The 57,671-nt window shown below is 44.1% G+C and carries 54 protein-coding genes and 1 pseudogene (2 of these 55 running past the window's edge); 31 read left to right on the forward strand and 24 right to left on the reverse strand.

What is annotated here, in order from left to right:
• Nucleotides 1–40, reverse strand: the 5' portion of a protein-coding gene (locus OW495_RS05000) for a Cof-type HAD-IIB family hydrolase (RefSeq protein WP_289885321.1). It extends 758 nt beyond the left edge of the window; 40 of the gene's 798 nt are visible here — the first part of the coding sequence; the start codon lies at nucleotides 38–40; the stop codon falls past the left edge of the window.
• A 78-nt stretch (nucleotides 41–118) separates the two neighbouring features.
• The gene (locus tag OW495_RS05005) at nucleotides 119–691 is read right to left on the reverse strand and encodes a TetR/AcrR family transcriptional regulator (protein ID WP_289885322.1); all 573 of its coding nucleotides are present in this window, start codon (nucleotides 689–691) and stop codon (nucleotides 119–121) included.
• A gap of 138 nt (nucleotides 692–829) precedes the next feature.
• Between OW495_RS05005 and OW495_RS05010 the strand changes: the two genes are divergently transcribed.
• From OW495_RS05010 to arsB, 3 genes are all read left to right on the forward strand, one after another.
• On the forward strand, nucleotides 830–1,354 hold the full coding sequence (locus tag OW495_RS05010) for an HPP family protein (protein ID WP_102541998.1): 525 nt from the start codon (nucleotides 830–832) through the stop codon (nucleotides 1,352–1,354).
• A 134-nt stretch (nucleotides 1,355–1,488) separates the two neighbouring features.
• On the forward strand, nucleotides 1,489–1,830 hold the full coding sequence (locus OW495_RS05015; RefSeq protein ID WP_102541999.1) for a winged helix-turn-helix domain-containing protein: 342 nt from the start codon (nucleotides 1,489–1,491) through the stop codon (nucleotides 1,828–1,830).
• Nucleotides 1,831–1,932: 102 nt separating this feature from the next.
• Nucleotides 1,933–2,988: an ACR3 family arsenite efflux transporter gene (gene arsB, locus OW495_RS05020; protein ID WP_102542000.1), complete on the forward strand. Its 1,056-nt coding sequence runs from the start codon at nucleotides 1,933–1,935 to the stop codon at nucleotides 2,986–2,988.
• Between the two features lie 85 nt (nucleotides 2,989–3,073).
• Here arsB and OW495_RS05025 read toward each other — a convergent pair whose 3' ends face one another.
• Nucleotides 3,074–3,955, reverse strand: coding sequence for a LysR family transcriptional regulator (locus OW495_RS05025; protein ID WP_102542001.1), 882 nt, complete (start codon nucleotides 3,953–3,955; stop codon nucleotides 3,074–3,076).
• Between the two features lie 127 nt (nucleotides 3,956–4,082).
• On the opposite strand from OW495_RS05025, the gene OW495_RS05030 reads away from it, so the two are divergent.
• From OW495_RS05030 to OW495_RS05050, 5 genes are all read left to right on the forward strand, one after another.
• Entirely contained in the window at nucleotides 4,083–4,514 is a 432-nt protein-coding gene (locus tag OW495_RS05030; protein ID WP_102361984.1) for a PACE efflux transporter, read from the forward strand.
• 448 nt (nucleotides 4,515–4,962) lie between these two features.
• Nucleotides 4,963–5,817 (forward strand): MIP/aquaporin family protein, encoded by an 855-nt coding sequence (locus tag OW495_RS05035; protein WP_004732234.1) that lies wholly within the window; start codon nucleotides 4,963–4,965, stop codon nucleotides 5,815–5,817.
• Nucleotides 5,818–5,876: 59 nt separating this feature from the next.
• Complete coding sequence (glpK, locus tag OW495_RS05040; RefSeq protein ID WP_076679410.1) at nucleotides 5,877–7,397, forward strand: glycerol kinase GlpK; 1,521 nt, start codon at nucleotides 5,877–5,879, stop codon at nucleotides 7,395–7,397.
• A 275-nt stretch (nucleotides 7,398–7,672) separates the two neighbouring features.
• Complete coding sequence (locus OW495_RS05045; protein ID WP_265973009.1) at nucleotides 7,673–8,464, forward strand: DeoR/GlpR family transcriptional regulator; 792 nt, start codon at nucleotides 7,673–7,675, stop codon at nucleotides 8,462–8,464.
• A gap of 443 nt (nucleotides 8,465–8,907) precedes the next feature.
• Complete coding sequence (locus OW495_RS05050; RefSeq protein WP_289885346.1) at nucleotides 8,908–9,303, forward strand: transposase; 396 nt, start codon at nucleotides 8,908–8,910, stop codon at nucleotides 9,301–9,303.
• A 56-nt stretch (nucleotides 9,304–9,359) separates the two neighbouring features.
• Here OW495_RS05050 and OW495_RS05055 read toward each other — a convergent pair whose 3' ends face one another.
• The 3 genes from OW495_RS05055 to parM form a co-directional block, all read right to left on the reverse strand.
• The gene (locus OW495_RS05055; protein ID WP_289885348.1) at nucleotides 9,360–10,694 is read right to left on the reverse strand and encodes a YadA C-terminal domain-containing protein; all 1,335 of its coding nucleotides are present in this window, start codon (nucleotides 10,692–10,694) and stop codon (nucleotides 9,360–9,362) included.
• A 764-nt stretch (nucleotides 10,695–11,458) separates the two neighbouring features.
• Nucleotides 11,459–11,644: a hypothetical protein gene (locus tag OW495_RS05060; RefSeq protein WP_102307557.1), complete on the reverse strand. Its 186-nt coding sequence runs from the start codon at nucleotides 11,642–11,644 to the stop codon at nucleotides 11,459–11,461.
• A 2-nt stretch (nucleotides 11,645–11,646) separates the two neighbouring features.
• A complete protein-coding gene (gene parM, locus OW495_RS05065) occupies nucleotides 11,647–12,303 on the reverse strand; it encodes a plasmid segregation protein ParM domain-containing protein (protein WP_289885351.1) in 657 nt (218 codons plus the stop codon).
• 320 nt (nucleotides 12,304–12,623) lie between these two features.
• Here parM and glpD point away from each other — a divergent pair, with 320 nt between their 5' ends.
• Nucleotides 12,624–14,183, forward strand: a complete 1,560-nt coding sequence (glpD, locus tag OW495_RS05070; RefSeq protein ID WP_289885352.1) for a glycerol-3-phosphate dehydrogenase — start codon at nucleotides 12,624–12,626, stop codon at nucleotides 14,181–14,183.
• 214 nt (nucleotides 14,184–14,397) lie between these two features.
• Here glpD and OW495_RS05075 read toward each other — a convergent pair whose 3' ends face one another.
• Nucleotides 14,398–14,634 carry a YdcH family protein gene (locus OW495_RS05075; protein ID WP_012600119.1) on the reverse strand — a complete coding sequence of 79 codons (237 nt, stop codon included), beginning with the start codon at nucleotides 14,632–14,634 and terminating at the stop codon, nucleotides 14,398–14,400.
• A 281-nt stretch (nucleotides 14,635–14,915) separates the two neighbouring features.
• Here OW495_RS05075 and OW495_RS05080 point away from each other — a divergent pair, with 281 nt between their 5' ends.
• The 4 genes from OW495_RS05080 (at nucleotide 14,916) to OW495_RS05095 (ending at nucleotide 16,367) form a co-directional block, all read left to right on the forward strand.
• Nucleotides 14,916–15,380 carry a hypothetical protein gene (locus tag OW495_RS05080; RefSeq protein WP_076668485.1) on the forward strand — a complete coding sequence of 155 codons (465 nt, stop codon included), beginning with the start codon at nucleotides 14,916–14,918 and terminating at the stop codon, nucleotides 15,378–15,380.
• 150 nt (nucleotides 15,381–15,530) lie between these two features.
• A complete protein-coding gene (locus OW495_RS05085; protein WP_289885357.1) occupies nucleotides 15,531–15,818 on the forward strand; it encodes a hypothetical protein in 288 nt (95 codons plus the stop codon).
• Between the two features lie 22 nt (nucleotides 15,819–15,840).
• Nucleotides 15,841–16,047 (forward strand): hypothetical protein, encoded by a 207-nt coding sequence (locus OW495_RS05090; RefSeq protein WP_289885359.1) that lies wholly within the window; start codon nucleotides 15,841–15,843, stop codon nucleotides 16,045–16,047.
• A gap of 143 nt (nucleotides 16,048–16,190) precedes the next feature.
• Nucleotides 16,191–16,367 carry a YadA-like family protein gene (locus OW495_RS05095; RefSeq protein WP_289885361.1) on the forward strand — a complete coding sequence of 59 codons (177 nt, stop codon included), beginning with the start codon at nucleotides 16,191–16,193 and terminating at the stop codon, nucleotides 16,365–16,367.
• A gap of 527 nt (nucleotides 16,368–16,894) precedes the next feature.
• Here the strand turns inward: OW495_RS05095 and OW495_RS05100 are convergent.
• The 6 genes from OW495_RS05100 to OW495_RS05125 form a co-directional block, all read right to left on the reverse strand.
• Nucleotides 16,895–17,590 (reverse strand): aspartate/glutamate racemase family protein, encoded by a 696-nt coding sequence (locus OW495_RS05100; protein WP_289885363.1) that lies wholly within the window; start codon nucleotides 17,588–17,590, stop codon nucleotides 16,895–16,897.
• A gap of 207 nt (nucleotides 17,591–17,797) precedes the next feature.
• Nucleotides 17,798–18,781: an HAD family hydrolase gene (locus tag OW495_RS05105; RefSeq protein WP_289885364.1), complete on the reverse strand. Its 984-nt coding sequence runs from the start codon at nucleotides 18,779–18,781 to the stop codon at nucleotides 17,798–17,800.
• A 175-nt stretch (nucleotides 18,782–18,956) separates the two neighbouring features.
• The gene (locus OW495_RS05110) at nucleotides 18,957–20,222 is read right to left on the reverse strand and encodes a RidA family protein (RefSeq protein WP_289885365.1); all 1,266 of its coding nucleotides are present in this window, start codon (nucleotides 20,220–20,222) and stop codon (nucleotides 18,957–18,959) included.
• Between the two features lie 175 nt (nucleotides 20,223–20,397).
• On the reverse strand, nucleotides 20,398–21,444 hold the full coding sequence (argF, locus tag OW495_RS05115; protein ID WP_102307548.1) for an ornithine carbamoyltransferase: 1,047 nt from the start codon (nucleotides 21,442–21,444) through the stop codon (nucleotides 20,398–20,400).
• A gap of 170 nt (nucleotides 21,445–21,614) precedes the next feature.
• Nucleotides 21,615–22,706 (reverse strand): agmatine deiminase, encoded by a 1,092-nt coding sequence (aguA, locus tag OW495_RS05120; RefSeq protein ID WP_017092723.1) that lies wholly within the window; start codon nucleotides 22,704–22,706, stop codon nucleotides 21,615–21,617.
• A gap of 16 nt (nucleotides 22,707–22,722) precedes the next feature.
• Nucleotides 22,723–24,159, reverse strand: a complete 1,437-nt coding sequence (locus OW495_RS05125; RefSeq protein WP_289885372.1) for an APC family permease — start codon at nucleotides 24,157–24,159, stop codon at nucleotides 22,723–22,725.
• Between the two features lie 396 nt (nucleotides 24,160–24,555).
• Between OW495_RS05125 and arcC the strand changes: the two genes are divergently transcribed.
• Entirely contained in the window at nucleotides 24,556–25,464 is a 909-nt protein-coding gene (gene arcC / locus OW495_RS05130) for a carbamate kinase (protein WP_102279922.1), read from the forward strand.
• A 125-nt stretch (nucleotides 25,465–25,589) separates the two neighbouring features.
• Complete coding sequence (locus tag OW495_RS05135; protein ID WP_289885375.1) at nucleotides 25,590–26,216, forward strand: TetR/AcrR family transcriptional regulator; 627 nt, start codon at nucleotides 25,590–25,592, stop codon at nucleotides 26,214–26,216.
• A gap of 76 nt (nucleotides 26,217–26,292) precedes the next feature.
• Here the strand turns inward: OW495_RS05135 and OW495_RS05140 are convergent, their stop codons facing one another.
• From OW495_RS05140 to OW495_RS05155, 4 genes are all read right to left on the reverse strand, one after another.
• A complete protein-coding gene (locus tag OW495_RS05140) occupies nucleotides 26,293–27,723 on the reverse strand; it encodes a DUF1254 domain-containing protein (RefSeq protein ID WP_289885377.1) in 1,431 nt (476 codons plus the stop codon).
• A gap of 72 nt (nucleotides 27,724–27,795) precedes the next feature.
• Entirely contained in the window at nucleotides 27,796–29,334 is a 1,539-nt protein-coding gene (locus OW495_RS05145) for a sulfatase-like hydrolase/transferase (RefSeq protein ID WP_289885378.1), read from the reverse strand.
• A 185-nt stretch (nucleotides 29,335–29,519) separates the two neighbouring features.
• Complete coding sequence (locus OW495_RS05150) at nucleotides 29,520–30,416, reverse strand: LysR family transcriptional regulator (RefSeq protein ID WP_076668502.1); 897 nt, start codon at nucleotides 30,414–30,416, stop codon at nucleotides 29,520–29,522.
• 17 nt (nucleotides 30,417–30,433) lie between these two features.
• Complete coding sequence (locus tag OW495_RS05155; RefSeq protein WP_102361973.1) at nucleotides 30,434–31,585, reverse strand: anaerobic sulfatase maturase; 1,152 nt, start codon at nucleotides 31,583–31,585, stop codon at nucleotides 30,434–30,436.
• Between the two features lie 242 nt (nucleotides 31,586–31,827).
• Here OW495_RS05155 and OW495_RS05160 point away from each other — a divergent pair, with 242 nt between their 5' ends.
• The 3 genes from OW495_RS05160 to nfsA all read left to right on the forward strand — a co-directional run bounded on the left by OW495_RS05160 (nucleotide 31,828) and on the right by nfsA (nucleotide 35,413).
• On the forward strand, nucleotides 31,828–33,228 hold the full coding sequence (locus OW495_RS05160) for a DUF1214 domain-containing protein (RefSeq protein ID WP_289885383.1): 1,401 nt from the start codon (nucleotides 31,828–31,830) through the stop codon (nucleotides 33,226–33,228).
• Nucleotides 33,229–33,359: 131 nt separating this feature from the next.
• Nucleotides 33,360–34,472, forward strand: coding sequence for an outer membrane protein transport protein (locus tag OW495_RS05165; RefSeq protein ID WP_102512956.1), 1,113 nt, complete (start codon nucleotides 33,360–33,362; stop codon nucleotides 34,470–34,472).
• A gap of 218 nt (nucleotides 34,473–34,690) precedes the next feature.
• The gene (nfsA, locus tag OW495_RS05170) at nucleotides 34,691–35,413 is read left to right on the forward strand and encodes an oxygen-insensitive NADPH nitroreductase (RefSeq protein ID WP_017087636.1); all 723 of its coding nucleotides are present in this window, start codon (nucleotides 34,691–34,693) and stop codon (nucleotides 35,411–35,413) included.
• A 120-nt stretch (nucleotides 35,414–35,533) separates the two neighbouring features.
• Here the strand turns inward: nfsA and OW495_RS05175 are convergent, their stop codons facing one another.
• On the reverse strand, nucleotides 35,534–37,063 hold the full coding sequence (locus OW495_RS05175) for a phospholipase D family protein (protein ID WP_102327367.1): 1,530 nt from the start codon (nucleotides 37,061–37,063) through the stop codon (nucleotides 35,534–35,536).
• Nucleotides 37,064–37,571: 508 nt separating this feature from the next.
• On the opposite strand from OW495_RS05175, the gene OW495_RS05180 reads away from it, so the two are divergent.
• Nucleotides 37,572–38,069, forward strand: coding sequence for a hypothetical protein (locus tag OW495_RS05180; RefSeq protein ID WP_102327368.1), 498 nt, complete (start codon nucleotides 37,572–37,574; stop codon nucleotides 38,067–38,069).
• Nucleotides 38,070–38,223: 154 nt separating this feature from the next.
• On the opposite strand, the gene OW495_RS05185 is transcribed toward OW495_RS05180, so the two are convergent.
• Nucleotides 38,224–39,105 carry a LysR family transcriptional regulator gene (locus OW495_RS05185; RefSeq protein ID WP_102512955.1) on the reverse strand — a complete coding sequence of 294 codons (882 nt, stop codon included), beginning with the start codon at nucleotides 39,103–39,105 and terminating at the stop codon, nucleotides 38,224–38,226.
• A gap of 281 nt (nucleotides 39,106–39,386) precedes the next feature.
• On the opposite strand from OW495_RS05185, the pseudogene OW495_RS05190 reads away from it, so the two are divergent.
• From OW495_RS05190 to OW495_RS05225, 8 genes and pseudogenes are all read left to right on the forward strand, one after another.
• Nucleotides 39,387–40,577 (forward strand): annotated as a pseudogene (locus OW495_RS05190) (MFS transporter).
• A gap of 389 nt (nucleotides 40,578–40,966) precedes the next feature.
• The gene (locus OW495_RS05195; protein ID WP_102514698.1) at nucleotides 40,967–41,725 is read left to right on the forward strand and encodes a helix-turn-helix transcriptional regulator; all 759 of its coding nucleotides are present in this window, start codon (nucleotides 40,967–40,969) and stop codon (nucleotides 41,723–41,725) included.
• A 31-nt stretch (nucleotides 41,726–41,756) separates the two neighbouring features.
• Complete coding sequence (locus OW495_RS05200) at nucleotides 41,757–42,401, forward strand: response regulator transcription factor (protein ID WP_065111565.1); 645 nt, start codon at nucleotides 41,757–41,759, stop codon at nucleotides 42,399–42,401.
• Between the two features lie 122 nt (nucleotides 42,402–42,523).
• The gene (locus OW495_RS05205) at nucleotides 42,524–43,192 is read left to right on the forward strand and encodes a hypothetical protein (RefSeq protein WP_065111566.1); all 669 of its coding nucleotides are present in this window, start codon (nucleotides 42,524–42,526) and stop codon (nucleotides 43,190–43,192) included.
• 52 nt (nucleotides 43,193–43,244) lie between these two features.
• Complete coding sequence (locus OW495_RS05210; protein ID WP_048609919.1) at nucleotides 43,245–43,919, forward strand: fimbria/pilus periplasmic chaperone; 675 nt, start codon at nucleotides 43,245–43,247, stop codon at nucleotides 43,917–43,919.
• Nucleotides 43,920–43,963: 44 nt separating this feature from the next.
• A complete protein-coding gene (locus OW495_RS05215; RefSeq protein WP_102327370.1) occupies nucleotides 43,964–46,402 on the forward strand; it encodes a pilus assembly protein PapC in 2,439 nt (812 codons plus the stop codon).
• Nucleotides 46,371–47,240, forward strand: a complete 870-nt coding sequence (locus OW495_RS05220) for a hypothetical protein (protein ID WP_102327371.1) — start codon at nucleotides 46,371–46,373, stop codon at nucleotides 47,238–47,240. Before OW495_RS05215 ends, OW495_RS05220 begins: the two co-directional genes overlap by 32 nt.
• A 37-nt stretch (nucleotides 47,241–47,277) precedes the next feature.
• Nucleotides 47,278–48,636 carry a GGDEF domain-containing protein gene (locus OW495_RS05225; RefSeq protein WP_102327372.1) on the forward strand — a complete coding sequence of 453 codons (1,359 nt, stop codon included), beginning with the start codon at nucleotides 47,278–47,280 and terminating at the stop codon, nucleotides 48,634–48,636.
• A 152-nt stretch (nucleotides 48,637–48,788) separates the two neighbouring features.
• Here the strand turns inward: OW495_RS05225 and OW495_RS05230 are convergent, their stop codons facing one another.
• From OW495_RS05230 to OW495_RS05240, 3 genes are all read right to left on the reverse strand, one after another.
• Nucleotides 48,789–49,349: a sugar O-acetyltransferase gene (locus OW495_RS05230; RefSeq protein WP_076671081.1), complete on the reverse strand. Its 561-nt coding sequence runs from the start codon at nucleotides 49,347–49,349 to the stop codon at nucleotides 48,789–48,791.
• 177 nt (nucleotides 49,350–49,526) lie between these two features.
• Nucleotides 49,527–50,525, reverse strand: coding sequence for a LacI family DNA-binding transcriptional regulator (locus OW495_RS05235; RefSeq protein ID WP_102514697.1), 999 nt, complete (start codon nucleotides 50,523–50,525; stop codon nucleotides 49,527–49,529).
• A 99-nt stretch (nucleotides 50,526–50,624) separates the two neighbouring features.
• Entirely contained in the window at nucleotides 50,625–52,064 is a 1,440-nt protein-coding gene (locus tag OW495_RS05240) for a 6-phospho-beta-glucosidase (RefSeq protein ID WP_102514696.1), read from the reverse strand.
• 316 nt (nucleotides 52,065–52,380) lie between these two features.
• Here OW495_RS05240 and OW495_RS05245 point away from each other — a divergent pair, with 316 nt between their 5' ends.
• The 3 genes from OW495_RS05245 (at nucleotide 52,381) to OW495_RS05255 (ending at nucleotide 56,387) form a co-directional block, all read left to right on the forward strand.
• Entirely contained in the window at nucleotides 52,381–53,943 is a 1,563-nt protein-coding gene (locus OW495_RS05245; RefSeq protein WP_102514695.1) for a bifunctional UDP-sugar hydrolase/5'-nucleotidase, read from the forward strand.
• 217 nt (nucleotides 53,944–54,160) lie between these two features.
• The gene (locus OW495_RS05250) at nucleotides 54,161–55,399 is read left to right on the forward strand and encodes a hypothetical protein (RefSeq protein WP_241910219.1); all 1,239 of its coding nucleotides are present in this window, start codon (nucleotides 54,161–54,163) and stop codon (nucleotides 55,397–55,399) included.
• 73 nt (nucleotides 55,400–55,472) lie between these two features.
• Nucleotides 55,473–56,387, forward strand: a complete 915-nt coding sequence (locus OW495_RS05255) for a DMT family transporter (RefSeq protein ID WP_289885392.1) — start codon at nucleotides 55,473–55,475, stop codon at nucleotides 56,385–56,387.
• 76 nt (nucleotides 56,388–56,463) lie between these two features.
• Here OW495_RS05255 and OW495_RS05260 read toward each other — a convergent pair whose 3' ends face one another.
• Nucleotides 56,464–56,991, reverse strand: coding sequence for a hypothetical protein (locus OW495_RS05260; RefSeq protein WP_289885633.1), 528 nt, complete (start codon nucleotides 56,989–56,991; stop codon nucleotides 56,464–56,466).
• Nucleotides 56,992–57,042: 51 nt separating this feature from the next.
• Nucleotides 57,043–57,432, reverse strand: a complete 390-nt coding sequence (locus OW495_RS05265; RefSeq protein WP_102290965.1) for a VOC family protein — start codon at nucleotides 57,430–57,432, stop codon at nucleotides 57,043–57,045.
• A 200-nt stretch (nucleotides 57,433–57,632) separates the two neighbouring features.
• On the opposite strand from OW495_RS05265, the gene OW495_RS05270 reads away from it, so the two are divergent.
• Nucleotides 57,633–57,671, forward strand: partial view of a DMT family transporter gene (locus OW495_RS05270; RefSeq protein WP_289885398.1) — the start only. It continues 849 nt past the right edge of the window; the window shows 39 of its 888 coding nt (coding positions 1–39); the start codon lies at nucleotides 57,633–57,635; the stop codon falls past the right edge of the window.

Here is a 57,671-nt window from a genome sequence, read left to right on the forward strand (position 1 = left end):
CCATATCAGCAGCGATAAATTTGATGTTCTGTTGTGGCATTTGAGGGCTTACCTATAAGTAAAGATTAAAGTGTAAATTATGATTTTTCGTTATCTTGTGTAACGGTTCTGCGTTCGATTATATCGCTAGAATAGCCAGTGAATGCAATGGTTTTCGGTAGGCTTGTCTGTTTGAGTCTGACTTTGAATCAAGCTGACCAAATTCACCTCTTACAATAAGTCCTTCGATAAAAGTCATAACCGATTCACTGCGTAATTCGAGTATTGCAGTGTCTACTTCTTCATTACCTCTTACCACATCACGAATGCTGTTTTTGAGCCAAACCTTGTGCTGTCGCGAGAGCATCGCAATGTCATCTTCCGACTCTTTAAATTCGGCTAGCGCGTGCATAAACATACAGCCTTTAAAGTCAGGTTGTTCAAACCATGCAAGGTGCCAATCTAACAGCGCATCCAGTTGGTTTTGTAATCCAGACGTTGATGATAGCGCCGCTTCTAAACTCGACTCGAAACGCTGATGACGCCTTTCTAACACGGCTTCAATCAGCTTGGTCTTCGAACCAAAATGGCGATACATGGATGTTTTGGAAACCGCAGCCTCATCTCTAATCATATCCACCCCAACAGCGGTATAACCAAACTGATTAAACAACGATTCTGCTACATCCAGAATCAGATCTTTTTTACTCATCGTTCATCAACCTCAAATCGCTCTGAAATCGTAGAGCTCAATTTCTCATTGCAAGAAGTGTACAGATCTGTATCATCCAAATCAAACGGTACAGATCTGTACACTTAATATAAAAGAGATAACGAAGAGGAAACGATTATGATCAGCAAACTATCTGGTGGTGGAGCCCTTCCTCCGAAAGCAAGCATTAGCCAGCTTATTAAAGGTTTTATTGGCGGTACACTGGGCATCTTAACCTTGTGTCTATTAGCCGAAAGTTCTGGTTTCCCGTGGTTAATGGCTCCATTTGGTGCGACGTGCGTACTGCTGTTTGCGGTGCCAACATCGCCGTTAGCTCAACCTAGAAACGTCATTGCGGGACACTTTATTTCAGCTGCTGTGGGCTTAATCGCGTTATATGGCTTTGGGGATTCTTATTTGACTATGGCAATCGCTGTCGGCTCATCCATCATGCTAATGCAATACTGTCGAGCGGTTCACCCACCCGCTGGCGCTAATCCGATTGTGATAGCCTTGGCAGGTACCGCACATATGGATTGGACGTTCTTATTCACTCCCGTATTAGTAGGCAGCATCGCTTTAGTTTGTATTAGTGCGCTATTGAATAACAGCGATTCACAACAAAAGTGGCCGTTATACTGGTTTGGTTCATCCAAGTCTTAGTCCATTGAATTTCAATGATAAATATGGATTTTGGCATCCAATTTAAAAGCAAATTGAAAGATCACATTGACCCTTATATAAAATGGGCTTACTATTAATCGTCTTTTAACGATTATGAAAAGCGAAACATCAATATGAACGAAACTTGCTCTACAACTGGTGGCTGTGCTCTACCAATCGAACATGGTGATGTCGAAGCTGAAAAGCAAATGGCAACTCTAGCGAAAGCGCTCGCTCACCCGGCAAGAGTTCGTATATTGAGTATCCTTTCAACGTTAGAAAAATCGGGCGGCTGTTTGAACAGTGACTTGGTGAGTGAATTAGGTTTGGCTCAATCAACAGTATCAGAGCACCTAAGAATATTGAAAACCTCAGGCTTCATCACTGCTGAATCGATACCACCGAAGATGTGCTATCGCATTAACCGAGATAATATTCAGAAATTTGAATCGCTTATCGACACCATTTTAAAATAGATTAACCACGCTTAGTTTGTCGAACACAATAAACTAAGCGTATTTTTTGCCTTTAAATATCGCTTTTCGACGATTAACGATAACAACCAAAGAGATAATATAATGAAACCAAAATTAGGTTTTCTCGATCGCTACTTAACGCTGTGGATCTTCATCGCCATGGGCATTGGTGTACTGCTTGGCACCTTGTTTCCACAAATCGAACAGTGGAACGAATCAATGTCTGTTGGCACAACCAACATTCCACTGGCAATTGGCCTTATCTTAATGATGTATCCACCTTTGGCTAAGGTTAACTACAACCTATTAGGCACTGTGGTCAAAGATAAGAAAGCCATCAAACTGTCTCTGATCATGAACTGGTTTGTTGGCCCAACTCTGATGTTTGTGTTGGCGCTAACATTCTTAGGCGACCACCCAGGTTACATGGTCGGCGTCATTCTGATTGGTCTTGCTCGTTGTGTGGCAATGGTTCTGGTTTGGAACGACATCGGCGGCGGTAACAAAGAATACGGTGCGGCATTAGTTGCTCTAAACAGTGCATTCCAAGTGGTGAGCTACAGCTTTATGGCGTGGCTATTCATCAGCGTTCTTCCACCAGTATTTGGTTACGAAGGCATGATGGTTGATATCTCGATGATCGATATTGCACACAGTGTTCTTATCTACCTAGGTATCCCATTCCTAGCAGGCTTCCTAAGCCGTAAGATCCTTGTATCGATGAAAGGCGAGCAGTGGTACAACGATGTGTTTATTCCACGCATCTCTCCAATCACACTGATTGCACTACTGGCGACTATCGTTCTGATGTTCAGCCTAAAAGGCGAGATGATTGTTGAGCTACCAATGGACGTATTGTTGATTGCGGTTCCACTGACTATCTACTTCACAGCGATGTTCTTCATCAGCTTCTTCATTGGTAAGAAGATGGGCATTGAGTACGACAAAAACGCATCTATTGCCTTCACTGCGACAGGTAACAACTTCGAGCTAGCGATTGCCGTTGCTATCTCAGTATTCGGCATTAACTCAGACCAAGCGTTTGCAGGCGTTATCGGCCCACTAATTGAAGTACCCGTGCTGATTTACCTAGTGAACGTTGCGCTTAAGATGAAAGACAAGTACTACAACGGTCTGACGGTTAAATCTAGCATCTAGCATCTAGCATCTAGCAGAAGATTAGAAAAACTAAGGGCTTACCTTTCGGGGTAAGCCCTTTCATTTGTCTACGGTTTGGAAAAGATCAATCGAGTAAGGTTTTGAGATGCTCTTCCAACCACAGCAAACCCGGCCCTTTCATCGCTTTCTTGGAGATCACCAAATCGACAGGAGGCGACCATGTTTTATGGTCAAACGAGACGTTTATCTGGTTAAGCTTCCCTTGTTGAATCTCATGTTCCACCAAATAACTCGGTAAGTATGCCCAACCCACCGAGCTATGTACGATCATCTCCTTGATGGCAACAAAGCTGTTCGCCCACCACACCTTGCCCGCTACCACTGGAAAATGGTCAATCACCTTACCTTTGTTGCCTCGTAGAATAAGCTGTCGATGAGAAATAAAGTCGGGCAACTTCGCAACCGACACTTCAGCTAAAGCATGACTTGGATGACACACAGCAACAAAAGGCAGATTACCGATAAAGCACGGCTCTGAATCGGCATGAAAAGCGAGGTCAGTAAACATCAGGCCGATATCTGCGCGGTCTTGTGACACCAAGCGGTTCACATCGGTACTCGCCGCTGCCATTAACTCAATTTCTGTCGCTGGGAATGTTCGGCTGAACTTATCCAACACCTTGGGCAATGAAGGAAGTAACAAGGCATCGTCTAAAGCGATACGCAGTAGCCCTTCCTCTTGATTATTGATGGCATTGACCGACAAGTTGAGATCTTCCACTTGTAGAATAATCGCTTTGACCTGCTTGAAAATCTGCTGACCTTGCGCCGTCAGCGTTGGCTTGCGTGTCGAACGGTCAAAAAGTTGAACATTAAAATCTATTTCAAGATTACTGATACCTTGGCTCACCGCCGACTGTACCTTACCTAACTCGCGAGCACTGGCAGAAAATGACCCTAATTCAACGGCATACACAAACATCTTCAACTGTTCTATGTTGTACATTCAGTTTCTCCCAACACTTACTATCACCATATGTGATGCTAACTATCTTTATATTATCACTTAAATAGATATTATCTAGGCAAGTCATTAGCCCATAGAGGCTAGAAAACATAAAGAGAGTAAAAAGATGTCACATAAAGAACGCATGTTACACATGGTGCTATTTGAATTAGCAGCTTTGATTTTGATGGCCGTGGCGGCAACTTACATTGTCGGTGGCGGAGCAGTAAAAATGGCAGGCTTGGCACTGTCTTTGTCGCTGATAGCGATGACGTGGAACTACGTCTACAACTACGGTTACGACAAGATTTACGGCGCTGACCGCAGCAAACGAACCAAGAAAACACGTATTCTGCACGGCTTAGGTTTCGAACTGGGTTTGATGCTGGTGACGTTCCCGCTACTGATGTGGGTACTTCAACTCGATTTCTGGACTGTATTAGTAATGGATATCGGAATTGTTATCTTCTTCGTACTTTACGCGATTGCGTTCAACTGGGTGTATGACTCGATCCGAGCTCAATTGGTTGCGAGAGGAAAGGTTGCAGCTCTGGTTTAGAGCTGTAAGTTCTTAACTTATAACAAGAACAAATACCCAAATTGAAACTGCCAAACTACAACTTAGTTGGCAGTTTATTCATTTATGCATATAAGCTCATTTGTTAACGCCCTTGTTACATAGCAAAAACATCACACAGCCCTCCCTAATTAAGTCTAATAATCCACCACTCACGAAGTAGCATCACAAATCCAAACATAAACTCCTCGTACCAGTTGCGCATTCATTTACATATAGGTAGTTTGAGCGACTTCGCAACCTATCAATTCGAGCAATGACGTTCATGCGAGCATCTTTTTCGAGCAAAAGTGTTCGGATTAACATTTCAAGTGACTTTAATTAACAATTTTATGCTCAAACGCTCACTTTTGATGTTCGTTTATTTTCGAGTTCGCAAATATATGCACAATACACGTGCTAGATAAGCAAAACTAAAAAGGACTCGAACATGACAACAAATAAACACCCTTCTTTATTTGGGCAATGCTTAGCCGAATTTATCGGCACAGGATTGCTCATATTTTTTGGCGTTGGCTGTGTGGCAGCACTGGTATTAACCGGTGCAACATTCGGACAATGGGAAATCAGCATCATCTGGGGCTTCGGTGTTGCTATCGCGATTTACTGTACTGCTGGTGTTTCTGGCGCACACATTAACCCTGCAGTGACCATCGCACTGGCAATGTTCCATGGCTTTGATAAGGCGAAAGTGGTGCCTTACATCATTTCGCAACTGCTTGGCGCATTCTGCTCTGCTGCGCTGGTATACAGCCTGTACAGCAACCTATTTACTGATTACGAAATTGCGCATAACTTTGTTCGTAGCAGCCAAGACGCACTATCAACAGCAGGTATTTTCTCAACATACCCACATGCTTCACTTTCTTTCTTTGGCGCTTTTGCTGTGGAATTTGTGATTACTGCTGTTTTGATGTTCGCTATCTTAGCGTTAGGTGATGAAAACAACGGCGCATCTCGCGGTGCAATGAATCCTCTACTGATCGGTATTCTTATCGCAGTAATTGGTGGTTCTTTAGGTCCACTGACTGGCTTTGCGATGAACCCTGCTCGTGACTTTGGGCCAAAACTTTTTGCTTACTTTGCAGGTTGGGATTTCGCACTAAGCGGTGCTCGTGATATTCCTTACTTCATCGTTCCAATTCTTGCTCCAATTGCTGGTGCGTGTTTTGGTGGTTGGTTGTACCCACGTGTTATCGGTGCTTACCTACCAGTAGAAGGCCAAGGCTGCACAATTCCAAACCAATGTGAAACAGAAGAAGAAGCTGAACAAGCTCAAGCTTAATCCCTAAGCGACCTTACATTTACTAAAATATAAATAACGAAAGAAAAAGGATTCTTACCATGACCGAGCAAAAATACATTGTTGCCCTAGACCAAGGCACCACAAGTTCTCGCGCTGTAATCCTCGACCACGATGCAAACATCGTTAGCTCTTCTCAAAGAGAATTCACTCAGATTTACCCGAAAGCGGGTTGGGTTGAGCACGATCCAATGGAAATCTGGGCAACTCAAAGCTCTACATTGGTTGAAGCTCTTGCTAAAGCAGGCATTCGCAGCGACGAGCTAGCGGGTATCGGTATCACTAACCAACGTGAAACCACCATTGTTTGGAACAAAGAAACTGGCAAACCGGTTTACAACGCAATCGTATGGCAGTGTCGCCGTACAGCAGATATCTGTGAAGACCTTAAAGCGCGTGGCCTAGAAGATTACGTACGTGACAATACAGGTTTAGTCCTTGACCCGTATTTCTCAGGTACCAAAGTAAAATGGATTCTAGACAACGTTGAAGGCGCTCGTGAAGACGCTGAAGCTGGCAAACTATTGTTCGGTACGGTTGATACTTGGCTGGTTTGGAAAATGACTCAAGGACGTGTTCACGTTACGGATTACACCAACGCGTCACGTACTATGTTGTTCAACATCAATGACCTATGCTGGGACCAGAAGCTACTTGATGAAATGGGCATTCCATCAGTCATGATGCCTGAAGTGAAGCGCTCTTCAGAGGTTTACGGTCAAACGAACCTTGGTGGTAAAGGCGGTACGCGTATCCCAATCGCTGGTATTGCGGGTGACCAACAAGCTGCACTTTACGGTCAAATGTGTGTAGAAGCAGGCCAAGCTAAGAATACTTACGGCACGGGTTGTTTCCTTCTAATGAACACAGGCCAAGAGAAGGTAACATCGAAAAATGGCCTACTAACAACGCTAGCATGTGGCCCTAAAGGCGAACCTGCATACGCGCTTGAAGGTGCGGTATTCATGGGTGGCGCATCTATCCAATGGCTACGTGATGAAATGAAGCTGCTGGCTGGCGCAGAAGACTCTGAGTACTTCGCAACCAAAGTAGACTCTTCAAACGGCGTTTACGTGGTTCCTGCATTTACTGGCCTAGGCGCACCATACTGGGATGCTTATGCTCGCGGTACGATTGTCGGTCTAACTCGTGGTGTTAACTCTAACCACATCATCCGTGCAACGCTGGAAGGTATTGCTTACCAAACTCGTGACGTACTAGACGCGATGCAAGCTGACTCTGGCATCAAGCTAGCGAAACTACGTGTTGATGGCGGCGCAGTAGCGAATAACTTCCTAATGCAATTCCAATCAGACGTGCTTGATACTGAAGTTCACCGCCCTGAAGTAACGGAAGTGACCGCTCTGGGTGCCGCTTACCTTGCTGGCCTAGCGGTTGGTTTCTGGGACAGCATTGATGAGCTTCAAGACAAAGCCGTTCTTGACCGCACCTTCATGCCACACCACGACGAAGAGAAGCGTAACCGCCGTTACAAAGGCTGGAAGCGTGCTATCAAGTGTGCACAGGTTTGGTCTGAACTGCACGATGACGACGAAGAGTAATCTAAGCGTGAGTTAACAGAGGAGCACGAATAATCCCTTATTAATCGATTAGATTGTTCGAACCTCAGCAAACGAAACTAAAAAGAGCACTATTTTGTGCTCTTTTTTGCGTTTCAGGCTCAAATTCCATGTTTTGAGCAGCGTTTTTGCGGTTTAGACATGATTCCTTACCATCATTACTTCTCTCTTTTCATCAATTCGAGCACAATAGCGTGAGTTTATATTTTCGATTTTGACGCGCTAGAGCCCTTTGCGCGCAGGGAGTGGTAAGTTAAGTGAAGCAGATACCAAGACACCAGCAGATTGTAGATCTGGTAAAAACACAAGGATATGTGAGTACCGAAGAGCTCGTTGAAAAGTTCGATGTCAGCCCACAAACCATCAGACGAGACCTCAATGAACTGGCCGATAGCAACAAAATTCGTCGCTATCATGGTGGTGCAACCATTCCTTTAAGCTCGGAAAACACCTCTTATAACACGCGTAAAGCGCTTAACTTCAACGAAAAAGACGTGATCGCCGATGAACTGGTTAAACACATTCCAGATGGCGCAACCCTGTTTGTTGATATAGGCACCACACCAGAATCGGTCGCTCGCGCACTCAACAAAAATCACAAACAATTAAGAGTCGTGACCAACAACATCAATGTTGCGAGCATCCTTCTACCGAACCCAGAGATAAAAGTTATCTTAGCGGGCGGTGAAGTACGTAACCGCGATGGTGGCATTGTCGGTGAAGCGACACTCGATTTCGTGAAGCAGTTCCGCCTCGATTTCGGCATTTTAGGTATCAGTGGCATCGACTTTGACGGCTCGTTGCTCGACTTTGATTACCACGAAGTTCGAGTGAAACAAGCCATCATCGAAAACAGCCGCAGTATCTTCTTAGCCGTCGACCATACTAAGTTTGGTCGTAATGCGATGGTTAAGCTCGGTAATATCTCTCAAGCACACATGGTGTTTACTAATAAGCAGCCACCGGAAGAGATTCTCAACATCCTTAAAGATTCAGACATTCCGTTAGAAGTCATCGATACCGCTCAACCTTCAACACCCAGTGAATAGCCCCTGCTAAGCCAAGCTAGATTAAATTGAGTTGAATGGAGTTAAGCACTCGCATTCGTGAGCAATCAAAAGCCAGTTCTATTGATAAACACTTATCGATAGCTGGCTTTTTTATGGTTCATCGCGGATTAGCGTGAACTAAAAACAAAAACGGTAGTAAGTGATACGGTTTAGTCGCCAAACAAAAATCATACACAAACTACCGTTTTCATGCCGAATGAGACTTTTCTATCTTCATTCTGGGAAGGCTTTAAAATAGTAAAGTCTCACCAGACAGCATCACTTATTATCCTGACTCTTAAACCTAACTCTGAGGCTAAATGCCCTTTTGGCCTTGAGGCCGAGACTATCCATAAGTATCAATGGCGTCATGTAAAAGAAGCGATGTTGCTCGGTGTTCCTGTTGAACTTTCCTTTCAAACTCGAAGGATTAAGTGCCGTGAATGCGGCATAAAAACAGAGGCAATTTAAATACACAGCAAGACAGCTATCTTACCGAAATATTGAATATCAATAAGGACTTAATGACCAATTATATACTCGGAGTACAACTCCAAGAGCCTTGGTATTGTGAATCAGAAGTACATGCAAAAGGGCTTTGGGAGGCGTGGTGGACACAAGTACAAGAGAGTGGAATTAAGCCATTGAAAGAGTTCGCACGAAAATTGAGTCCTTATCTTCACGGCATTATCGCATCGGCAAGTAATCCGCTCAACACCTGCACATTGGCAGGGATAAACAACAAGATAAAGCTAATCAAGCGAATGGGGTATGGGTATCGAGATACAGACTACTTCTTCTTGAAGAGAAAAGCGGCGTTCCCCGGAAAGCCGCTATGAAACAAAAAAAAGCCGTCCCAAAGGACGGCCAAAACTCTAGGTTTTATAGGTAATTCTTAGAATGCGTACTGAGCACCCGCACCAACAACAACGTCGTCAGAAGATGCCGCCAGTGTACCAGATGCAGACCAACCAGTGTCAACGAAAGCGTGAGCAACACCAATCGCTAGAGCAGCCTCAGAGCCCGCGTAACCAACACCCGCACCGAATGCAGTCATGCCGTTTGTAACCATTGGGCGAGCGTTCACAGTTGCAGCGTTAAGAGCTTGCGTTTGGTCGATGCGAGTGTCTAGACGGTCAACCTCAGAGAATAGAGTGTCGATGTCTGACGCGTTTTGGTTGCCTAGAGCGTAAAGCTCATCGATTTGGCTTTGTGTTTGAGCCTGTGCCGCTTGAGAGTGTGCGATCACTTGACCTTGCCCCATCTCGCCCGGTTGAATAGGTTCAACGATTGGCATGTCTTCAACTGGTGGCTGAATTGGGTTTAAATCGCCGTCGTTGATTGGTGGGATACCAACCTCGCCATTGTTATTTTTAACGTATTCAGTAACCGCTTCGACGATTCGCTCATCAACAACAGGGTTGCGCGGCTCTAGGTCTTCAACTGGTTGAGTCGGTAGTTTAACGATTGGAGAACCGTTTTCTGGAACTTTAACCCAACCATCACCCAATTCTGGAACACCCGCGCCCGGTTTGCCACGGTGAATCGGCTTGATTGGCTCTAGGTCTTCAACTGGTGGGTTGATGCCTACATTATTGCGAGAATCGTTAACTACATCCAAGATTTGATCTTGTGTTAGTTGGTTGCCTTGTGAATCAGTAACTGAAACAACACCGCCCGAGTTTGTCACTGTGTAAGTATCAGAAATCATATGATCCAAAACTGCTACTTTTTGCTCAATGGTAGTTTGACCGCCTAGTGTGCGTGGTTCAACTGGCGTGTTGTCACGTTGCTTGCTCTCAAGGAACTTTTTAACGTCCGCATTTGAACGATCGCCGCCGTAGTAATCAGACTCTTTAAAGTCGTTGTAAGCCGCTTTGAACTCAGGCGAAAAGTTTGAGTAGTTGCCACCGTTAACCAGTTGGTCAAGTAGGCTGTCGTATTTTGTGCTTACAGAGATGTTATTCATTACCATCAACGCGGCCGCTTGCTCTTTCTTGTCCATTTCAAGAATGTCGCCTTTAACTTCGTCAAAGAATGCGTTTTTCTCTCCAATGGTGCCGTTTTCCATGATCTCGCGAAGTTCCGAAGCATTACCGTTTCCAAGGTCTGAAAGAGTTTCCAGAAGCTCGTAACCTGTTTTGTCACGAGGGTCTAGGATGTTAGTTTCAGCAGCGATAGAACCGAAAGAAGTTGCAGCGATAAGAGTTGCTAAAATAGTGCGTTTCATAATTTATTTACCTATAAATTATATACGTATACGTACGTATTGAGTTTAAAAAAAGGCCAATTCAATTTGGCTTTAACTCGATGTCCGCTTCGATGGGATGTATTATGTATATATACCTATTATAACACAACCTTTCTTTTGGTATAAATACGAATTAATTTTTAATATATTGATTCGTAAAGGAAAATAATGCTGTTCTAAATACAGTTTTTATACTTGCCATTACATGTCGCGTGTCATGTTCTGAGATAATGCGCCTACAAGCCAGTTTACTCCATTGATAGTTTGCGCGTTTGTGTTCTCTGCGAGTGCGCTATGGAATAACATTCTAACCACTTGAGAAAAGAAGCCACCGCTCCCACAGCTCTGACCCAAGAGTCCTCGAAAGCTTGCGGGCTTGATATCTCTAGCATCGCCATCATGCGAGGAAATACTCGTCCCTGCAACGGTTTACCAAAGTCCGCTCAGCTTGAGTAATAACCCTGCAAAGTCGAAGCTCTCACGCCCGCCATTTCTGCAACCCGTCCCTCAGTCATGAATAAGTCATATGTGATTTCATGTTGGAAATGTGTCAACAAAATTTAGGACAGTACAAAGCAAAAAAACCTTTTGGAGTCTTCGTTTTATTCGCCCATGCCGCCTAATAGCCCCATTTGGTCGGGGTGCGTCTTGGGTTCGGACGTCGTTTAGGGCTCAGGTTCCGGGATGGTTTCCGGGACGGCTACGGGTTGAGGTGCGGCTAACTTCAAAAGCTGCAAAGCCTTTCAGGTTGTCAACGTGTCACCTCGTCGAGAGATAGACGTCACCATGTCGAAAACGTTAGCGTCTAGTCTCTCGATGGCCATACCAACGATCAACAGATCGATGATTGCGCGAGACTTATCGCCTTTGCTCAAGCTGCCGACATACGATACGTCGATGAGAAAATGTGGTGCCTTATGCTTCACCATTATCATTCCCTTTTAGGTTTCTCAATCTCTGCGATAGATACGGCCAACACTTCGACCGAATCCTCAAACGTGGTTACATCGATGCCATGGTCTTTTAATTGGTTGGCAAGTAACTCAGCACCGCCACCGATTCCGAAATGGTGACTAATGAACTCGTCACCTATGAATTGAACGATCTCAGTTGCGGCCTTTCGCATAAGTGGTCGGGTAACTTCCTCGCGTACAACCTCAACACGACCACCCATAGCCGTCCCGGTTTCGAGAGCTTTGCGAATTGCTAGGGGGCTGAGTTTCTTGGTTTGGGTATTCTGGACTTCCTCGAACGCGTCGAACATGCCAAGCTCTATCGATTTTGCGCGCTCGATGCGTTGTGCCTTGCCCGAGAACAAGCAGAGATCGAGCGTAATGCCGCCAAAGTCAAACAGGAACGTGTGGTCTTCGTCGCCAACGTTTAGGTTTCTAAGTGGCGAAGTAATCGCAGACTCGGAAACCGGCAAGCCCTCCGGGTAAACAACCACCTCCGAGATAGTGATCGGTTTCTTTTGCTCGTGAGCGACCGGGGTCATTACGTTGGCTTTTTTCTTGGCGATGTTTACCTCGTTCTTGCGGTGGTCGGTTCCGTAATACTCAGAGATAGGAAGAGTGACCACGACGTGCAATTCCTTACCCGAGAACTCGGCAGCGTTAGAAACCGTAAGGTTTTTTAAATTCCCTTTAGCGTACCAAGCGAGTTTATGCCTGTGCTGCCGTCGTCGGCAATTACTGCAATCATAGTGAGACCTTATTTATTGATGCGTGAGCGGTAGTCAGAACATAGAGTCCCAACATTTGAACCTCTGCTTTCATAAGCAGAGGTTTTTTTATGTCCAAATCACATAAAACGCGCATAAACGAAAATAATAAATGACCGCAAACGAAAGTTGAGATAGGATTCACTTATGTTCTAAAATGCTCGTTCGCTCAGCAAGAGGTCAAAATCATGAGTGCTCAACAAAATAATTCAAACAACAGTACATCTTCCACTTTAGACTTGATCGTGATTGGCGGCGGCATCAATGGTGCAGGTATCGCGGCAGATGCAGCAGGTCGCGGTCTCAACGTTGGCTTATACGAAGCAAATGATTTTGCTTCTGCTACTTCATCTGCAAGTTCAAAACTGATCCACGGTGGCTTACGTTACCTTGAACATTACGAGTTTCGTTTGGTTTCGGAAGCGCTTGCAGAACGCGAAGTATTGTTAAGAAAAGCACCTCATGTTGCTCAACCAATGCGTTTCCGTTTACCTCATCGACCATTTTTACGTCCAGCTTGGATGATCCGCTGTGGCCTATTCCTTTACGATAACTTGGGTAAACGCACCACACTTCCTGGAAGTAAAACGGTGAACTTGGCTAAATCAGGTTTACTGAAGCCAGAAATGAAGACCGGTTTCGAATACTCAGATTGCTGGGTTGACGATGCACGAATGGTATTGCTCAACGTTTTGGCAGCAAAAGAAAACAACGCAGAAGTTCGTAACTACTGCCGTGTTGAAAAAGCGCACCGTGAAGGTGGTATTTGGCATGTAACGGTCCTTGATGTGATGACCAACCAACGCTTTGAACGCAAAGCAAAAGCGCTTGTTAACGCTGCTGGTCCTTGGGTTAAACAGTTCTTTGATGATGGCCTAGAGCAGGCTTCGCCTCGTAACATTCGTCTTATCAAAGGCTCACACATTGTTGTGCCACGCATTCATGACGAACCACAAGCGTACATTCTGCAAAACAAAGACAATCGTATTGTGTTCATGATCCCTTACCTAGATAAATTCTCGATCATCGGTACTACCGACCTTGAATACAAAGGCGACCCACGTAACGTAGCAATTGATGATGTCGAAGTGGATTACTTGATTGATATTGTTAACCAACACTTTGTTAAACAACTTGACCGTGAAGATGTGGTTTGGACATACAGTGGCGTAAGACCGCTTTGTGACGACGAATCGGATTCACCACAAGCGATCACTCGTGACTACACATTGGAATTGGACGCAGAGCTAGATCAAGCACCACTGCTTTCGATCTTCGGTGGCAAGTTGACCACTTATCGTAAGCTAGGAGAAGCAGCACTTAAGAAGTTAGAACCACACCTAACCAACATGGGTGCGCCTTGGACAGCCAACAACACGCTTCCAGGTGGTAACTTCAGCTGTAGCAGAGAGCAACTTGCGAAGATGATCCACACTAAATACCCTTGGGCACCTGAAGCGCTATTGCTTCGCTACGTGACTCAATTCGGTACTTACACTTGGAAGCTTCTAGAAGGTGCCAATAACGAAGCTGACCTTGGCAGCCAATTCTCAAGCGAAGCGCATGGCGTTTATCAAGTTGAAATCGATTACTTGATCAATAAAGAGATGGCGATGACTGACGAAGACATCTTGTGGCGCAGAACCAAGCTTGGCCTGTACATGAGTGAATCAGATCAGCAAACGGTGACCGATTACTTGAAAGAGAAACTACAAAGCAAGGTAGTGAGCTTTTCTCAAGTAGGCTAACCCCACCAGCCTAAACATAGTTCAAGAACATACTTAACAACGAAGCTTAGCGTCCCCCGCGCTAAGCTTTTTTTATATCCAATGAAACCCAAGCTTATGTGTTCAGATAGGGACAGGAATGCAGAAACAAAAAAACTCCCGAAGGAGTTTTTATTGTCTCAATCTGCAATTTGCTAACTAACTATTTAATTTAGCTATTCAGCAAAATAACTAGCTAGGCAATTAAACGAGCATGCAGTGAATCTTTAAGCTCAGAACGATCATGTTTTAGTTGGTGCATCGAGCCGTCATCAATGGGCGAATCTTTCAGCTCTAGTTTACGAATCTCTTTATCAAGGTTGTCGTATGTCTTCATATCTGCTGCAAAGCCATCGTCAGTTTTAGCAAGCTCAGCAATTTTGTCTTTCATTTCAGGAAATTCGTGAACAAGAGAGTGATTTTCACCTAGCATAGAAACCTCTTAAGTTGAGTAAAGTGATTGGTATTAAGCACATTTCATTATTAACCTTAGCAAGGGACTCAAATAACAAATGAGATCCAGTACACAGCATAGAATATAGACAATTTAGATTCACAAATTTACAACATCCACCTAGACAATAGGTTTACTGATTTTGATTAATCTCCATAACAAAAGTCACTAGCAAGGTCCTTTAAACAAAGATCATCAAGCTCCTTGTTGATATTAGGTGTTTATACGTTATAGTAACAAAAACAATTTGGAGAAAGAGAATGGCACGCATATCTGCAAAAGAAAAAGAAGAGAAACAAAAGAAATATGACGAGGTTGTCTTTAACATCTTCATTACTGAAGGTTGGGATGCAATCAGCTATGGACGTATAGCCAAAGAAGTCGGGGTGACAGCTTCATCACTACAAAATTATTATCCTCGACTGGTCGATTTTGGCAGAGCATTGCAGGGTCGTGTCTTCCCAATGGTCGCACATCAATTAGATTTCTCTTCTAAAGAGGCATTTGTGTCCTCATGGGATGTCGCAATCCAAGGTGGAGGCTTATTTCCTTCTTTGGTGAGAATGCTCATTCAAAGTGCTCTGGAAGCCGAGACTAGCCCGCAGACAATTCAAGGTATTATCCGACTAAAAGGCATTTTAGGTCAGCAAATGAGTCCAGAAGACGCAGATTCGGCAATAAAATCCGCGTTAGGCACAACAATAATAACCTTAATGAATCAATAACTTAATTTCTTTTAAAACTGCCCGTCATTATTCGTACATACACCCATAACTTACACCATCGAAACGAAACAACGTTTCTAAGCCGGTTAAACGGCTTTATTTCAAAACCCAACACGTACATATATGCTTTGAAATTTTATAAGTAATGAAATGAAAAAGACAATTCTAGCTACAGTAATCGCAACAACTTCTTTTGGTGCAATAGCTAACCCAAGCACAGACCGTCCAAGAGAAATAGATGAAGCACTAATTGGTAAAGCACTTTCTGCTCATGCTGTTGATGCCGTTGATGCCGTTGATGCTGTCAATAAATATGTAGCAACTCAAAACAACACTGATATGTTGGCGACTGTTGCTGCTAGAGCTGAAACAGAAGGCCACACTGTATCAACTAACCGCGACGACGGATGGCAAAAACAAAGATGTAGTTATCTCTAAAGACGATTTCAGCAGCAAAGTGATGATTCGTGTTGATGAACTAGCTCAAAACCGTGCTGAAAATGAAGAAAACGCGACGAAACTCTTGAAATTAAACTACCAATTGAAGACATTGAACCAGGTTTACCAGACCACAACAAAAAGATTCGCCAAGCAGTTGAGCAACTATCTGAATCAGGTCAATAGCTTAACGATTCAGGAAAAGCTGCAGCACAACAAGCAGCAGTAAAACACAACCAAATCGATGAGCTTTACGTTATTGGCAACCAAAACGCATCTGATATCGATACTCTATTCGGTGAAGTTGATCGCCTAGATACTCGTATCGACCAAACTTAGGCATTAAACGCGGCAACAGTTAATGCTCGCCCAATGTTGACAAACGGTATGACTGCATTCGGCGCAGGTGTTGGCTACGCTGGTTCTGAAGCAGCTCTAGCAATCGGTGTTGTGCACAGCTTTGAAGATACAGGTTGGTCTGCTTCAGGTACTGTTGCAGCTTCTTCTGACGATTCAGTACTAGGTGTAGGCGTTCAATACGCATTCTAAGAATTACCTATAAAACATAAGTTTTAGCCCCTCGAAAGAGGTTTTTTTTTCGTTTACGACAAAGTAAAAGCCTTGTGATCTCACAAGGCTTGATAGGAGTAACTCTTTATTGGAGTTTTTTATGGGGGTCGCTATCGAAGCAGCTAAAAAGGTGTTTCTGAAAAAGAGATTAACTACTACACCCACTCGTATCCACTTTATTCATTTGATCATGTGAAGATGTGTCAGAGCCTGTCGATTGGCATCCTGCCACAAACAATAGCGTTACAGATAAGATAAGCCATTTCATAATTAATCCTCTTTTAGTCATGACTAAAGCATAGTGCTTTTAAGTGCAGATACCTCAGTCATTAACTAAAGCCTTACCTACCGATAAAGCCTTGGTTAATGAACAAAGCATCGCTTCATTAATTAACGACCTGCTTTTGTACAAAAAACTTTCATTCAACTAAATAAAAATCGATCAGAAACTGAAAGAGGACAGTTGTGGATCTATGACGAGGATCTAAAAAACGAGTCGCTAAATGTTAGTCGCTAGTCGCCAAACGTACTGCCGCTTCCGCATGGATGGCAGTGGTATCAAACAGTGGCACATCGGTATGTTGTTGCTGAATCAGCAGGGCGATTTCGGTACATCCCAAAATAACAGCCTCTGCACCTTGCTGGCTTAGCTTCTCAATGATTTGACGATAGACAGCTCGAGATTCTTCTTTTACTTCACCTCGGCACAGCTCTTGGTAAATGATGTTGTGCACTTTCTGTCGGTCACTCTCATCTGGAATCACAATATCAATACCGAACTTGTTAGTCAGGCGCCCTTTATAGAAATCTTGTTCCATCGTGAAAGCGGTACCGAGTAATCCTACTTTCTTTACGCCCTGTTCAAGCAGCTTCTGCGCGGTGGTATCAGCGATATGTAAGATAGGGATCGTGATCTGCTCTTCGATCTCAGGAACGACTTTATGCATGGTATTGGTACAAATCAGAATGAAATCAGCCCCGCCCTTCTCTACCGATAAAGCCGCGTCTGATAAGATGTCGGCTGTCTCTTCCCAACGACCTTGATGTTGGAGCTTTTCTATCTCATCGAAGTTCACGCTGTACATACAAACCTTTGCAGAATTGAGCCCACCAAGGGTCGCTTTAACGCCCTCGTTGATGGATTTGTAGTAGCTTACTGTCGACTCCCAACTCATACCGCCGAGCAAACCGATCGTTTTCATGTTTCTATTCCTTTATCTTTTCGACTATCCGATTAAACCGTCATGAGTTAAGAACTTATAGTACGTTCTTGCTTATAGCGAGGCATTAAGCCTTCATTGTTTTCAAGCGTTCATTCCAAACCTCTGATTTCAAATACGTCCCCGAACAAAAAAGGCTCGAATTAACAATCCGAGCCTTTATGATTTTGACCAAAGGTAAACGAGGCGTTAGTACACCTCACACCAATCTGATTTCATGTCTATCAGCGTCCAGTCCTCTCTGGAATTCGCTTCATCTAGCGCTTTATCCAACTTACCAACATGAGACTTACGATCGTACTTCCACTCTCGCTCAGCATCAGTGTGATGAACAATCATAGCCATTGAATTTGGTTGGCTCGTTGCCCACTGCATCATAGCTTGGTCACCGTCTGAGTTGCCTACTGCTAAAATAGGCTTCTTACCGATAATATGCTGAATATTCGTGACCTTTCCAGCTTTGTCATCAATGGTCAAAATGGACGAGTCTTTGGTCACCGTCGGCTTACCATCGTTGTAGCTGTAATTATATTTAAGAGCGCTGCCGATGATTTGCTCTGGCGGAATGTTATAAGCTTTCGGGGCCCACGCTCTCATGAAATCAACACCACCTCCCGACACGATGTAAGTTTTAAAGTCGTGCTCTTGCAGGTAGGTCAGCATCTCTTTCATTGGCTGGTAAGTTAGGTCTGTGTACGCTTTATTGAAGCGCTCATCTTTTGCTACCGCCAACCACTGCTTAACCTCTTGTTGGTAGTCTTCGACTGTCATACCAGAGTGTGTCGCCATGATAATTTTCAATAACCCTTCTTCGCCACTGCCCAGAACACTTTCAATATCATCTTCGAGTACAAACTTAAACGGTGCTTCCGTTTTCCATTCAGGGTGTTCAGGCGCCATCTCTTTTACACGATCTAACGCGAAGGCCAATTGGAAGTAGTAAGGTTTTTCTGACCAAAGCGTACCGTCGTTATCGAACACGGCGATACGATCTTCAATCGCCACGAACGTATCAGACTCAGCTTTGGTGGTTTTCCCAACATAGTCGACGATAGCGGATTTGCTCTCGCTATCTTTCCAAGAAGGCAGCAAATTGGGATCACAATCTTTAGCAAAAGATGAGAAAGAAAGGCTAGATAAAATCGCAACGGATAAAAGGGTTATTTTCTTCATAGCAACTACCATGTTGTTGAATTAATTGTAGGGTTTAATTCAATTCATCCTAGTCGGTCTACTCTGATTTTCCACTTATGGACACTATAACCAATACTCATATTGTCGTTGGGGCTGTCGTAAAAAGAGGGTTAGCCTCACAGCTAGCCCTCGTTTTCTAGTGCCCGATAAAAGCTTAAAGACTCGGCGGGGTTCCCTCTCCATTAGAAGCAATCGCATCAATTTGCACCAAGGCGCCCATAGGGATATTAGACACACCAATAACTGTGCGCGCAGGTAATGGACCTCCAAAGTAACGCGTGCAAACGTCATTGAGCACATCTAAATCAGCCATGTCTCTCAATTGGATATTCAACTTCACGATGTCATCCATGACATGACCAACGCTCTCAATCACTTCTTTAATGTTATTCAGGCACTGCATCGCCTGCTCTTTTGCGCCATTCGCAACAATCGCTCCAACTCTTGGATCCAACGGCAACTGAGCCGAGATATTGTTGTAGTGAGAAAAAGCCACGGTTTGCGTTGAAAGCGGGCTGATTGGTGCAGCTTTGGTATTGTTTGCCTTAATCACTATTCCATGTCGATCTTCAACCGCTTGTGGCGGAGTGCCATCGCCGTGTGACACGGTCGCATCCATCTGCACTAACGCTCCCATTGCTAGGCCTTCAACCACCGTCACCGAGCGTGCTGGCATGTAACCGACAGCCCTTGCAATCGCAGAGTCCGGGAAGAAGGTGGTATACACTTCATTGACTGCTGTAAGGTCATCAAGGCTTCTCACATGGATATTTACCTTCACGATGTCATCAAGAGGAACATCAACATTTTCCAGTATCGATTTAATGTTTCTGAGGCATTGAATCGCGTGCTCTTTTGCTCCACCAGCGACGATGCTACCCGATTTCGGATCAATCGGTAGCTGAGCTGAAATGTGATTATAGTGAGAGAAAGCGACCGTCTGAGTCGATAGAGAACTGACTGGCGCGTGTGGGGTATTTCTCGCGATCTTAACTAACTCACAAGCCGCTTGTGGGTAAGTGCCTTCACCATTCGAGATCACAGCATCCATTTGCAAATGAGCGCCTTCGAGCGGTAAATCAGCAACAGCGAGTGTCGTGCATGTAGGGACGTAGTGTTGGAAAAAGGACGCGTAGATTTCATTAACTGCATCGATATCTGCAATGTTTTTCAAGTATATATTTACTCTCACTACATCGTGCATGCGGTGTCCAATACTCTCCACAATCGCTTGAATGTTTAATAGACACTGCTTTGTTTGATCTTCTAAAGAGCCTGAGATCAGGCTGCCTGTTTTAGGGTCAATCGGTAATTGAGCAGAGAGGTTATTGTAGTGTGAGAATGCCACCGATTGTGTTGAGAAAGGGCTCTGTGGTGCATCTTCCGTGTTTCTTGAAACTTTAATAATATCGGCACTCATGTCGATACATCTCCTATTCGAGTATTGATGTCAGATAGAGCCAATCGGCCACGTGTTTATCGACATTTCAAAATAAAAGGCACAAAAATAGCCGAACCAATAAATCGTCATAAATACTGGTTCAGCTTAATTCACTTTAAACAGTGGAGGCACTGATGCCCCCACGAATAAACCTCTACAGCGTGCTTAGGAAACTGCTGATTTTTTCTTCATGATGCTTAACGGTTTCTTGCGTTGGAATAACCGCATCTTTATGTGTGAAGTACACTAAAATTGCCATCTGAGCAGTGAGTCGGTTTTCGGCTTCATCGAACGCCACTGAGTATTCGCTTTCTAGTGCGCCGCGAGTCACTTCTTCTTTGTCATTCGCAGGTAGGCAGTGCAGCAACATTGCGCCCGGACGAGCCTTAGCCATTAGCTCTTCAGTAATCACATAGTTAGGCATGAATGCCGCAAGGCGCTCTTCCTTCTCATCCATTTGCGTGACCCAGTAGAAGCTATCGCCGTACACCACATCACAGTCACTGATGCGCTCTACATCATCAGTAATTTCAATCGTGCCACCAGACTCTTCACAGAAGTTCAGCGCCATGTCGATCCACTCTTGTTCCATGTGGTATTTCTTAGGACCAATTTGCTTAAAGCCCATACCGTACTTAGCACAAGTCAGCATCAGTGAACGGCACACATCCGTCGCGTCACCCATGAATGCTAAGGTGAGATCAGACAACTTACGTCCATCTGTGATGTGCTCTCTGATCGTGTAGAGATCCGCTAGCATTTGAGTTGGGTGGAAACGAGTATCAAGGCCGTTGATCACTGGCACTGTCGACATTTCAAGTAGGCCATCTAGTGTCTCAGGGCTGTTAGTACGAGCCATGATGATGTCGCACATACGTGATAGCACACGAGACGTATCATCAATAGACTCTTTACCACCTAAGTGAATGTCTTTTGGTGATAGAAATAGTGCATGACCACCCAATAATGTTGCTGCCACCTCGAAAGAAACACGCGTACGCGTAGAACCCGCTTCGAAAATCATTCCTACCGATTTGCCTTTGAACAGTGGCGGGATTGCATTGTCTTTACGCGCCTGTTTCAGGTGAGTCATCAACTCCATCATGTTGTCCATTTCTTGAACAGAGAAGTCTTTCATGGAGACCATATGCTCTAGGTTTGCTTTGTTTAGTTCAGTTGCGCTAGAAGAAGGTAATTTCATAATAAGTTCCTATTTTTCATAACTTTGTGCGCGGTTCTTTTAAGTTCTCTTTCATGGCGATTTGATTTTGAATACATGCCATCACTTTCAAGAACCGCTACGTTTGGGATTAAATATTGGTGTTAACGACTGTTCTCAGTCTTTAGTTGTTATTAGGTTTATCGTTGTAACTAAACTCTTGGCACTTGTTGGGTGATGCAGTGGATATTGCCGCCACCTAACAAAATCTCTCGAGCCGGAACGCCATTCACTTCGTAGCCCGGATAGATGCCTTCTAGGATCCCGATAACATCGTTGTCGTAGCGTTTATCCAACAAAGGCAACACGATTTGGTTATTGGTAATCAGGTAATTGGCATACGACGCCGCTAAACGCTCACCCGCTTCTCGCTCCATTCCGTCTGCGATATCGATACCTGCCGCTTCTTCCTCGGTCATGAAAAGAGGGCCTGGCATCGGCAGCTTGTGTACCTTGATTTGACGGCCTTTGGCATCGGTCTGGCTGGTGATGTAGTCATAGGCTTCTTTGCTGATCTCATATTGAGGATCATTCTCGTCATCGCACCACGTCAGAACGACTTCACCCGGCTTCACGACGTGAAGGATATTGTCGACGTGACCATTGGTTTCATCGTTGTATAAACCACGAGGTAGCCAAATTACCTTCTCAACATTGAGGTGTTCGCACAGCACTTCTGTCAGCTCTTCTTTGCTCATATCTGGGTTTCGGCTTTCGTGTAATAAGCACTCTTCTGTTGTGTAGAGCGTGCCTTCGCCATCAACGTGAATTGAACCGCCTTCTAGTACTATTGGAGCGCGGTATCGAGAGTCACGAATGGTTTCACACATCTTTTGGGCAACTTGGTTGTCGCGGTTCCATGGTGAATACAAACCATCCACAAACCCGCCCCATGCATTAAATTCCCAATCCACACCTCGACGTTCACCGCTATCATCGACCACATAAGTCGCACCGATGTCGCGCATCCAAGAGTCATCCGTCGAGATTTCCAATACTCGAATATCCTCTGGTAAACGAGATACTGCGTTATCGTATTGGTCTGAACTCGCTAGCATGGTGACTGGCGTCGTATGGCTGATCTTGGTAGCAACGTCTGCAAATACCGCTTGTGCTGGTTTCGCTCCATTGCGCCAGTTGTCGGTACGCTCTGGCCAAGCCATCCAAATTTCGCTGTGTGGCTCGTGTTCCCCTGGCATTCTGAAGCCATCATGTTTTGGAGTAGTCTCAATCAGTTTTTTCATCGTTATGTCCCCTAAATTATGCTTGAGCTTCTTTTTTATCTTGCGTATCGGCTGTGTCGTTATCGTCCGAGCCTTGCTGTTTCTTACGCTTTAGAGCGCCTAGTAGTATCCACTCACCAGCGAGGATGGTGGCAATCACGCCAATCAAAACAGGTCCTGTGTATCCCCAATCTGCAACGGTTAAATCAAGAGCCTCAGGGAAAATAAACAAGATCACGGCTTGAAGGACGACCAAGAAACAAACAATCGACATCACCCATTGAGCCGCCATACCACCCGGAACTTTGAATGGGCGTTCGCGTTTACCATCAACCACTCGAAGCTTTAGGTATGCCGGGAACATGAACAGGTAAGGAAGTAAGAAAATGCAGCTGGAGAAGGCAAATATCGACCAGAACAGATCATCATTGCCCTGAGCAAACAGCGCGTAAGACAGAATGACGACCGTTGATACCGTACCAGTAATATTGTTTGCACCAACCGGGGAACCTTTCTCTGACACTTTCGCGACAGGGGCTGGAAGTTCACCTTCTTGAGCGGCTTCAGCAGCAGCTCGGCTGGCACCCATTGTCCAACTCACCATGTTGCCGATAAGCGTTAACAAAGCGAAAGTACCGAAGATGTACACCATCGCTGTACCAACCACACCAGTGCCGAAAAGTGTTCTAAACGTATCGATAAGGCCAGACACCAAACCAATGCTTTCGACAGGTAGCGCCATCAAAATGCCTACCGTACCGAAGATGTATAAGAAAGCGGTGATACCGATAGAGAGGAAGACGGCCTTAGGCATATCACGAACGTCTTTCATTTCTTTAGTCATGGTCGCAACCAGTTCAAAACCCATTAGGTTGAACACAATCGCGGGTAAGAAAGAGACCGCAGAATCCAATGAAGGCATCATTGCGGGCAACGTAAACTCGTTGGCAACGCCGTTTTTCATTGCATAGATAAAGCCGCCCACACCCAATGTACTGATCACAACAATTTTTAATATTGCGCCAATATTGGTGACCCACACGCCGATGTCGGCAGACACATTACAAATCAAAACCGTTAGCCACGTCAGTAATATACAAATGGCGATTTGTCCCCATAAAGACAGATCTGGCATGAAGAGCTCAGCAAACATCCCTGCAAACATGATGTATACCGCTGGCATCCATAAACCAACGTTAATCCAGTAAAACCACGTTGTTCTGACTGCCCATTTAAAATTGAAGGCTTGTTTTACCCAATCGTATATCCCACCTTCACCTGGGTAAGTGGTACTCAGTTCGGAAGTAATTAAGCCATATGGAATGACAAAGAAGACCAGCATTAACACCCACCAACCAATGGCACTGACACCAATACTGGCTGACGCGGTTAATGTGTCGACGACCAAAACTGCACACAGTGTAAAGAGTGCAATTCCCGTAACCCCCATTTTTCCTTGCGTTTCGTTACTCATCTCTTAGCTCCTTAATCTCTAATTCGGGATTAATTAAACGGCAAAGCGATGAAGTGAACTGGGATGAAAATTGAATATCGGTTTTACATAAAAGAGTTCAGGGCAAAAACAAAATAAACCCAACAAATATTAGATTTATAATGCTAAAAGTCGGAATACTTGATTTTGGTCAATAACTATTCGATTAATAAATACATTTTCTAATTCAAAACCAAGATCACATATCTAGTTAATCTAGCGATAATTAAGGCTTTCTGTGACATATAGGCGACTAAAAACATCAAATATTGAACACAAATCGAATTGTGATTTTTATCCCCACGACACCGACAATATTTAAATACAATTCAAACTAACTTATTTGCACTGAGCAAAATATTATTTGGAGAGTTAAACATGTCGAAGCCTATTATTGTTGTTGCTGTCGGTGGGAATGCTTTACTACAACGTGGTGAGGTAATGAGTTGCGAAAACCAAAAAAAGAGCATCGCGCAAACCGCAGGCTCTTTAGCTGAGCTAAGCAAAGACTACCGTTTGGTGGTGGTGCACGGAAATGGCCCTCAAGTCGGCCTACTCTCATTGCAGAACAATGCTTATAAAGATTGCCCCCCTTATCCGTTTGATGTACTTGGCGCTGAGACTCAAGGAATGATTGGTTACCTTATCCAACAGGGGCTAAATGCTGCAATTAAAGACCGCTTTACAACCACGATTCTGACTCGAATTGTTATTGACGAGAACGATCCTGCGATTGCCGACCCAGCCAAATTTATTGGCCCTATCTATACCGAGGAACAAGCTAAACAACTCGCAGAAGCCAACCAATGGGTTGTGAAGCCTGACGGCACACACTGGCGTCGCGTGGTGCCATCACCTTCGCCAAAAGAAGTGCTAGAAATAAAAGCTATCAAAGACTTGCTAGAGAAAGAACACCTAATTATTTGTGGCGGTGGCGGTGGCGCTCCAGTCGTAGAAAAAGATGGTGCTTATGTGGGTTTTGAAGCAGTAATCGACAAAGACATGACAGCGGCACTCATTGCAGAAGAAATCGGCGCAGAACATTTACTGATCCTCACCGACGGTTCTCATGTTTGTTTAGATTGGGGAACACCAAAAGAAGAGAAACTTGAAAACGTGTCAGTTGAACAAATGAAGAAATACACGTTCCCAGCCGGTTCGATGGGGCCAAAGGTCGATGCATGCTGTCTTTTTGTTGAAAAGACAAAGCAACACGGACACATTGGTGATCTATCGAGCGCACTAGAGATCATTGAAGGGAAAACGGGGACACATATTAACGCCTAACATCGGCTTATCATGGTTTATATAAATAAAGGGTCACAAAGTCTAAGTTTTGATATTCCAATTGGAACTTTTCTTGAAAACCCTTTATGTTTTTTGTGTTCCACAATAAAGGTGAGGATCATTAGATGCGCAAAGTAACAACCGAAGAAAAATTAATTCGAATTCATGATGCTGTTGTGCAACTAATGGAACGCCGTGAAGCAACGGATATTTCAATGTACGATGTTGCTAAAGAGTGTGGAATGGCAACATCCACGGTTTATCATCACTATCCAAATATAGAGAACTTATTCCATAACCTGTTAGATGACGTATTTATTGATTTCGAATCTCTACTCAGTAAATGTATAGATGCCAAGCATGTTAGTCATTGGACTGATATCAATCGTATGATTGAAACAGCCTATGTGAATTATTATAACAATAACCCGATTGCTAAAAAGCTTATTTTGGGTCGTCATACATTCACCGAATTAGGCCATGCGGACACTGAAAATGACTTAATTCTTGGTAAGGAAGTAGAAACGATTTATCGACAGTTCTTTGATGTTCCTCAATTGCCACAATCCATTAATGTCTTCGCTATCTCACTGCAAGTCGCTGATAAAATATACTCGTTATCTTATCGCCAACATGGCTGTATCACACCAGAACTTGCCAACGAAGCAATCCGTTTAACCGAGTCTTACCTTCAGCTGTACATACCTCCTATCTGTCAAAAATCCGTTCCAATTACAGAACTTACACATTGAGTATGCAAAATGCCAGCTACATAACAGCTGGCATTAATCGATTATAAACAAAACCTTAAACAGGCGATTTAAGTCATCACTTTATCGTGGGCTTTTTGACCTTAGTAAATGGTGTCGATTTCCATTTATCTGTTCTTACCTCTTCACCGGGCGTGTACATGCGTAACACTGAATACCATTGGTGATCGGGGATAGGTAAGAAGTTAGGATCATCTTCATGCCCTTTTACATCGCTACTCATGTAAATGGTGTAACTGCCATCAGCATTAGGCGTTAACGTTCTGTCTCCACGGGAGTGACGGTTTAACTCGTTTTTCTCCATCAATCGGGTTTCGCCACTGTAAGCCGTGTATGACCAAAAACCACCCTCTTCTAGCGGTGGCGCATCGAAGCTCACCGTGTAATCGTATTTTCCGCCATCGAGCACAGCACCTTCATTATCAACGAAATCACCGCTATACATAGTGTGCTTTGCAGGTAGCCCCCACTGGCCCATTAACGTGCCGTAGGCGTGTTGAAAGCTCGGAACCTTGGTCATTTCATCGCGTGTGCCTAATACGTCACGTGAATCATCAAAGCCCGCATTAATGATTCGTTCCAGTCCGTCTTTTTGACCAGACTCGATCATACGAAGCTGCTCTGTCGTAAATGGATGATTGGATTTGCCTAATTCAACATCTCCCAAGCCAATGTGCTCGAACAGTTCAAGCAACTTTTGGTCATGCGCCTTCATTGTTCCTTCAGACAAAATGAAGTTGGTTCGCTCGACCCAATTAGAGTCTTCAGGATCTGGATACACGCGCTCAACAGGAGCGGGCCCTTTTTGACCTAAGTATTCCGACAACGTCCTAATATTCCATTGATCCATTAACTTTTGAGCAGTTGCAGAATCGTCGCCGCCAAGGTCCATGATTCGACCCATCATTTTGACCAGCGGGTGCTCTACATAGATGACTTGATCGACACTCGCAGGCACTTCACCTTTCCACCCTTCAACTGCATACATGAAACTGCCGCCTTTTGTGCCTCGCTGTGGAGAGCCAAAAGCCGAGTCAGTAAAGTGCTGCATATTCATGGTATGGAACAACCAGTATCGATTGTCATCATGATCTGGAATCGTAATGATGACCGGCTCTACCGCTAGGTCCATCCAACCCATCAAGTGTAATGTGTCATTGTTAATCGTAGGATGTGCAGTGTAAGTGTCGTCAGCAAGTATTCGAATATTTTGGAATCGATTCAGAGGGTAATCTTGCTCAACGACGGTTTTGTAAAAGTATTTGTAGGCTTCATCTATCGAGTACGCGTACTCGTAGGTAAGTTGTGCCAATAACTGATTATCCTTTTTGAGCGACGCTAAGCTCGCCATCTCAACGGGGAGAGTTTCCGTCTTGATCCCAATAACTGCGCTCGTCGCGTCCACGGATTGGCTCGCAAGTACCGGAGACGGAAGTGCAACTATGCAAGCACAAGCCAGTGCTGCCGCAAGTATGTTTTTTTTCATCATTGGATATCCCAACTAAAAGGAGTGCAAAAGGTGCGCTTGTTACAGCACACCTTGCATTAGTCGTATTTGGCGTTAGTCAGCAATCACTGATTTGTCTGCCATACCAATACCACCAGCTTTCTGTCTTGGTGGGAACGCTTCAAGAGACTTTTGATATTTCGCGGCTGCTTTGTGCAATTTTGGTAATACCCAAGACTTCTCTTTCATCCATAAGAACCAACCGCGAGTATCAGGGCTACGCTCGTAAGGATCAGCCTTGATGTTGATGAGCATCCCTAGTGGCCACTCTTCAGGAGGCGCAATCCATTCCGTTTTGGTTTTTAGGTGCACTTTCCAACCATCAACTCGGAACGCATTCAAATCTTGTTCGTTGTAGAAGAAGAACTCATGACGTTGACTCGGCTCACCTTTGATCAACATGTCCAGCTGGTTATAACCATCCAAGTGAACTTGATAACGCTCGCCGTTTAACTCTTTTCCATCAAGCAGTTGTTGCTTAATGTCGCCTTCACCCACTGCAGCCATAATGGTTGGCACCCAGTCTTCAGAAGTCATGAAGCCATCGGTGTATTCACCTTGAGGAATTTTATCTGGCCAACTCACCAACATAGGTACACGGAAACCACCATCCCATGTTGTGCCTTTTTGTCCTCTGAATGAGGCAGAGCCAGAATCAGGCCAGTGATCTAGGTTTACGCCATTGTCAGATGTAAAGAGAATAATGGTGTTGTCGATTTCGCCCAAGTCTTCAAGCTTATCGAGCAGCACACCAATCTGCTCATCCAGTTCGATCAAGCCATCGTAGTAGGTGTTGATTTGACTCGCGCCTTGATATTCCGGACGCACGTGCGTTTTTTGGTGCATACGAGTCGGGTTGTACCACATGAAGTAAGGTTGTTCGTCTTTCTCCGCTTCATGTCTATCAAGCCAATTCGTAGCAAACTCCAAAAATTCGCCATCAACGGTTTGCATGCGTTTAGCGCCTAAAGGGCCTTTATCTTCAATCGTTTGCTTTCCAACCACACCAAACCTTGGGTCTTCTTGCATATCCACACTCTCGGTAGCGAAGGTGTGAAGAACATTACGAGGGCGTCCTCTGAAGTTAGGGTCTGTCGGGAATTCCGGCTGTTCAGGCATCTCCATAACATTGAGGTGGTAAAGGAAACCGAAGAATTCATCAAAGCCGTGTACCGTTGGGAGGTGACTGTTGTTATCGCCTAAGTGACTTTTACCGACATGCACGGTCGCATAGCCTTTGTCTTTCAGCATTTCGGCTAGGGTTGGATCTTCTTTTTGAAGGCCAAGTGAAGAGCCCGGCTGACCGACAGACGTTAAGCCTGTTCGGAAAGGATATTGACCTGTGATAAAGGCAGAGCGCCCCGCGGTAGAGCTGCCTTGTGCGTAGTAATCGCTGACCATCATGCCGCGTTCGGCAATTCGATCTATGTTCGGCGTATCCACCGCGCCTAAACCACGGTGGTATGCAGACAAATCCGTTGGGCTCACATCATCAAGCATGATAGCAACCACATTGGGTTGGCTCGCTGCATGTACGTTGACGCTCGCCAATACCGAGAGCGCCAGAGCGGATTTAACAAAAGACTTATACATTTATAACCCTCATTCACTATGAGTAAATCGCTGAAGTCAAAACGAAAATTGTGCATGTCTCAGCGAACCATTGTTGAGGCAAATGGTATAAGAAAGAGGTCCAAAATGGCTTGATAGCCACTATTACGATTCTTAATAGTGGTAGTGATAAAGGGGCGTTATTTAGAAAGAATAGTAGCGTGACACTAGGATTGAATAATCGACGTAATTTCTTTTTGAAGCCAATCAGTGAACGGGTTATTACGGTTTGCTTGATGAGTAAACAGTGCCAATTCTCGGCGATAGGTGTCTTTCAACAGTTCTGGCGGTAAATCGATACAACGATAAGAGTGATCAAGCAAATAACGGCATTTCGACGATGTCACATAGATGAAGTCACTGTCCTTAACGACTTCTAGCATCAAATTCATATTGTTGCTTCTGAGCCCAATGTGTTTATCTAAGTCATATTTTTTGATCAACATTTCCGTCTTGGACGGCTGAATGTAACCAGGGATCATATTGATACAGAGTGGGTATTTCAGGATTTCCTCAAGGGAATTGCCTTGAATTGGGTGGTCAGCTCTTAGCACCAACATGAACTTATCAAAGCCAACTGGGCGCTCAGTCAGGGTTTTATTGACGTCCATAGGAAGATAGCTCACTCCCCAACACATTCGGTTGGTCTCTAGGGACTGGACGCCATTATCTAACCAAGGCGAGCATTGGAAGGTCACTTGCGGTGCTTCTTTGGTCAGCTTTTTGATTAGTGGCACACCTACTGGGATCAACAGCGGGGAAGGCAACATGATTTGAACCTCCCCTTTTAAATCTTCCAAGCCCCACTCATCATTGGGTATGTAAAGGTTATCTAGCTGTTCTAATAGCAGAGGTAACGATTCGATAAGCTTCAAGCATTTAGGGGTAGGTTCAAGCCTAGCTTTATCTCTAACAAACAACTCATCATCAAATTGTTCTCTGAGCTTACGAAGCATGACACTGATCGTCGGCTGACTTACGTTCAAGGCTTTGGCTGCACTCACCGTTTGACGAGTTTCGTTAAGCACCAAAATGAGCCGCAGTAAGTTTAAGTCTTTGGTCATGCCCTACTCCAAGTGATTTAGAAAAGTGGAAAGTACGCTGGCGAATACCCTTTTTTCATCGCTTCTACCATAGGCAATAATTTGGGTAATGCGTGACGAAAAAACATCTCATACCCTTGGCATAAATGATTCATCGCACTGCCATCTTCGGTTGTTGCTATTCTGTTTTTAGGACAACCACCTTGGCAAAGTTCAACAAAATCACAACGTCGACAAGCGCTGTTTAACTCATCATATTTGTTGGTGCCAAACGCTACTTGTTCTGGTGAGCTCGCCATGGTTGCAAGCTTATCACTGTTCATAGTGCCCAATTGATGATCTTGATACCCATAATGGTCACAACTGTAAACATTGCCGTCATGCTCAACCATTAATTGCTGCCCACAAGTCGCGCTGTGATGGCACATTTGGCTTTGGTAGCCCATCAACACCATTAAACAGTTTTCAAAAAACTGGATATACACTTTACCGACATCCTTGGCGCTCCATGCATCAAACAAATCACAAAGAAATTGCCCCCATTGCTCCCCAGTTAACGACCAATCATGCCCTGTTCGCCTGTCCAACTCATGATCGATACAAGGCTGAAACTGCATATAACCACTGCCATTTTCAACCAAAAACTGATAGATCGTTTTACCGTTTTTGTAGGTTTTATTGTTCACGACCGTTAACGTATTAAAATCAACATTGTGCTTCTTTAGATAAGACATCCCACGCATTGTGCGTTCAAAAGACGACTCGCCATTTTTGTCGATCCGAGCGATGTCATTCAGAATATTGGGCCCATCGATACTGATGCCCATCATAAAATTGTGTTTAGCAAAGAAGCTCGCCCAGCGATCGTTAATCATGGTTCCGTTGGTCTGCATCGTATTCACGACGCACTTTTTCGTTGCTTTGTTTGCCTGTGCTTTCATCGCCGTTTCATAGAAATCGAGCCCTCTTAACATAGGCTCGCCACCATGCCAGATAAAGTCCACTTGCTGATCTTTCATTGGCTGCGCGTCGATATGAGCACCGACAATTTGCTCCATCATGTCCAGAGACATTGAAGATCTTTTATCGACATCTTGTCTATTGAGATAATAGCAGTAGCTACAATCCAGATTGCACTGAGCCCCTTCTGCTTTAATGAATAAGCTAAAAGGATAAGTGGATGTGTTCATATCGATTCCCGTACTTTTTTGCCAACATATCAACCGAAAATCAATCAAACAATAGCGTCTCAGGCCCCCTACCTGCACACGTCGTCGAGTCGCTTCACCACTCCAAATCAATGTTAATTAAAACAAACACTTGAAGGGTAAAAAGAGACTATTAACATCCTTAATATCGGCTATTACACTCCTTAATCTCACTTGCTCATATGATAAATGCCTAATCCTGTTCCTACGATCTAAGGTGTTCCATGAGAAAGCTCCTCTATAAGAGAAGTGTACTGACCAGTTTAGTGTGTTCTTTATCCAGTATTATCGCGATGCCATCCCTTGCCCAACAATCTATTAATCCTGAAGAAGAGCTCGCTTACAACCTAGGTGTTCAAGCATTTATCTATGGTACAGGCCCATTAACCGTGGCAGCGGTTAGGCAAACGACCACATCTGTTGATGCGCCAATGGACAACGCCATGGCACCATTGAATGAGATGGGTAAAACGCGCGTTCTATCCGGACCTCAGGATAGAATTGTACCTACCGTCAACAACGATACGCTCTACTCACAAACTCACTACGATCTGGATTTATCGGGCCCAATGGTGATTGATATTCCTCGCACCGATAACCGTTACTACATTGTTCAGTTATTGGATGCTTACTCAGATTCGATTGAAGATCTGCACGTGAAGAATGTCGGCGACCAAGGTTCAAAAGTGCTTTTGGTCAACAAAGGATGGGCTGGCGAAGTGCCAGAGGGGATTGATCGTGTCGTAGAGTCTCGCACTCCTATGGTTTGGTTGATTCAACGAACGGGCGTGTTTGGCGAGCAAGAGCTCGCTGATGCACTGGTTACTCACGATAAATTCCTCAGCTACCCACTAGATCAACTCGGCGCAGCGCATGACATCGTAGAACTCAAAGCTTCGACAGGTCGCATCCCACCCATGGCGAGGCCTGAAGGGTTAGAGTGGTATTCATTGATTGACCGCGAGCTACGTAAAAATCCAATTCCAGAAGATGCCGCCATCGTTGATCAATTCCAACAAATTGGTATTGGAGGATCGACCCCCTTTAACCCTGAAGCGCTAACTTCAGCACAGAAAAAAGGGCTAATGCGCGCGATTGAGTCTTCACAACAGATCATTCAATACGCTGGTCGAAGCATCGGCGATGTCAATAACGGCTGGTCGATGATGTACGAGGGAGGCCGTTACGGAAATGATTATCTAAGCCGAGCAAGCATCAATATGCGTGCGGCTGGTTTGAATGTACCAGAGCGAGCACTCTACCCAAATCGATACACGGACTCGAATGGCGAACAGCTATCGGGATCCAATCAATATCGAATGACCATGCCAGCTGATGCACCCGCTGACGCCTTTTGGTCTTTGACCATGTACGACGCTAAAAACCTGTTCATGGTTGAGAACTTCATTCAACGCTACTCCATCTCAACCAACCGTAAAGATGAACTGAAATACGCAGAAGACGGCACATTGCCAATATGCATTCAATACGCAAAACCAACCGATCCTACGTGTAACTGGCTGCCTGCACCTCAAGATGACTTCTATCTTCACATGCGTCTGTATGAGCCGACTCAAGCCGTTCTAGACAATGAATATCCACTGCCACAAGTTGAAAAACTCTAGCCCCAATTAAGTCGATCAAGTCAATTGCCACGGCGTTATTAGTGTTCGCTCGTGGTAATTCGTTCTATCCCTAAACACATGACTCAAACTGCTAGAAACATGACTCATACACTGAAAATAAGGTTCTATTCTTGAAAACACCTTTCATCACACTATCTCTGTTAGTAACAGGGATAGTCAGCTCTCTCGCGAACGCGGGAGGATTAAACCTATCTCAGATTGCGACTACCAAAAGCGTTGGCACAGCTGGCGTAGGAAACGTAACCGCGAACGATGCATCCGCAGTGATCAACAATGCTGCGGGGTTATCGGCTATTGAAGAAAGCGCTTGGATTCTCGGCGTTCAATACCTCGATGTTGAAGCCACTTTTGTCCGTGACGATAACTCGGCTTCAACCACAGGAAGCAGCGCGGATGTTCTCCCTCACTTGTCTTACGCATCAAGGTTAAATGACCAATGGGTCGTCGGCGCAGCATTGCACGCAGCTGGCGGCACTGGCGTTGAATACTCTCACGGCGTTGGCGCGCACCCTGCTTTGTTGATCAAAGAAAATAGCATTTCGGCACTCAACTTAACGTCGTCATTGTCATATCAGGTCAATAAACAACTGTCTCTTGGTGGTTCTTTGATATTGCAGCACACAGCGCTTGAAACTCAAGCTTTGAATGGTCAAGAACTCCAAGGAGATAGCCTCGACCTAGGGTTCGGCCTGAGTCTCAATCACCACATCAGTGACAACACACAATTGGGTGTCAGTTATCAGGGCCAATTTGATCACGACCTTTCCCTTGATAACGTCAACGCTTTTGGAATTAGCTCTGAACTGACGTGGGTTCGAAGCTTAAATTTAGGGTTGAAGCATTCATTAAATGAAGATTTGAACCTTCTACTCAGTTCCAACATGGAGACATGGCAAGATTATGATGACAAATACTCAACCACCTATTCTCTTGGGGTTGGTGTGGAATACGCTTATGAGGATTGGTTGCTGTACAGCGGACTGAGCGGTGACACTAGCCCTTTAAGCAGTCAAAACCGAGATGTGTTACTCCCACTCGATAAACAGTGGCGTATCGGATTTGGCGCTGAGAAGAAGATATCCAATGACTTACATCTAGGATTGAGCTACCAATACCAAGATCTAGGCCATGGTGAAATTAATGCTGACTCAGGACTATTTCAGCCTTCTGGCAGCTATTCGACCAACAGAGTTCACTTCATCACTTTGTCTCTTCGCCATTAAAGCGAACTCTTGAGCGTTCCATTCTAACTTCTAGCTTCTAGCTTCTAGCTTCTAGCTTCTAGCAGGAAACGGTATAAAAAAGGATTGGCTGTGAGAGCAATCCTTTGAATTCATGAATATCATTCCGCCAACCAGAAGACTCAAACACCCTTTACGCTCATGGTAATTGTCGTTATTGTGAATCTCTACGTCATCATCACAAGGACTGTCTGAGAGTTATGAACAGCACGATTGAAACCATTCTGGGGCACCGCTCCATTCGTCAATATACAGATCAACCAATAGAGCAGCAGCAACTCGATTTAATTGTTCAGGCAGGCCTTGCCGCGTCATCATCGAGCTTATTACAGGCTGTTTCTATCGTGAGAGTGACAGACAAAGAGAAGCGAAAACTGCTAGCCGAATACGCAGGTAACCAAGCTTATGTTGAGAACGCGGCTGAGTTTTTGGTGTTCTGTATCGACTATCAACGCCACGCTCAGATCAACCCTGAAGTAAAAACCGACTTTACTGAACTGACCCTGATTGGCGCTGTTGATTCCGGCATCATGGCGCAAAACTGCATGCTGGCTGCTGAGTCACTGGGCTTAGGTGGTGTATACATTGGTGGCTTGCGTAATAGCGCACAACAAGTCGATGAACTGTTAGAACTACCACAACACACCGCCGTATTGTTCGGAATGTGCTTAGGTCACCCAGCACAACAACCAGAAGTTAAGCCTCGCCTCCCTGCTCACGTGGTCATGCACGAAAACCAATACCAACCGCTGAGCCTAGATGAAATCGCCAGCTACGATGATTCGATGCAAAGCTACTACGCAAACCGCTCAAGCAATCAGAAGCAAAGTAGTTGGTCACAACAGATCACACAAAAGTTGTCTGGTGAATCTCGCCCGCATATCCTGCCTTACTTGAACAGTAAACAGCTGACCAAACGATAGCTCTAGAGCAGCTCTAAAGATAGAGAAAGGTTCAGATAGGTTAGCTCCGTTTCGTCATCACAAACAAAAATGTCAGCGTATAATACGCTGACATTTTTCATTTCTGGGATACTGACACTCTTAGAGGTATTTCTCTATCGGCAACAGTTGTAGGAAGCCTGACTGCATTCGTTCCCACTTACCAGTTTCAGGTTCGCTGTCCCAACTTTGCTCGCCTGAATACCAATACACGTCACCACCTTCGAGTTCCAAGCGCCAACTGTTGTCTTCACTCATCGCTTGCTCAATGGTGTCAGCTAGCGTTTCAGCAATCTCTTTATTCTCGATGATCAAAACCGATTCCGTATTGAGGTAGGTAGAGCGTAAGTTGAAATTGAATGAGCCAATACTCGCGATGCTGCGGTCGAATACAACTGATTTAGCGTGCAAGCCGTAGGCCGTCTCAGGCGCACATTTCGACACGTCTTGAGTCGAAGCTTCACACAGCTTGGATTCTGGTTTTAGCTCAAACAGGTCGATACCATGCTCCAACATGTCGTAACGTCTGCCTGCATAAGCGGAGTGATTAGTCACAAGATCATTAGACGCCATAGAGTTAGTGAGCGCTTTTATCTCAACGCCCTTATTGTTCAATACCTGCCACTCTTCGAGTTGACCGTCATCGAATACAAGGTAAGCGGATTCCAACAAGATCTCTTGTTTCGATTCGCTTGCAAGCTGTCCTAAAAGAACCGCCGTTGCTTTCGGTTCATCGGTATTATCTGAATCGATAGGCACAGGGCGATCGTAAGCAAAGCGAGCGTTGACCCAAGTCATCTCATCAAGAGCCTCTTTCAACAAGCCATCTGCCGCTTCACGGTTTAATGGTAACTCTGGGTAGTTTTTGTATTGTGGAACGGTGATATCGTCAATCTTTGAAAGATCCGGTTGTTCGTCGTCACCCAACATATCGACAGGGTAAGACCAACGGCTGTCCCAATACTCAGTAAAGCTGGTTTGGATCGTGGTAACGACTGAGCCCATCACTAATACATCACGATCTCGGAAGTTGATCTCGTCAGAAAGGTCGAAATATTCATCACCAATATTACGTCCGCCCACCACAGACAAGATGCCATCTACGGTAAACGACTTGTTGTGCATACGGCGGTTTAAGCGAGAGAAATCCCCAAGGAAGCTTAACCACTTACTGAAACCACGGCGTGTTGGTGTTGGGTTGAAGATTCGGATCTCGACGTTCGGGTGAGCGTCGAGTGCTGATAATAGCCCTTCACGCTCATTGAGGTTGATGTCGTCCAACATCACTCGCACCTTAACACCACGATCAGCGGCTGCTAATAAACGACTAGCTAGATATCTGCCCGATTCGTCGGAGTTCCAGATGTAGTATTGAATATCGATGGTGTGCTCTGCACTTTCAACCAACGCCAATCGCTGCGCTAACGCATCCCAACCGGATTCTTGTAAACGAACGGCGGTAGTCGCCTGTTCTGATGCTGGTTGATATTCATCCGCTAAAACCGACAAAGTGCTTGGTCCATAAGAGGTGTACGGTTCTGCAGGGTGGTCGATGCCTTCTGGTAATGAAGAACAGCCGCCGAGAATAGCGACTAAAATTAAGGTTAAACTGATGCGTTGGAGCACAGGCATGTGTCTGACTTCCTTTTCACGGTAACGTCTTTAGAAACTGTCCCGACAGCTTTGCGACTCACAAGCTATTCAGGTCTATTCATTGATTATTACTGCTAAAGCCTGAAATTTATAGGTAATTATCCAGTATAAATTTGAAGACCAATAAATTGACCTACAAATCACTTAAGTTGAGTGAGAGCTAGGCAATATAAACTTAGCGGTTTTTATACCATTTCGATGGTGAGTTCTGTTCGGTCTGGGTGGTGGTTCACCATTGTTTGAAGATCTAGTGTCAACGCTTGATTTCACACTAAAAGGTGTGTCGACCTACTTAGATGAGATAGTGCAAACTTACTACTTACTACTTACTACTTGCGTAAGCGATAAACTATTGTCCATATAAAGGGAATGTAACGATCAACACTGAAAACAGTGTTCACGCTGCATAACCTTTATAGCCCCTACCAAAACCAACCTTAAAGTAGTACCATTTATCGTATCTCATTCTTAATGGTATCTGGGTCTTATGAAGCTTTTAGTCGATCGCACTGGTGAACAGTTTTTAGAAATTCTGGAAGAGTCTGGAGACAAACTGACCGTTCAATTCATTAGCAATGAAGGCAATCGAAAGGGTAAACCGTTCCAAGATAGCTTGAGTGGATTATTCCTCACAGGTTGGAAGCCTCGCACGACCTCAACCGCGATTGGCCTAGAACGCTTTAAACAAGGCAAGCTGCAAGACCCTAAAGTCAGCTTCGCTTTGCATCAACTTTACCCGCTCGGCAGAGATGTAAAATTACCTTCTGGTGACATTGCGACCATCGCAAGTTACGCCAATACCCATGCCGATGGCTACTATATGTTTGTGCGACTCAACGATGAGTTAACACGACTCAAGATTACGCCCGATTGGGAACTGCAACCTTCCGTTCAAAGATTAGCTCTGCCTTATTACCCCGCGCCAAGAACCAAGGAAGAGCTCGACAACATTGACGATTTTGATGTGTGGGCGGGCGGTTTTTAAACAGTAAAAGTTGGTAAACAATATTGAGATCACATCCACCTATCAAATCTCAATACAACAATATGTGCTCTCTAAACATTGATACGAATACCCACTCTCAAACGATTCAAATAACGGTTTGGCAGTGTGCTGCTAAAGAGTGTTTCATTGTTTCCTACAAGCTCAACCTTGGCTGAATAAAATCAATAAACGCTGAGATACGTTTAGAGACAGAAGACGATTTATAATAAACCGCATTCACTCGCTCTCGGTCTGTGTTGGCAAGTTTATCTTGTTCCAAAATGGGTATTAGACGACCCGCCGCCATATCTTCCTGAACCATAAACCCCGATAAACAAGCAATCCCATTTCCTGCTAAGACTAATTGACGCACGGTTTCACCATTACTGGCCGTCACAGTAGGTGCGACATAACTTTGGTGTGGTAAAGGCCAATGGTTAAGCACTTTGTTCCCTGCAAAACCCACAATTTGATGCGAACTCAAATCTTCAGGTTTGGTGGGTAGCCCACGCTTAGCGAGATAATCAGGTGACGCCACAATATGGAGTAAGCTTTTTCCTAGCGGGCGAGCGTTCAATGTTGAATCGGACAACTTACCGATTCGAATCGCAACATCGGTTCTTTTTTCTAGAAGATCAACGAAGCCTTCGTTGGAAGTAAGTTCCAATTCAATGTCTGGATAAGTCTCTTTGAATGACTGCACCAACGGCACTAGCTGATGGAATACGAATGGACTGGCGGCATCGACTCTTAAACGACCTTTTGGTAACTCACCACGCGACACGATTTCCTCTTCCGCGCTCTGAATCATCTGCAACCCCAATCTTACTGAATCGACAAACTGCCGCCCTTCCTCCGTCAATTCCACGCGTCTCGTTGTTCGGTTGAATATTGATACGCCGAGTTGCGACTCAACCTTACTCACCGCACGAGACACCTTAGCGACCTGCACATCCAACGCCTCTGCCGCCGCCGAAAAACCACCAGCATCGACTACGGTGAGTACCATTTCTAAATCATCTGAACGGGTTAGCATGAGGCTCCTTCGCTATTTTCATGTTGTTTAATGTCGTCTCGCTTGTACTCATCACAGCTCAAATTTTCCGAGTTTATTCGCTCTTATAAGCTTAATCCAATGATCGGCTAACTCTCTAATTATTGCAAATATCACAAAGGTTATTTGTTAATGACGGCATTTTTCACAAATATATTTTACTAGATAATCCTCGCCATCAAACGAAGTGCTCCTATTGCAGTCACAAGCTGCCCCATTTTGTCGCGCTCGGTATTTAACAAAGAACAGTAAGAGAGATGATTATGCCACTAGCATTACTCGCATTGACGCTCAGCGCCTTTGCCATCGGAACCACAGAATTTGTCATCGTAGGCTTGATTCCTACCATGGCGAGCGACTTGAATGTATCTCTGCCATCGGCAGGTCTATTAGTCAGTTTATACGCACTTGGCGTTGCTATTGGTGCGCCAGTGTTAACTGCATTAACCGGCAAATGGAATCGTAAAGCGGTGTTGCTGACCGTGATGGCATTGTTTGTCATTGGTAACTTATTGGCGTGGCAAGCTCCGGGCTATAACACGCTGATCGCCGCACGAATTTTGACTGGCCTTGCCCATGGTGTGTTCTTCTCGATTGGATCGACGATCGCGACAGGTTTGGTTTCAAAAGATAAAGCAGCCAGTGCCATTGCGATCATGTTTACGGGTTTAACGGTTGCATTGGTAACCGGCGTACCACTGGGCACTTATATCGGCCAAACCTTTGGCTGGCAAGCGACCTTCTTGATTGTTGCTCTGCTTGGTCTTATTGCTCTTATCGGTAGCGCTATCTTAGTTCCAAGCAACCTTAAGCAACCACCAGCGGCTAAGATTTCAGCACAACTAAAGGTTCTAACTCAACCACGCTTACTGTTGGTTTACGCTATCACAGCACTAGGTTATGGCGGCACATTCACAACCTTTACCTTCCTTGCTCCAATACTGGAAAACGTATCAGGGTTTGATTCGAGCTCAATCAGTCTAATCATGCTCGTTTACGGTGTGTCAGTGGCGGTAGGTAACATCTGAGGCGGAAAAATGGCCGACAAGATGGGCCCGATTAAAGCACTGACCGTTATCTTCTCTGGTTTAGCCGCAGTACTGGTGGTATTCAACTTTACCGCAGTAAACTCTTACGCAGCTGTTGTCACCATCTTGGTTTGGGGTGCATTCGCATTTGGTAACGTTCCGGGGCTACAAGTGTATGTTGTGAAACTGGCTGAGAAATACACACCTGACGCAGTCGATGTCGCTTCTGGGTTGAACATTGCCGCCTTCAACGTCGGTATTGCATTAGGCTCGTGGGGTGGTGGTTTGATTGTTGCTAAGTCTGGATTAATGAACACCCCTTGGGTAGGTGCTGTGTTCGTTCTGATCGCTCTTGTTCTGACTCGATTCAGTGGAGCGTTAGATAATAGAGGAAAAAAAACAAGCACCACTATTCAAAATATCTAGTTGTTCACACTGAAAATAAAGTGGTGAATAGACCTATCTATTCGCAATTCCCTTTATTGGAAATCACCCTTACCGAAAAGTGTGCCAGCAATAACTAATATTAGATAATCAACGTTGGTCCAGAAATAGTAATAGCGGATATTATTAAATAATTAATTTTAATACCAATTAGTTATTTAATTTATTTTTTAATAATTTACCCACTAACTTTGATTTGGATCAAAACCAATTGTTAATAATGTAAAACTTTCAAATCAAAGCTATATTATTTATTTTTCACCCAATTGGGTGATGATAAAGTCGTCAATTATTGACTAATATCTAGATGAGATAGTAAAAAATAAGACAATATAAAACTATCCACTTGCTGTAAGCTTAAGGAATGAGAGATGCAGACATCAGAAAACACTATTACGTTGGGTCATGGATTTAATAAATCCCCTTCTGAATTTGAAGAAGAAATTAAAGATAGCCTCACAGGCATTGGGATTGAACATGCCACTTTAGTTATCATGTCAAAAAGCAAAAACCCTGTTTTCAAATATATCAAAAGCACTAATGGACGAATTTCTATCTCAAAACGAGTGACAGAGAAGCTTGACTCTTACCTGTCTTTGAACTCAATGAACAAAAAAGGTCAATTATTCCATAATCAAGATACAATAATCGAAAATCGAATTTTTGATCATCGAGATCTGTCAATCCTTGAACATGCTCTAAATAACTACTCAATCACAGATGAACTTTCTTACAATTATGAGATCGTCATTATTTTTCACAGCATCAATGCACTAAAACCAGAAGAACTCCGTCTACTTGAGCTCATCTGTGACATCACTATCGCTTGGGCAAATTCTAGGATAGCTCACCATACAATGTTACTGCATTGGAACCGCTACGCAGAGCCTACAATCACAGACCTTCCCCCAATTCTTACAAAGTCAGAACTTGATGTTTTAGAACTAATAATCAAGGGGTTAACGGGGTCAGAAGTGGCGCAAGTACGCAGTGTCTCCAAAGAAACAGTAAGAACCCAAATCAAAAGTATTCTTCACAAAACACAATGTAAAAACCAAAACCAACTGATATCTCGATTTGGACAAGGACAGTGGCTCACAAGCCCTTCAATACGTTCTGCTTATATCTAATTCGCTTCTGTTGCCAGGGAAGGCTCAAAGTATGCAAAATAATCGACCAGCACCTTACACATGCTTGATCACTCGCAGCAATACCTTGTCGCGAGTAATCCGAGATTTATTGAAACTTTCTTTCCCACTCAATCAACTTCAAGTTATCGAATCGTATTCTGAACTTGATCTTGAGTATAAAGGCATTGTGCTTTTAGACAGAAGTACGATACCAATGCCGGACAAGTGTGGTGTTTCCATTATCAATAGAAAAGATAAGTGGATCGCCATCAATATTAAATGCAGCTCTTGTTACGATTACCTAAAGTTTGGTTTTTTTGGCCAAATAGAAGTGAATCATTTTGAATTTATTCCAAAAGCCATTAAATCTGTTCAAGAAGGAGAGCTTTGGTTTCCTAGACATATTATGGAAAGCTTTATTATTGACCTTTGCATCAATAGTACTTATAAAAAATCGTATTCCATCACAGAAAAAGTAACATCAAAGTTTTTTTTAACAAAGAAAGAGCAAAGAGTCTTTGAATTAATGATTCAAGGATTTTCAAATATACAAATAGCAAACGATACAAATGTCAGCATAAATACAGTAAAAACACACGCTTACAATGTGATGTCCAAGTTGAATGTCCATTCTCGACATGAACTATTCGCTAAAGCTCATGAATTAACCTTTTAAAACTAGCACTGTTTTCATACTTATTTATTCGATATATCACCCCTCGTTGCGAGGTATGTTTTTAAAATCCTAATTACTATGTATTTGTTGTCTGGAATAACAAGAGTAATGAGGGAATAATTATGAAAAAATTAATATTAGCGGTAGCAGTAGCCGGTGTCATGTTCAGTGTAAATAGTTTTGCTAGTGGTGGTTCAGGTGGAACCAAGTTAGAAGCTAATGTAGTTCAGTTTGGTGGCGCAACTAGCGCCCTACTCACCAATGCAAGTAACACTGATGGAGCACACATTCGCATGGAAGGCACGATTCCACAACGTTGTGTACTCAACTTAAAGTCAGCACAAGCCGGAGAGTTTGTGAATGGCGATATCCACTTAACGAACATGTTGGCAGATAGCAAGAATTTGATCCCAGGGCTAACTGCTAGTAAGCCAATTGCAAGCCTTCGCGCGTGGTGTAACTACGGAAAATCAATGGAAGTCGATATGACAGCCACACCTTTCAAAATGACTCGTTTTGGCATGGCCATTGGTAAAGAACGTATCGATTACACGCTACAAGCAAATCAAACTGACATTTTCGATACAAGCAATGCAAGTGATGGTTTGTTTGGTCATACGACAGGTAACTTCCAAGTTAAATGGAGTGGCGAACACCAACAAGCAAGAATTGCAGAAGTTCCTCTTAGTATTACTACAGAGGGTGCAGCTCTAGCAAGAGCCGGTAATTATCGCTCTACAGTGTATGTGAAACTCCAAGCGAAAACTTGTCATCGCATGTGTGGATTTTAGCTCATAAATTAGAGCCCGCAAACGTGGGCTCGTTTTACCTAGGAAGGGTTTTATGAAAAACATTACTTTATTTATCAGTCTGCTACTCTTCCACACCGCCGCTTTCAGCTACGAAATTACCCCCATGTATCAAGAAATGAACGAATTTGGAGGAAAGGCTCTCTCAAGCTATACGATCAATAATCCTCAAGACCGCTCACTTCCAATTGAAGTTGTGGTGTATGACGTAAGTTACGATGAAACCGGTGAGGTGCTAACGCTTAATGAGGATAGTTTTCTCATTTTGCCTCCTCAAATAATGGTAGATCCACAAAGTTCTCAAAAAATTCGGGTGCGCTATATTCCTAGCGATGCTCTCACAATGACCAAACTGTACCGAATCGAATTCAACGAACTAGAAGTTGAAGGGCCTGAAGATAGTGACAGTAAAATAAAAACACTTCTTAGTTTTTCGACCTTAGCTTTTGTATCTCCTAACTCAATAAAGCCGACTATGAAGCCCTCGATTAAAGACAGGAACATAGTGGTAGAAAACACCAGCCAAGTCTTAGTGAACTTGCTTCATTCAGTATTCGAACTTCAAATGAATGGCGAGAAAAAAGACCTACCTTGGAGCCAAATAGACACTAAGACAAGTGGTTACTTAATGCCTGGCGCCACCGCCTATTACCCTATTCCAAACGAGTTCAAAAAAGTCACTGGTATCACCATTAAAAAAAATGATTAACACTGAACCACCGGCTTCTACACGAGCTTTATTGGGAGGTAAACATGAGCCGATACTACACAGTTCTTCTGTGCGTCTCTCTATGTTTGCTAACCCAACCTCACGCCTTTTGCGCGGATTGGCTATTTCCATTCCCAATCAACTATTTGGGCTCAACTGTGGGCGATATCGATGCTTTCTCTGATGGCAAAACTATCTCCAAAGTTCATACTGTTCAACTGCATACACTGATTGGTTCAGCGCTTACAAATGAAGTATCAGGTAAGTTATCTTCGTACAAAGACACTTTTATTTCAGTTGAAACACTAAAAGATTGGGGCGTGTTGCTCTCCTTCTCATCGTCTGACATGTCAATCTCATTATCTTTCGTTCAAGATGCACGAAAAGAGCAAGCGCTAAGTTTCAGCGCCCCTTACTCTCCTCCCATTTATTCTACGTCGGCCTTCTTCACCAACATCAATAACTTTAACTTTGGCCTATCTGATACACGAGGAGTTGAGACTCAAAGTGAAGAACAAAAGTGGAATATAGAGTGGGTCTCTACGGGGAACTTTGCTGGTTCACGAGGAGTTAATTATAAACTTTCAGGCTATTTTGATGGCGGCACCGATGAGAAACAAACTTTCTATCGTGGTGATATATCGGCCTTTATTGATCGTGCAGAAATCCCTTATCGAGTGACTTTTGGCGACCAAGTCAACAGCACTTCAGGTCACCTGCCTAGCCAGCAATTTGGCGGAATCGGGTTCGAACGTAATTACTCAGCATTACAACCGAATCGCAGTATTCAGGTAGGAGGCACTCAAGCCTTAGTGCTTGAAGAGTCTGCCGATATCGAACTGTACATAAATGGTTCTTACGTGACAGAGTTTCGACTTCCACCAGGGCGTTACATGCTCGATAACTTGCCGCTGTCTTCAGGTAGCAACGACGTTCGTTTGGATATTGAATATCAATCAGGAAGACGAGACTCCATTCTCTACAGCGTGTTCTACAATTCAAAACTGCTTAAAGAGGGTATATCTGACTTTGGCGTGTATTTTGGTGCTCCTTCAGAAATAGCAGACAGCCACTATAAGTACGATACCCAAAGTTTAATCACAAGTGCCTATTATGACTATGGCTTAACCGAACACTTAACGCTTGGGTTAAATGGCTTTTATCATAAAGACGGATTCATACTGGGAGGGATCTCTACGTTTGGTACCCCCATCGGTAATCTTGGTTTTCGACTATCAGGTAGCCAATCGAGTGAATATGATGAAACCGGTTATATCGCAAGCATCGATTATGCCGCCTCGCTCTGGGATCAAAACAATTACAGTGCCCCCAACTTACGTATCGCGCTTGAATCTTATGATACCTATTCCTATCAACCCTGGACGGAAGAAGGAACGACAGGCCATTCGGCAGCTGTCAGCTATACCTTAAGCATTACCGATGATGTTTACTTATCGCTCTCATATAACCTTGATAAACAGAATGGTTTCGATACGGAATGGAGCGCAGAAGCCTCAACGTCTTGGTCTTACTCCAATGTTGTGATTGGTTTAGGTATCACTCATGAAGAAGACCCAAATGAGGGAATTTCGAACACAGAGGGGATCGTGTCTGTCGATTGGACATGGAGTTCTGATGACGGCCAATATACCGCAGATGCAGGATACGCCAGCGATACAGAGATCTTACGAGCAAGCTTCAGTAAGCCAAGTAAAAACCAAGTCGGCCAATATGGCTATTCTCTATCTGCTGATATCGAATCAAGCCAAGGGCAGTACCAATTACGTGGTGACTACATAGGCAACCGGGTTAGATATGATGGAGATATCAATTATTACAACTCGACCAATACCGAAGACACTGTAGTCACCTCGTTTAGACCCAGCACAGCATTCACGATTAGTGACAGCAATCTCTCTTGGTCACGCCCAATATACGGTGCGGCGGCTTTAGTGCAAGTTCATGAAAGCTTAGAGTCGGATGCCCTGATAAACAGCGATGAAGACGCGCATGCAGAAGCGATTTCTCAGCAAGGTTACCCCAATGCTATCAGCCTCTCTACAGCCCATATCACTCAGAGTTTTACTGTTGATGCGCCAGACGCACCTGTTGGTTATGACATCGGCAATTATATGTACAACATCACCCCAGGCGCCTATACCAGTCATCTCATCACCGTTGGGTCCAATAAATCTAAAACCATAATAGGCAAGTTACTGCTAGCTAACGGTCAACCGCTTGCGTTAACTCAAGGCTATTTAACCGATCTCGATGACACATCTTATCCATTCTTCACCAACAAAGGCGGAAGGTTCGTTGTTGAAGGTATAGGCAGCGGTGATTATCGAATCGAAGCGATCAACTCCGACGCAACGGGGAGCATCAGCATCCCTGAATCAGACGATAACCTGTTGAGGCTTTCTGATATTCAACTAGAACAAGGAGCAAACAATGTTCAAAGTACTTCCAATGAAAAAAACTAATTGGCTGCTCACATTATGCATTCTCTGGCTGCCTTCACCATTGCTAGCACAGAGTTGCAACGGAGTATGGAGCTTAACCCAACTTAACAATGGTCCGATTGAGTTTGATAAATCGGGATTTGCGAAAATTCAATACGAGCTCAAAAAGCTACGCACTCAAAGCGGCGAATGTTCATTAAAATCGGTTCGGTTGAAAATCCTCAATACACAGGACAAAAATGGACCTTATTTCGTCAACCAAAGCCAAACATTACTTGCTTACGATCCCAAAGAACGAGAGTACTTGCTATACGCAAAATACAATTCTCCTGTCCGTTTTTACTTGGTCGACCCGAGAGCAAAAATTAACTACGCTGCAAGATACATCGTACCTTTTATTGCCAAGCTCAAGTATGAGGACAACCCAGTATCAACGCTAACAAGCACCGCGACTTACAAGATAAAGTCTTTCGTTACCTTTGATTGGTCAGGCCGAGGAAGCAACATTCACCGCTCAGCAACAGGATACAGCTGGCAACTCGGTGAACTGTATAGTGGAAAGCGCTATCAAGCGGACTTTGTGATCCGTTCTAATTCTCAAACAGAGCTTTGGGTTAAACCTCGACATGGCAAACTGATCAACACTCAGAACCCTGATTGGGCTATTACCTATCAGCTTACCGCCGATGGGATAGAGGTATCTAGATTGCACCGCATGACATCCATAAAAACCTATAATCGCGGTCAGAACATCATTCCTTTTTCACTCTCGATCACTGACAACACCAACCTGTCACGAGCAGGAAGTTACCGCGACGAATTACATATCCAAGTGAAAGCGATAGACCCTATTTACTAAAGTAGCGCAGTGACATTTTTAACAAAGGTACACCAATATGAATGCTATCAATTTAGCTATGAAACAAAGACATTGGGTAATGGCTTGCTTCGCTTTGGTCATCCTTTATATTCATATTGGTGAAATACGTAAAACCATTCATTATATCGAAAAAGATCAAACTCACAGAAGCGAGCTCATTCAAACGCTGGTTCAAAGTAATGTCGTTCGAACATTGAATATTTTAGGCGCTTCTTTACGCTCTGGAGCGACAAACTCCAACAAACCTAATCTGGGCGGTGTTTATTATCAGCCTGCACAACCTTTCTCAAGTTCTGACACTCAACGCATCGCACAACGATTCAATGTCAGCACGTCATCACCTCAATTTCTTGCCATGAAAAATGGTGAAACAACACTATGGGGATTTAACTTCAATCATCCAAAGCCTCATACCAGCTTAATCGCAGGGCTCGTGTCGCGGCAGTCATCCCTTTACCACGAGGCAAGTGTCGACCTGCAATATTACTTCCCAGGAGTCAAGGGTACAGCCAATACGCTTCTTTTGATAAGAGACAATCAACATCAATACTTTATGCCTTCTGGAGAAAAGATAAATCTAGATTTCTCGAATACGCACACCATACAAACTTCAGAAAACTCCGCTTTCTATGTAAGTAAAGTGAAACTACTAGACGTCATATTTTTTCGATTAAATAATGACAATTCTCGGTACTTCCATCTCGTTGAAGTTCCTTTGCCACAACTCCGTGCGACCCTTTTTATCTTTGATAATATGACCAGTTCCGTCGCTGAGATAAAGGGGGAGATTCAAAGCTTTGTTGAGGTCATCGCATTGTTAGGGATCGGCTATGTGTTACTAATTGCCTTTTCTCATTATCAATATCGAACTTCAATTGCTTTAGAATCAGATGCATTAACAGGGTTGAAGAACCGCTCGTACTTAGAAAGTGCAAACTCTCGCATTCGCCATAATAGAACGAGTAAAAACAATCGCTGTATCGGAGTCATTGCCATTGATCTAGACCATTTCAAACTGATCAACGACAACTACGGGCACCATGTCGGCGACAACGTGTTAGTTCGGGTAAGCGAGATATTATTGGAAAATGTAAGAAACAACGATGAATGCTATCGTATCGGTGGAGATGAATTCATCGTAATTCTCAAAACAGAAAGTCAATCCGATATCATTAAACTTGCTGACCGTATCCGAGATAAAATCGCCTACGATCCACAACTCAGAAATATGATTAAAGGCGGAATATCAGCTTCGCTTGGACTTGTGGATTTATCGACTGGGCAGTCGATTGAAGAGGCCATTATTTCCGCTGATGAAATGTTGTATCAAGCTAAAAATCAAGGGCGAAATTTAGTTCAAAGTTCCCTTATCTAAACCAATGAGTTTGAGCAACTACGGCGACAGTTATTTAAGGTCAAAGGAACGTCACATAGCCCCTATGGTTCGATGAGTTATCGTGATTACACATACAAAAAGACCTACCTGAAATATAAGTAGGCCTTACACTCGAACGAAAATAACGATGTTTACTCGTTATCGATCGCTTTCAGAACCTTACATGGGTTACCTACTGCAACCACGTTGGCTGGGATGTCTTTAGTTACCACACTGCCCGCGCCAATCACGCTGTTTTCGCCAATGGTCACGCCAGGGCAGATGATCACACCACCACCTAACCAAACATTGTCACCAACGTTAATCGGTGTGCCAAATTCGACGCCTTCTTCTACTCGGCCTTTCACATCGAGTGGATGACCTGCGGTAAGAATTTGAACGTTCGGGCCAAGCAACACATTGTCACCAATAGTCACTTCAGCGACATCCAAAATCACGCAGTTAAAGTTAGCGTAGAAGTTCTTGCCCAGCTTGATATTCGAGCCGTAATCACAGCGAAATGGGGGCTCTAAGTGCGCGTTCTCGCAACCCGGAATAAGCTCTTGCGTCGCCGCTTCCCACTCTGGTGTATCGGGAATACTGTTATTAAGTTTTTGAAGCGTTTTCTTACACTCAATTCGCGCTGAATATAGCTCTTTATCCCAAGCTTTATAAGGTTCACCCGCTAGCATTTTTTGTTTTTCTGTTTTCACGTTACTTACCTACTCTTTCACATTACTTACCTAATGGCGGTCAATTCAACCACCAAAAAACGCAATATCGCACATCTAAACAACAGTGAATAAGGAGTGTTTGAGCTTGGTTGAAGAGATGCGCAGCTCGTCACTTTTTGTAGGTGAAATATGAAACTCAATCACGGTTAACTGAGCCTAGACACGCACGGCAACCGAGTCGCGAATCACCAAACTGCCAGTAGTACTTAATGCCTCAGCTTGCTCAGTATCACCGACAATTTTCAGAATCGCCTTTTGTGTCATTTGCTCTAATGGCACGCTGACAGACGTTAAGCTTGGCGTTAAAAACGCCCCCACTTTACTGTTATCAAAACCAACGATAGAAACGTCTTGAGGTAATGAGTAACCAAGTTCGGTTAACGCCTTAATCGCACCAATCGCCATATCATCGTTTTCCGACAAGATAGCAGTGAATATGGTTTTGCTTTTAACCAGAGCCTGAGCCGCGTGATAACCGCTCTCCATCGTCCAATCACCCTGAACAACTTTGGGCTCATCCAATGCAATACCATGTTTAGTTAACACATCTTGATAGGCTTGGTAACGCAGCTCATCGGTCGAAGAGCCGGCTTTACCACGAATCACTGCAATATCGGTATGACCTTGCTCGATGATGTGTTCAACCATCAAGCAAGCACTTTGATAATGATCGGTGGTGATCGCGTAATTGGGCTTCGACGGCATTTCACGATTGAGCACCAAAATCGGTGTATCAGTGCTTTCGATGATCTGAGCGATCTCGCTTTCCGTTAAACATTGCGGATAAATGATGATGCCCGCGCACTTCATATCCAGCAGGAAGTTGATCGCCTTTCTTTCGTCTTCTGCGCTGTGTTTACCATCGGTGATCACCAATTGGTGATTCGACTTTTCACTGTAGGAAGCGGCGTGATACATCAAGGAAGAGAAGTAAGGGCCATTGAACAACTCATTGGTGATAACAAAACCGATGAAATTGGTCTTCTTGGTCGCCAATTGCTGAGCTAACAGGTTTGGCCGATAACCTGTCTCTTGTATCGCATCGAATACCTTTTTCACCACATCTGGGCGCACGATGTTCTTGCCATTTAAGACACGAGAAACGGTCGACTTAGATACGCCTGCGCGGTTCGCGACATCAAGCATGGTTACCATTGGCTTCTTTTCCTTTATAAAAAATTAGTCGACATAGGCCGACTAATTCATTCCAAAATCACAGCTCACAGTTCGCATAACTGCTCTGGGAAATGCATTCTAAATAGTGGCACCATTAGATGCAATCACGCCTTTGTACCACTCGAACGACTTCTTGCGCTTGCGCTCTAAAGAACCAGATTGATCGTTGTGCTTATCTACATAAATGAATCCGTAGCGTTTTTTCATTTCGCCCGTGGTGAACGACACCAAATCGATGCAGCCCCAAGGGGTATAACCCATCAAATCAACACCATCAATTGTGACTGCTTTTTTCATCTCTTTGATGTGGTCACCAAGGTAAGCAATACGGTAGTCATCATTAATGCTGCCGTCTTCTTCAATGGTATCAACAGCGCCAAAACCGTTCTCAACGATGAACAATGGTACTTCATAACGTTCATACAGAGACGCTAAACAGAAACGCAAACCCGTTGGATCAATTGGCCAGCCCCAATCGCTAGATTGGATGAACGGGTTATCGACCGAGTTTTCATGACCACCGTCCATCGCTTCTTCTGTAGATTGGTGAGAAGAAGAATCCAAGGTATTCGACATGTAGTAGCTAAAGCCAAGGTAATCTGCTTTACCTTCTTTTAGGATCTGCTCATCTTCAGGTTGCATCTCAATGTTGAAGCCTTTGATTGCCCAATCGCGTTTTGCGTAACTTGGGTAATGACCACGCACCATTACATCCGAGAAGAAGTAGCGATCACGCATCGCTTGCTGTGCCACCATAATGTCTTCTGGCTTTGAAGAACGAGGGTAGAAAGGCACCATCGCACACATTGCACCGATCTGAAGATCTGGGTTGATCTCGTGACCTTTCTTAACCACCAACGCACTCGCCACAAACTGGTGGTGAACCGCTTGATACATCGCCTCTTGCGGCTTTTCACATTGTGGGAACTTCACGCCAGAGCATAACCAACCAAAGATATCTGCCGAAGTATTCATCTGGTTGTTGATCTCGTTAAACGTCATCCAGTATTTCACTTTGTGCTGGTAACGCTCCATCACCGTGGTTGAATACTTAACGAAGAAGTCGATCACTTTACGGTTCATCCAGCCGCCATATTCGTTAGCTAGTTGGTAAGGCATTTCGAAATGGCTCAGTGTTACCACTGGCTGAATGTCGTACTTCAGCAGCTCATCAAATAGATCATCGTAGAACGCTAAACCTGCTTCACACGGCTCACCTTCATCGCCATTAGGGAAAATACGTGTCCACGCAATGCTGGTACGGAAGCACTTAAAGCCCATCTCTGCGAATAACTTAATGTCTTCTTTGTAGCGATGGTAGAAATCAACAGCCACTTGGTTTGGGTAGTTTTCACCGTCGATTACGCCATCAGTGATTCGACGTTGTACGCCATGAGCACCCGCTGTTAATACATCAACAACACTTACACCTTTACCATTCGCATCCCAGCCGCCTTCAAGCTGATGCGCCGCAACCGCACCGCCCCATAAAAAATCGTTCGGAAATTCGTTGTTCATACCATTACTCGCTACAAGTTATTCGTGAAAAAGATCAGGATTTGAGAGCTCATCACAGCCCTGAAACCGATTTCAATAAAAGCAAAGATACAGATTGAAACCGGTTTCAGCAATAGTAAAACGATCTTTTTTGATCGAAGGATCAATGAGACTTCATTCAGAGTGCGCCTTGATTTCATCAAAACAGCAACCAACTCAAAAGGTAAATATAACCAATTAGACGCAAGATCTAAGTAAGGATTGTGTTCTGACTCACACTCATATCGCCCTCCCTCCCTAAAATAGCAAACGTTCCCTTCACTGACATGAGCACGCTATGAAAAACCTTAAAATGAAACCTTTATGCTTTGCTGTCTCCTTATTAACGACAGTGGCTTCAATGCCAACCTTAGCCGAAATAAAAGAAATCACCCTGCTTCATACCAACGATATTGAAAGTGTTTACGAGCCCGTAGATGCGTTCTGGAATGATGACATTGAGCTGATTGGCGGTATCCCTTACTTGGCGACGTTGATCAAAAACGTTCAATCTGAGAAAGGAACCAGTTTCCTATTAGACGCTGGTGATATTTATACGGGCGCACTCTCTAAAAAATCGAAAGGCAAGCTGCCTTTCGACCTATATAACTCAATGGGTTATGACGTAATCACACTCGGTAATCATGAATTCGAATACGGTTGGGAATCATTGGTAGAAACCATGCCTCGTGCTCGTTTCCCTGTGCTCAACGCGAATATCTTCCATGAAGCTTCTGATTCTATGTTTGCTCAACCTTACACAATCATTGAACGTGATGGCGTTAAAATCGGCGTGATTGGTGTCATGGGAATTGATGCGTTCTACAACACAATGTGGAAGGGAAACCGTAAAGGGTTAACCGTCAAAGATCCTACGGAAATCGCTCAAAAATGGGCTGATAAGATCCGCGATGATGTCGACATGATCGTGGTACTAACGCACCAAAATAAGACGGCTCCAATGCAAACCGACAAAGAAGCCGACGCTGAAGTTCAGCGCGGATTCGATGAAGATTACGCAATGGCAGGAAAGCTAAAAGGCGTAGACGTTATTTTCGGTGGTCACTCTGACAACGGCTTGATCGAACCCGTTGTACATCCAAAAACCGGCACGGTTATCGGCTTAACCTTTGGTCAGGGCATGCACCTTGGCTACACTAAATTTACTGTCGATACTGAAAAACACGATGTGAAATTCTTAGGCGGGAGACTGATCCCTGTCGAGTCAGCCAAGCTTAAACGTGATGAAGCAACATACGCTCTGATTCAAAAAGTGCGAGATGATAATCCAACGCTGGCTGACCAATTGGCAACCCTTGATAGTGCCGCTTCACGCCGTTATTACCGAGAGTCGAATGTTGGTAACCTTGTGGCTGATTTGATGAAAGATGCAGGCCAAGCCGACATCGCGATGATCAGCTCAGGCAGCCTACGTGTTGACCTAAATCCAGGAGCAGTCACTCGTGAAAATGTAATGAACCTTTTCCCGTTTACTGACACACTAACAGTGGTCGAACTCACGGGTGACAACGTTCAAGAGCTGCTTGAATACAGCTACACATTACCTTACGGTCTGGCGCAATTCTCAGGGATTAAAGCCACTTACGACAGTACAAAACCGGAAGGTGAGCGTTTAATTAGTTTGAGTATCAACGGCGAGCCCGTATCCGAGAATCAGAAATACAAAGTTGCGACATATTCATACGCAGCCAGTGGTGGCGATGGTTACACGGTATTTAATAAAGGTGAAACGCTATCGAACGGAGATCCGGTCATGCAAGTACTGATTAAAGGTTTCCAAGAACGCAAAAACATCACAGTTCCTGAACTTGGTCGTCAAGTCGATGTAAGTCGTCAGTAACAGAGATATCCAACAACCAACGTCATAAAATATGTATCAGGGATTAGCAGGTACAATGCTCATGAGAACTCAGTTCAATTGCTGTAAAACATATAACTGTAGCAACCTTGCTAACCCTGATCTAAGCCTCTACCAAACTAGTTCTCAACTTGGTTTTGCGTCTTACAAATGCCCCTTATGTGGGGCATTTACTCCGATATTGGAAAACGAACCTATTTTGTCATTAACCAGACAAATTGAATCCAACCAACTCCAATTACCCAATGTCGAATGCCCTACTTGTCTAAAGCAGACCTACACTCACGCTTATGGTTACACCAGAATCGGCACGCCACGGCTTAAATGCCAGCAATGTTCATCCGTTTTCAGCTTATTAAGTCCAAACAAAATTGCTCGCACACTTCAGCCTTTGCTAGCTCTGTTGTTGTCTGGAACATTACCTTGTGAGCTCCTTCAGAAATCGCAACTCAACAGTAAGACTTTCTATGTACGTATCAAGCAGCTATCTTCGCTACTGAGGCAACTCAACCAGTTATACATTCAACAATATCTAGGTGAATCTGAAGGTTGCCTATCTCTGCACACGGCAAGCTTTACCTCGCTGTCACGTTCAGGACAAGGGCACAGCCTAAAATGCTGGAACCTATCTACAACAGAATGTCGCTACGGCTTTCATGTTTTAGATACCGATAATTTGTACCTAAATAGAACACAAACCGAGACTGTTGGGCTTTATTATTTAAATACAGTGGAAGCTCTCCCTGCCTTGTCAGATTCTTCGTTTCAAATGGTTCAGGCAACATACGACAAGATTTTCGCCAGAACTAAATTTGACGAACTGGGCTATGCGATCCAAGCAGAATGCCAATCAAACAATGGCGAGATACTTCGTCCTGTTTACGCCGCCCATGCTCACTGGATAAGCCTTTCCAAATTATTACCTAAGTACCATTCATTCGATTTCTTTCTCGAACACGAGAGTTTTATTCGAGGCGGTGCGATCACCAACCTGACGCCAGAAGTGATATCTGGCAATTACAACCTCTATTACTTATACGCACAGCGATCGCTAGCCGTTACGCCCTCTCTTATTGAGCACAAAAGCATTGGATGGTGGGGAGAAACATGGTCGACACAAACTCGGCACTACCCTAGCGGCTACTGGGATGTCACCTTCTGTGCATTAACGGCCAATAAAAGGCCCACTCTTGAGTTTAATGGTGTTGAATGGCATCAAGACTACCTTGAACAGCTCCACCAATGGCTGTCACTTGAACATCAAAAAACGCTCTCCTACGAGATGACTAAACATTGGCGAACGATCTTTACCTATCTATACAACTTCACCTACAACCAACAAAGAAGCGCGTTTTTTGGCGAATTTGACTTCACTTCTATCGCAGAGATAGCCACAACACTTAACCAATGCGCTGCAAATTCACCACATAAGAAATAGTCGAACAATCACGTTTGACCCGTCTACCAGTGTAGGCTTTAGACTTCATACTCAATTTACATCGAGGTATGTCATGTCTATCAATCGTTCCTTTGCAGTGCCTCAACCACTGCTGTCATTTTTTAATTCGCTAACCGACCCAGCCAAAGGAATTGCACTCGCGCTTATCTCGAACGCGCTGTTTATTTTAGTGGGTGTGATCGTGCGAGCGTTAAGCCAAACCATCGACATCTTCCAAATTCTACTGTTTCGTCAGCTTGTTTTTGTGACTCTGTTAATGCCATCTATCGTCAGTAACATAGATGCGATGCTCAACCCTAAGATGGTGTTGATGCATGTGTGGCGCGTCACCGGTGCGTTCATCGCCCTCTACTTTAGCTTCTTAACCGTGAGTAACATTCCGTTTGCCGACGCAACAGCGTTAGGGTTCATGAAGGTGTTGTTTGTTGCGGTCATCTCAAAGATGTTCTTGCAAGAAAATGTTGGATTCGCACGAATGACCACGATTCTTCTGGGTTTTACGGGAGTAATGCTGGTTGTGCAACCAACGTTAGAAAGTGAGTCTTTGTTCTATATCGGGACGGGGTTGGTTGCTGCGTTAGGTGCGGCGATAGCGGTTATCTGTGTGAGAAAAATGGCTAATGTAGAATCCAAGGTTGTGGTGTTGGCTTATCAAGCGATATTCGTTGGCGCAGTCGCTCTAATTCCGGCAATTATTGAGTGGCAATGGCCAACAGGTTCTGAATTTCTGTTGTTGATATTGGTTGGTGTGATCTCGTCTATTGGTCAATGGTTTGGTGTGACGGCCTACAAATGGGGAGAAGCTAACGTGGTTTCAAATGTTGAGTACTCACAAATGATCTACTCCATGATTCTTGGTTACTTGTTGTTTGCTGAACTGCCGAACTCTGTCGCCTTAGTTGGCGCAGCTGTTATCGTATTGAGTGCCATCATGCCTTTTGTAATCAAGGCTAAAAAGAGCAAATAGCTCGAAGCTAATTACCGCTACATCCATACCATCAAGCCCCTATTGTATTAAATTGGGGCTTCTCTTTTCTCTCAAATCAATGCTGCTCGAAATACTGGTCATGTTGAGATTTTCCAGATTGGTCTTGGGTTCCAGGATAGAACTGAACAAGTGTCTGATCGGCTAAAGTGAGGTGAATCCAACCTTCTTTAACTTTCAACCAATTGGTGCCGTTTGTCTCGTAGACGATGGGGAAACTGCCCCAGCCGGATTCTGATACCTGCAACTCTTGAAAACGGTCAATTGGAGTCAGTATATTGCTGTTGAAGTCAGCATCGGAGTAAACCAACAAAGGCTCGATAGCATCGTTTGGCTTAAATGTATAACAGCTTACAGAGGCGGAAGTGCGATCAAACCACTGGTAGGGTTGTGCTCCTGTAAAATCATAGACAGTACAGTCGTTAAATTGAATGGCCCACTCTTGGTGAGCTTTAAAACCAAGGTAACCTATTGGCTGTGATGGTTGATCAGGCTTCGAGTCAGCTTCTGGTTCATAAACCGGTTCTGAGGTAGCACATCCCACAAGCCCAAGACTAAAAAGGAAAGTCACAGCAAGCTTCATCATTGTCATACCTCTGTTCCGTTAGTAGATGAGTAACTCAATTAAGTCTCTACATTAAACGGTAAGTTCCAAGCGATTACCATCAGGATCGAGTACACAGCTCTCATAATAGCCATCACCTGTTCGTCTTGGTCCGTCTAGGCGCTCATATCCATCTTCAATTAGGCGACTTGTGAGTTCATCGACCGCCTCTTCAGATCCTAATGAAATCGCCATATGAATGAAGCCGGTGAATTGATCATAGATGTCATCTTTCGATTCAGGAACCGAATCCATTTCCATGATCTCTAAGCGGCTACCGCTTTCAAAAGACAAGAAATATGAAGAGAAACCTTTGCTTGGATTGTGATATTTCTGGTTAGACGTCGCACCAAAGTAATCTTCATAAAAGCGTTTAAGTACTTCGAGTTGTTTGGTCCAAATTGCGATGTGTTCTATCTTCATTCTTATCACCTCATGTTTACGTATGACACTAGATTACTTGCCAAATCAGGAAGGATAAACAGAACAGAATTCATCAAAGGTGTTCCTATTATTTGGTTATCAAAATCACAACAATTAGCTGCACAGTATTAACATCTAAGCTTGTGTAATATATAGCTTTGATCAATAGTCGGTGTTTTACACAATCCGAGATTTAAACTGTGAGCTTTTTAAAACTGATCATGCTAGCTGCCATATGG

The sequence above is a fragment of the Vibrio sp. 14N.309.X.WAT.E.F5 genome (assembly GCF_030397615.1).
Lineage (GTDB): Bacteria > Pseudomonadota > Gammaproteobacteria > Enterobacterales > Vibrionaceae > Vibrio > Vibrio lentus.

What these genes read in the sequence shown, in the direction of transcription:
- OW495_RS05185 (WP_102512955.1), bottom strand. Translation starts at nt 39,105, where the DNA reads ATGCTAACCCGTTCAGATGATTTAGAAATGGTACTCACCGTAGTCGAT.
- OW495_RS05205 (WP_065111566.1), top strand. Translation starts at nt 42,524, where the DNA reads ATGAAAAAATTAATATTAGCGGTAGCAGTAGCCGGTGTCATGTTCAGT.
- arsB (WP_102542000.1), top strand. Translation starts at nt 1,933, where the DNA reads ATGAAACCAAAATTAGGTTTTCTCGATCGCTACTTAACGCTGTGGATC.
- OW495_RS05200 (WP_065111565.1), top strand. Translation starts at nt 41,757, where the DNA reads ATGCAAAATAATCGACCAGCACCTTACACATGCTTGATCACTCGCAGC.
- OW495_RS05125 (WP_289885372.1), bottom strand. Translation starts at nt 24,159, where the DNA reads ATGAGTAACGAAACGCAAGGAAAAATGGGGGTTACGGGAATTGCACTC.
- OW495_RS05140 (WP_289885377.1), bottom strand. Translation starts at nt 27,723, where the DNA reads ATGATGAAAAAAAACATACTTGCGGCAGCACTGGCTTGTGCTTGCATA.
- OW495_RS05255 (WP_289885392.1), top strand. Translation starts at nt 55,473, where the DNA reads ATGTCTATCAATCGTTCCTTTGCAGTGCCTCAACCACTGCTGTCATTT.
- OW495_RS05010 (WP_102541998.1), top strand. Translation starts at nt 830, where the DNA reads ATGATCAGCAAACTATCTGGTGGTGGAGCCCTTCCTCCGAAAGCAAGC.
- OW495_RS05085 (WP_289885357.1), top strand. Translation starts at nt 15,531, where the DNA reads ATGAAAAAGACAATTCTAGCTACAGTAATCGCAACAACTTCTTTTGGT.
- OW495_RS05180 (WP_102327368.1), top strand. Translation starts at nt 37,572, where the DNA reads ATGAAGCTTTTAGTCGATCGCACTGGTGAACAGTTTTTAGAAATTCTG.
- OW495_RS05150 (WP_076668502.1), bottom strand. Translation starts at nt 30,416, where the DNA reads ATGACCAAAGACTTAAACTTACTGCGGCTCATTTTGGTGCTTAACGAA.
- OW495_RS05240 (WP_102514696.1), bottom strand. Translation starts at nt 52,064, where the DNA reads ATGAACAACGAATTTCCGAACGATTTTTTATGGGGCGGTGCGGTTGCG.
- OW495_RS05265 (WP_102290965.1), bottom strand. Translation starts at nt 57,432, where the DNA reads ATGAAGATAGAACACATCGCAATTTGGACCAAACAACTCGAAGTACTT.
- OW495_RS05095 (WP_289885361.1), top strand. Translation starts at nt 16,191, where the DNA reads ATGTTGACAAACGGTATGACTGCATTCGGCGCAGGTGTTGGCTACGCT.
- argF (WP_102307548.1), bottom strand. Translation starts at nt 21,444, where the DNA reads ATGAAATTACCTTCTTCTAGCGCAACTGAACTAAACAAAGCAAACCTA.
- OW495_RS05235 (WP_102514697.1), bottom strand. Translation starts at nt 50,525, where the DNA reads ATGGTAACCATGCTTGATGTCGCGAACCGCGCAGGCGTATCTAAGTCG.
- OW495_RS05060 (WP_102307557.1), bottom strand. Translation starts at nt 11,644, where the DNA reads ATGGTGAAGCATAAGGCACCACATTTTCTCATCGACGTATCGTATGTC.
- OW495_RS05055 (WP_289885348.1), bottom strand. Translation starts at nt 10,694, where the DNA reads ATGAAACGCACTATTTTAGCAACTCTTATCGCTGCAACTTCTTTCGGT.
- OW495_RS05025 (WP_102542001.1), bottom strand. Translation starts at nt 3,955, where the DNA reads ATGTACAACATAGAACAGTTGAAGATGTTTGTGTATGCCGTTGAATTA.
- OW495_RS05260 (WP_289885633.1), bottom strand. Translation starts at nt 56,991, where the DNA reads ATGATGAAGCTTGCTGTGACTTTCCTTTTTAGTCTTGGGCTTGTGGGA.
- OW495_RS05215 (WP_102327370.1), top strand. Translation starts at nt 43,964, where the DNA reads ATGAGCCGATACTACACAGTTCTTCTGTGCGTCTCTCTATGTTTGCTA.
- OW495_RS05225 (WP_102327372.1), top strand. Translation starts at nt 47,278, where the DNA reads ATGAATGCTATCAATTTAGCTATGAAACAAAGACATTGGGTAATGGCT.
- OW495_RS05195 (WP_102514698.1), top strand. Translation starts at nt 40,967, where the DNA reads ATGCAGACATCAGAAAACACTATTACGTTGGGTCATGGATTTAATAAA.
- OW495_RS05075 (WP_012600119.1), bottom strand. Translation starts at nt 14,634, where the DNA reads ATGCTAGGTGAAAATCACTCTCTTGTTCACGAATTTCCTGAAATGAAA.
- OW495_RS05245 (WP_102514695.1), top strand. Translation starts at nt 52,381, where the DNA reads ATGAAAAACCTTAAAATGAAACCTTTATGCTTTGCTGTCTCCTTATTA.
- OW495_RS05050 (WP_289885346.1), top strand. Translation starts at nt 8,908, where the DNA reads ATGCGGCATAAAAACAGAGGCAATTTAAATACACAGCAAGACAGCTAT.
- OW495_RS05100 (WP_289885363.1), bottom strand. Translation starts at nt 17,590, where the DNA reads ATGAAAACGATCGGTTTGCTCGGCGGTATGAGTTGGGAGTCGACAGTA.
- OW495_RS05220 (WP_102327371.1), top strand. Translation starts at nt 46,371, where the DNA reads ATGTTCAAAGTACTTCCAATGAAAAAAACTAATTGGCTGCTCACATTA.
- OW495_RS05210 (WP_048609919.1), top strand. Translation starts at nt 43,245, where the DNA reads ATGAAAAACATTACTTTATTTATCAGTCTGCTACTCTTCCACACCGCC.
- OW495_RS05090 (WP_289885359.1), top strand. Translation starts at nt 15,841, where the DNA reads ATGATTCGTGTTGATGAACTAGCTCAAAACCGTGCTGAAAATGAAGAA.
- OW495_RS05145 (WP_289885378.1), bottom strand. Translation starts at nt 29,334, where the DNA reads ATGTATAAGTCTTTTGTTAAATCCGCTCTGGCGCTCTCGGTATTGGCG.
- OW495_RS05175 (WP_102327367.1), bottom strand. Translation starts at nt 37,063, where the DNA reads ATGCCTGTGCTCCAACGCATCAGTTTAACCTTAATTTTAGTCGCTATT.
- nfsA (WP_017087636.1), top strand. Translation starts at nt 34,691, where the DNA reads ATGAACAGCACGATTGAAACCATTCTGGGGCACCGCTCCATTCGTCAA.
- OW495_RS05030 (WP_102361984.1), top strand. Translation starts at nt 4,083, where the DNA reads ATGTCACATAAAGAACGCATGTTACACATGGTGCTATTTGAATTAGCA.
- OW495_RS05015 (WP_102541999.1), top strand. Translation starts at nt 1,489, where the DNA reads ATGAACGAAACTTGCTCTACAACTGGTGGCTGTGCTCTACCAATCGAA.
- OW495_RS05135 (WP_289885375.1), top strand. Translation starts at nt 25,590, where the DNA reads ATGCGCAAAGTAACAACCGAAGAAAAATTAATTCGAATTCATGATGCT.
- OW495_RS05035 (WP_004732234.1), top strand. Translation starts at nt 4,963, where the DNA reads ATGACAACAAATAAACACCCTTCTTTATTTGGGCAATGCTTAGCCGAA.
- aguA (WP_017092723.1), bottom strand. Translation starts at nt 22,706, where the DNA reads ATGAAAAAACTGATTGAGACTACTCCAAAACATGATGGCTTCAGAATG.
- OW495_RS05110 (WP_289885365.1), bottom strand. Translation starts at nt 20,222, where the DNA reads ATGAGTGCCGATATTATTAAAGTTTCAAGAAACACGGAAGATGCACCA.
- arcC (WP_102279922.1), top strand. Translation starts at nt 24,556, where the DNA reads ATGTCGAAGCCTATTATTGTTGTTGCTGTCGGTGGGAATGCTTTACTA.
- OW495_RS05080 (WP_076668485.1), top strand. Translation starts at nt 14,916, where the DNA reads ATGGCACGCATATCTGCAAAAGAAAAAGAAGAGAAACAAAAGAAATAT.
- OW495_RS05155 (WP_102361973.1), bottom strand. Translation starts at nt 31,585, where the DNA reads ATGAACACATCCACTTATCCTTTTAGCTTATTCATTAAAGCAGAAGGG.
- OW495_RS05005 (WP_289885322.1), bottom strand. Translation starts at nt 691, where the DNA reads ATGAGTAAAAAAGATCTGATTCTGGATGTAGCAGAATCGTTGTTTAAT.
- OW495_RS05160 (WP_289885383.1), top strand. Translation starts at nt 31,828, where the DNA reads ATGAGAAAGCTCCTCTATAAGAGAAGTGTACTGACCAGTTTAGTGTGT.
- glpK (WP_076679410.1), top strand. Translation starts at nt 5,877, where the DNA reads ATGACCGAGCAAAAATACATTGTTGCCCTAGACCAAGGCACCACAAGT.
- OW495_RS05105 (WP_289885364.1), bottom strand. Translation starts at nt 18,781, where the DNA reads ATGAAGAAAATAACCCTTTTATCCGTTGCGATTTTATCTAGCCTTTCT.
- glpD (WP_289885352.1), top strand. Translation starts at nt 12,624, where the DNA reads ATGAGTGCTCAACAAAATAATTCAAACAACAGTACATCTTCCACTTTA.